General features: G+C 61.9%; 54 protein-coding genes, 1 tRNA gene and 1 pseudogene (1 of these 56 running past the window's edge). 32 read left to right on the top strand and 24 right to left on the bottom strand.

Annotated elements, in window-relative coordinates:
* The 13 genes from BTW08_RS11290 to der form a co-directional block, all read left to right on the top strand.
* On the top strand, positions 1–426 hold a 426-nt coding region (locus tag BTW08_RS11290), incomplete at its 5' end, for a TrmH family RNA methyltransferase (RefSeq protein WP_281492007.1).
* A gap of 117 nt (positions 427–543) precedes the next feature.
* Positions 544–1026 carry a Fe-S cluster assembly transcriptional regulator IscR gene (gene iscR, locus BTW08_RS11295; protein ID WP_075562632.1) on the top strand — a complete coding sequence of 161 codons (483 nt, stop codon included), beginning with the start codon at positions 544–546 and terminating at the stop codon, positions 1024–1026.
* 94 nt (positions 1027–1120) lie between these two features.
* Complete coding sequence (locus BTW08_RS11300) at positions 1121–2296, top strand: aminotransferase class V-fold PLP-dependent enzyme (protein ID WP_075562633.1); 1176 nt, start codon at positions 1121–1123, stop codon at positions 2294–2296.
* Positions 2297–2337: 41 nt separating this feature from the next.
* Entirely contained in the window at positions 2338–2664 is a 327-nt protein-coding gene (locus BTW08_RS11305) for an iron-sulfur cluster assembly accessory protein (RefSeq protein ID WP_075562634.1), read from the top strand.
* A gap of 276 nt (positions 2665–2940) precedes the next feature.
* Positions 2941–3369 carry a nucleoside-diphosphate kinase gene (gene ndk, locus BTW08_RS11310; RefSeq protein ID WP_075562635.1) on the top strand — a complete coding sequence of 143 codons (429 nt, stop codon included), beginning with the start codon at positions 2941–2943 and terminating at the stop codon, positions 3367–3369.
* Between the two features lie 82 nt (positions 3370–3451).
* Positions 3452–4585 carry a 23S rRNA (adenine(2503)-C(2))-methyltransferase RlmN gene (gene rlmN / locus BTW08_RS11315; RefSeq protein WP_075562636.1) on the top strand — a complete coding sequence of 378 codons (1134 nt, stop codon included), beginning with the start codon at positions 3452–3454 and terminating at the stop codon, positions 4583–4585.
* A 195-nt stretch (positions 4586–4780) separates the two neighbouring features.
* Positions 4781–5536 carry a type IV pilus biogenesis/stability protein PilW gene (gene pilW, locus BTW08_RS11320; protein WP_075562637.1) on the top strand — a complete coding sequence of 252 codons (756 nt, stop codon included), beginning with the start codon at positions 4781–4783 and terminating at the stop codon, positions 5534–5536.
* 131 nt (positions 5537–5667) lie between these two features.
* Positions 5668–6639 carry a RodZ domain-containing protein gene (locus tag BTW08_RS11325; protein WP_246837714.1) on the top strand — a complete coding sequence of 324 codons (972 nt, stop codon included), beginning with the start codon at positions 5668–5670 and terminating at the stop codon, positions 6637–6639.
* A gap of 8 nt (positions 6640–6647) precedes the next feature.
* Positions 6648–7763 (top strand): flavodoxin-dependent (E)-4-hydroxy-3-methylbut-2-enyl-diphosphate synthase, encoded by a 1116-nt coding sequence (gene ispG / locus BTW08_RS11330; RefSeq protein ID WP_075562638.1) that lies wholly within the window; start codon positions 6648–6650, stop codon positions 7761–7763.
* A 120-nt stretch (positions 7764–7883) separates the two neighbouring features.
* Entirely contained in the window at positions 7884–9164 is a 1281-nt protein-coding gene (hisS, locus tag BTW08_RS11335) for a histidine--tRNA ligase (RefSeq protein ID WP_075562639.1), read from the top strand.
* A 115-nt stretch (positions 9165–9279) separates the two neighbouring features.
* Positions 9280–9939, top strand: coding sequence for a tetratricopeptide repeat protein (locus BTW08_RS11340; protein ID WP_075562640.1), 660 nt, complete (start codon positions 9280–9282; stop codon positions 9937–9939).
* Positions 9936–11102, top strand: coding sequence for an outer membrane protein assembly factor BamB (bamB, locus tag BTW08_RS11345; protein ID WP_075562641.1), 1167 nt, complete (start codon positions 9936–9938; stop codon positions 11100–11102). Before BTW08_RS11340 ends, bamB begins: the two co-directional genes overlap by 4 nt.
* 188 nt (positions 11103–11290) lie before the next feature.
* On the top strand, positions 11291–12694 hold the full coding sequence (gene der / locus BTW08_RS11350) for a ribosome biogenesis GTPase Der (protein WP_075562642.1): 1404 nt from the start codon (positions 11291–11293) through the stop codon (positions 12692–12694).
* Positions 12695–12723: 29 nt separating this feature from the next.
* Here the strand turns inward: der and BTW08_RS11355 are convergent, their stop codons facing one another.
* The 4 genes from BTW08_RS11355 to BTW08_RS11370 form a co-directional block, all read right to left on the bottom strand.
* Positions 12724–14352, bottom strand: a complete 1629-nt coding sequence (locus tag BTW08_RS11355) for a diguanylate cyclase (protein WP_075562643.1) — start codon at positions 14350–14352, stop codon at positions 12724–12726.
* Positions 14345–14731, bottom strand: a complete 387-nt coding sequence (locus BTW08_RS11360; protein ID WP_075562644.1) for a response regulator — start codon at positions 14729–14731, stop codon at positions 14345–14347. Before BTW08_RS11360 ends, BTW08_RS11355 begins: the two co-directional genes overlap by 8 nt.
* Before the next feature lie 7 nt (positions 14732–14738).
* Positions 14739–18266, bottom strand: a complete 3528-nt coding sequence (locus tag BTW08_RS11365; RefSeq protein WP_075562645.1) for an ATP-binding protein — start codon at positions 18264–18266, stop codon at positions 14739–14741.
* 72 nt (positions 18267–18338) lie between these two features.
* Positions 18339–19211 carry an ATP-binding protein gene (locus BTW08_RS11370; RefSeq protein WP_075562646.1) on the bottom strand — a complete coding sequence of 291 codons (873 nt, stop codon included), beginning with the start codon at positions 19209–19211 and terminating at the stop codon, positions 18339–18341.
* A 324-nt stretch (positions 19212–19535) separates the two neighbouring features.
* On the opposite strand from BTW08_RS11370, the gene BTW08_RS11375 reads away from it, so the two are divergent.
* Together BTW08_RS11375 and BTW08_RS11380 are read left to right on the top strand one after the other, a co-directional pair.
* The gene (locus BTW08_RS11375; protein WP_075562647.1) at positions 19536–20201 is read left to right on the top strand and encodes a hypothetical protein; all 666 of its coding nucleotides are present in this window, start codon (positions 19536–19538) and stop codon (positions 20199–20201) included.
* Positions 20202–20429: 228 nt separating this feature from the next.
* The gene (locus BTW08_RS11380) at positions 20430–21158 is read left to right on the top strand and encodes a M48 family metallopeptidase (protein ID WP_075562864.1); all 729 of its coding nucleotides are present in this window, start codon (positions 20430–20432) and stop codon (positions 21156–21158) included.
* A gap of 311 nt (positions 21159–21469) precedes the next feature.
* Here the strand turns inward: BTW08_RS11380 and aroE are convergent, their stop codons facing one another.
* From aroE to BTW08_RS11395, 3 genes are all read right to left on the bottom strand, one after another.
* Positions 21470–22282, bottom strand: coding sequence for a shikimate dehydrogenase (gene aroE, locus BTW08_RS11385; protein WP_075562648.1), 813 nt, complete (start codon positions 22280–22282; stop codon positions 21470–21472).
* Positions 22279–23211, bottom strand: a complete 933-nt coding sequence (gene hemF / locus BTW08_RS11390) for an oxygen-dependent coproporphyrinogen oxidase (protein WP_075562649.1) — start codon at positions 23209–23211, stop codon at positions 22279–22281. The genes aroE and hemF overlap by 4 nt, the downstream gene beginning before the upstream one ends.
* Before the next feature lie 78 nt (positions 23212–23289).
* A complete protein-coding gene (locus BTW08_RS11395) occupies positions 23290–23841 on the bottom strand; it encodes an L-threonylcarbamoyladenylate synthase (RefSeq protein ID WP_075562650.1) in 552 nt (183 codons plus the stop codon).
* Positions 23842–24211: 370 nt separating this feature from the next.
* On the opposite strand from BTW08_RS11395, the gene BTW08_RS11400 reads away from it, so the two are divergent.
* Positions 24212–25051 (top strand): 5'-nucleotidase, lipoprotein e(P4) family, encoded by an 840-nt coding sequence (locus BTW08_RS11400; protein ID WP_075562651.1) that lies wholly within the window; start codon positions 24212–24214, stop codon positions 25049–25051.
* Positions 25052–25136: 85 nt separating this feature from the next.
* Here the strand turns inward: BTW08_RS11400 and dprA are convergent, their stop codons facing one another.
* Together dprA and BTW08_RS11410 are read right to left on the bottom strand one after the other, a co-directional pair.
* Positions 25137–26309 (bottom strand): DNA-processing protein DprA, encoded by a 1173-nt coding sequence (gene dprA / locus BTW08_RS11405; protein ID WP_075562652.1) that lies wholly within the window; start codon positions 26307–26309, stop codon positions 25137–25139.
* Positions 26310–26358: 49 nt separating this feature from the next.
* Positions 26359–27546 (bottom strand): LysM domain-containing protein, encoded by a 1188-nt coding sequence (locus tag BTW08_RS11410; protein ID WP_083627830.1) that lies wholly within the window; start codon positions 27544–27546, stop codon positions 26359–26361.
* Positions 27547–27765: 219 nt separating this feature from the next.
* Between BTW08_RS11410 and def the strand changes: the two genes are divergently transcribed.
* From def to BTW08_RS11460, 10 genes and pseudogenes are all read left to right on the top strand, one after another.
* Positions 27766–28272, top strand: coding sequence for a peptide deformylase (def, locus tag BTW08_RS11415; protein WP_075562653.1), 507 nt, complete (start codon positions 27766–27768; stop codon positions 28270–28272).
* 139 nt (positions 28273–28411) lie between these two features.
* Positions 28412–29449 (top strand): methionyl-tRNA formyltransferase, encoded by a 1038-nt coding sequence (fmt, locus tag BTW08_RS11420; protein WP_075562654.1) that lies wholly within the window; start codon positions 28412–28414, stop codon positions 29447–29449.
* Positions 29446–30774: a 16S rRNA (cytosine(967)-C(5))-methyltransferase RsmB gene (gene rsmB / locus BTW08_RS11425; protein WP_075562655.1), complete on the top strand. Its 1329-nt coding sequence runs from the start codon at positions 29446–29448 to the stop codon at positions 30772–30774. Before fmt ends, rsmB begins: the two co-directional genes overlap by 4 nt.
* 157 nt (positions 30775–30931) lie before the next feature.
* Positions 30932–31717, top strand: coding sequence for a bifunctional nicotinamidase/pyrazinamidase (gene pncA, locus BTW08_RS11430; RefSeq protein ID WP_246837715.1), 786 nt, complete (start codon positions 30932–30934; stop codon positions 31715–31717).
* Between the two features lie 83 nt (positions 31718–31800).
* A complete protein-coding gene (locus BTW08_RS11435) occupies positions 31801–32007 on the top strand; it encodes a dodecin (protein ID WP_075562656.1) in 207 nt (68 codons plus the stop codon).
* A gap of 177 nt (positions 32008–32184) precedes the next feature.
* The gene (gene trkA, locus BTW08_RS11440) at positions 32185–33558 is read left to right on the top strand and encodes a Trk system potassium transporter TrkA (RefSeq protein ID WP_075562657.1); all 1374 of its coding nucleotides are present in this window, start codon (positions 32185–32187) and stop codon (positions 33556–33558) included.
* A gap of 73 nt (positions 33559–33631) precedes the next feature.
* Positions 33632–35080 (top strand): TrkH family potassium uptake protein, encoded by a 1449-nt coding sequence (locus BTW08_RS11445; RefSeq protein ID WP_075562658.1) that lies wholly within the window; start codon positions 33632–33634, stop codon positions 35078–35080.
* 150 nt (positions 35081–35230) lie between these two features.
* A complete protein-coding gene (gene sstT, locus BTW08_RS11450; protein ID WP_075562867.1) occupies positions 35231–36475 on the top strand; it encodes a serine/threonine transporter SstT in 1245 nt (414 codons plus the stop codon).
* Positions 36476–36627: 152 nt separating this feature from the next.
* Positions 36628–37842: a TraB/GumN family protein gene (locus tag BTW08_RS11455; protein WP_075562659.1), complete on the top strand. Its 1215-nt coding sequence runs from the start codon at positions 36628–36630 to the stop codon at positions 37840–37842.
* Positions 37843–38011: 169 nt separating this feature from the next.
* A pseudogene (locus BTW08_RS11460) lies at positions 38012–38257 on the top strand (Hsp20 family protein); the annotation flags it as partial.
* A 133-nt stretch (positions 38258–38390) separates the two neighbouring features.
* On the opposite strand, the gene BTW08_RS11465 reads toward BTW08_RS11460, so the two are convergent.
* Complete coding sequence (locus BTW08_RS11465; RefSeq protein WP_075562660.1) at positions 38391–39968, bottom strand: BCCT family transporter; 1578 nt, start codon at positions 39966–39968, stop codon at positions 38391–38393.
* A gap of 165 nt (positions 39969–40133) precedes the next feature.
* Complete coding sequence (locus BTW08_RS11470) at positions 40134–41711, bottom strand: BCCT family transporter (RefSeq protein ID WP_075562661.1); 1578 nt, start codon at positions 41709–41711, stop codon at positions 40134–40136.
* A 177-nt stretch (positions 41712–41888) separates the two neighbouring features.
* Between BTW08_RS11470 and BTW08_RS11475 the strand changes: the two genes are divergently transcribed.
* Positions 41889–42167 carry a hypothetical protein gene (locus BTW08_RS11475; protein WP_075562662.1) on the top strand — a complete coding sequence of 93 codons (279 nt, stop codon included), beginning with the start codon at positions 41889–41891 and terminating at the stop codon, positions 42165–42167.
* Positions 42168–42177: 10 nt separating this feature from the next.
* Here BTW08_RS11475 and BTW08_RS11480 read toward each other — a convergent pair whose 3' ends face one another.
* Entirely contained in the window at positions 42178–42483 is a 306-nt protein-coding gene (locus tag BTW08_RS11480) for a hypothetical protein (protein ID WP_075562663.1), read from the bottom strand.
* A gap of 157 nt (positions 42484–42640) precedes the next feature.
* Between BTW08_RS11480 and BTW08_RS11485 the strand changes: the two genes are divergently transcribed.
* Entirely contained in the window at positions 42641–42904 is a 264-nt protein-coding gene (locus BTW08_RS11485) for a type B 50S ribosomal protein L31 (protein ID WP_075562664.1), read from the top strand.
* Between the two features lie 71 nt (positions 42905–42975).
* Here BTW08_RS11485 and BTW08_RS11490 read toward each other — a convergent pair whose 3' ends face one another.
* The 3 genes from BTW08_RS11490 to BTW08_RS11500 all read right to left on the bottom strand — a co-directional run bounded on the left by BTW08_RS11490 (position 42976) and on the right by BTW08_RS11500 (position 45078).
* Positions 42976–43494: a GNAT family N-acetyltransferase gene (locus BTW08_RS11490; RefSeq protein WP_210403240.1), complete on the bottom strand. Its 519-nt coding sequence runs from the start codon at positions 43492–43494 to the stop codon at positions 42976–42978.
* Positions 43495–43640: 146 nt separating this feature from the next.
* On the bottom strand, positions 43641–43844 hold the full coding sequence (locus tag BTW08_RS11495) for a cold-shock protein (protein ID WP_071229947.1): 204 nt from the start codon (positions 43842–43844) through the stop codon (positions 43641–43643).
* A 376-nt stretch (positions 43845–44220) separates the two neighbouring features.
* Positions 44221–45078: a LysR family transcriptional regulator gene (locus tag BTW08_RS11500; protein WP_210403241.1), complete on the bottom strand. Its 858-nt coding sequence runs from the start codon at positions 45076–45078 to the stop codon at positions 44221–44223.
* A 145-nt stretch (positions 45079–45223) separates the two neighbouring features.
* Here BTW08_RS11500 and BTW08_RS11505 point away from each other — a divergent pair, with 145 nt between their 5' ends.
* Positions 45224–46069: an alpha/beta hydrolase gene (locus BTW08_RS11505; RefSeq protein ID WP_075562666.1), complete on the top strand. Its 846-nt coding sequence runs from the start codon at positions 45224–45226 to the stop codon at positions 46067–46069.
* On the opposite strand, the gene BTW08_RS11510 is transcribed toward BTW08_RS11505, so the two are convergent.
* The 4 genes from BTW08_RS11510 to BTW08_RS11520 form a co-directional block, all read right to left on the bottom strand.
* Positions 46056–46484: a polyketide cyclase gene (locus BTW08_RS11510; protein ID WP_075562667.1), complete on the bottom strand. Its 429-nt coding sequence runs from the start codon at positions 46482–46484 to the stop codon at positions 46056–46058. The genes BTW08_RS11505 and BTW08_RS11510 overlap by 14 nt on opposite strands.
* Positions 46485–46774: 290 nt before the next feature.
* The gene (locus tag BTW08_RS11515) at positions 46775–49615 is read right to left on the bottom strand and encodes an AAA family ATPase (RefSeq protein WP_075562668.1); all 2841 of its coding nucleotides are present in this window, start codon (positions 49613–49615) and stop codon (positions 46775–46777) included.
* Positions 49616–50191: 576 nt separating this feature from the next.
* On the bottom strand, positions 50192–50371 hold the full coding sequence (locus tag BTW08_RS18970; protein ID WP_139313640.1) for a hypothetical protein: 180 nt from the start codon (positions 50369–50371) through the stop codon (positions 50192–50194).
* A 137-nt stretch (positions 50372–50508) separates the two neighbouring features.
* Complete coding sequence (locus tag BTW08_RS11520) at positions 50509–51252, bottom strand: sulfite exporter TauE/SafE family protein (RefSeq protein ID WP_083627833.1); 744 nt, start codon at positions 51250–51252, stop codon at positions 50509–50511.
* 78 nt (positions 51253–51330) lie between these two features.
* On the opposite strand from BTW08_RS11520, the gene lpcA reads away from it, so the two are divergent.
* Positions 51331–52002 (top strand): D-sedoheptulose 7-phosphate isomerase, encoded by a 672-nt coding sequence (lpcA, locus tag BTW08_RS11525; protein WP_083627834.1) that lies wholly within the window; start codon positions 51331–51333, stop codon positions 52000–52002.
* 106 nt (positions 52003–52108) lie between these two features.
* Here lpcA and BTW08_RS11530 read toward each other — a convergent pair.
* The 5 genes from BTW08_RS11530 to BTW08_RS11550 all read right to left on the bottom strand — a co-directional run bounded on the left by BTW08_RS11530 (position 52109) and on the right by BTW08_RS11550 (position 56066).
* Positions 52109–52185 (bottom strand) — tRNA-Arg (locus BTW08_RS11530).
* 66 nt (positions 52186–52251) lie between these two features.
* Positions 52252–52959, bottom strand: coding sequence for a metal-binding protein ZinT (locus BTW08_RS11535; RefSeq protein WP_075562671.1), 708 nt, complete (start codon positions 52957–52959; stop codon positions 52252–52254).
* 279 nt (positions 52960–53238) lie between these two features.
* A complete protein-coding gene (locus BTW08_RS11540; RefSeq protein ID WP_075562672.1) occupies positions 53239–54045 on the bottom strand; it encodes a tRNA-uridine aminocarboxypropyltransferase in 807 nt (268 codons plus the stop codon).
* Positions 54046–54141: 96 nt separating this feature from the next.
* Positions 54142–55095 carry a bile acid:sodium symporter family protein gene (locus tag BTW08_RS11545; protein ID WP_075562673.1) on the bottom strand — a complete coding sequence of 318 codons (954 nt, stop codon included), beginning with the start codon at positions 55093–55095 and terminating at the stop codon, positions 54142–54144.
* Between the two features lie 242 nt (positions 55096–55337).
* Positions 55338–56066, bottom strand: coding sequence for an NAD-dependent deacylase (locus tag BTW08_RS11550; protein ID WP_075562674.1), 729 nt, complete (start codon positions 56064–56066; stop codon positions 55338–55340).
* A gap of 196 nt (positions 56067–56262) precedes the next feature.
* Between BTW08_RS11550 and BTW08_RS11555 the strand changes: the two genes are divergently transcribed.
* Both BTW08_RS11555 and tcdA read left to right on the top strand, forming a co-directional pair.
* Positions 56263–57081 carry a pseudouridine synthase gene (locus BTW08_RS11555; protein WP_075562675.1) on the top strand — a complete coding sequence of 273 codons (819 nt, stop codon included), beginning with the start codon at positions 56263–56265 and terminating at the stop codon, positions 57079–57081.
* Positions 57082–57091: 10 nt separating this feature from the next.
* A protein-coding gene (tcdA, locus tag BTW08_RS11560; protein WP_075562676.1) for a tRNA cyclic N6-threonylcarbamoyladenosine(37) synthase TcdA crosses the window boundary here: on the top strand, positions 57092–57506 show its 5' end (the start). It continues 461 nt past the right edge of the window; 415 of the gene's 876 nt are visible here — the first part of the coding sequence; the start codon lies at positions 57092–57094; the stop codon falls past the right edge of the window.

Here is a 57506-nt window from a genome sequence, read left to right on the forward strand (position 1 = left end):
GACACCGGCCTGACCAACGCCGAGCTGCAGCGCTGCCATCAGCACGTGCACATCCCGACCAACCCTGACTTCAGCTCGCTGAACCTGGCCGCTGCCGTGCAGGTGCTCGCCTACGAGTGCCGCCAGGCGTTTCTGGCCCTGGCAGACGCTTCATCGAGCGCCGCGTCCGCGCCGGAGCGCGAAGTTGACCAGCCTTTCGGCGTGACCTGGGACAACCCGCCGGCGACCCACGCCGATCTCGAACGCTTTTTCGTCCATCTCGAGCAAACGCTGACGGCGATCGAATTCCACGACCCCGACAATCCCCGCCAATTGATGGCACGTCTGCGCCGGCTATTCATGCGCGCCCATCTCGACAGCATGGAAATGAACATTCTGCGTGGCATTCTGGGAACGATCGACAAGCGGCTGCGCGACAAGTCCTGATTCGACATGGCTGGATGGCGATTCCCGAAGGCAGCGCGGCGGCGGCGGAATGGTTGACCGAATTACTGGGTTTTTCCATAATGTCGACACCGATGCAGCGACAGCCGATACTCGCCAATGCGTTTGACCACCAAAGGGCGCTACGCCGTCACCGCCATGCTCGATCTGGCGCTCAACGCCGATCAGGGTCCGGTATGCCTGGCGGATATCTCCAGGCGGCAGGATATTTCGCTGTCCTATCTCGAGCAGCTGTTCGCGCGGCTGCGCCGGGCCAAGCTCGTCAGCAGCGTGCGCGGACCGGGCGGCGGCTATCTGCTGGGCAAGGCGCCCGCCGAGATTTCCGTGGCCGGCGTGATCGACGCAGTCAACGAGTCGATCGATGCGACGCGCTGCCACGGACAGGCGGACTGTCATCAGGGCAGCAAGTGCATCACGCATCATCTGTGGTGCGATCTCTCCGACGAGATCCAGCGCTTCCTGAGCGATATCAGCCTGCTGGAGCTGGTGCATCGCGAACAGGCCCGCTCGACCACGCGACGCGAACCCGACGTGCGCTCGCTCGCCGACGACGCTGCCACGATCACGGTGTCATCGCACTAGGCAAACGCCTGCGAGCCACTATGCTTTAGCGCCTTTTGTTCTAGCGTATCGGGTCCGATTTCCTTTCGATCGACTGCCAGAGATCTTGCGTGCCATGAGTGCTCCGATTTATCTCGACTACGCCGCGACCACCCCGACCGACCCGCGCGTGGCCGAACAGATGATGCGCCACCTGACGATGGACGGGGTCTATGCCAATCCGGCCTCGCGCAGCCACATGCCGGGATGGTTGGCCGAGCAGGCGGTGGAGAACGCTCGCCGTCAGGTCGCCGATCTGATCGGTGCCGACCCGCGCGAGATCGTCTGGACTTCCGGCGCGACCGAGGCGGACAACCTGGCGTTGACCGGTTTCATGCGCGCCAACCGCGCTCGGGGCCGTCACCTGGTGACGTCGATCATCGAGCACAAGGCGGTCGTGGATACCGCGATCGCGCTGGAGAGAGAAGGATTCGAGGTCACTTGGCTGACACCGGGCCACGACGGGCGTATCGAACCGGGCCAGCTGCGCGAGGCAATGCGCCAGGACACCGCCCTGGTCTCGCTGATGGCGGTGAATAACGAGCTCGGCAGCGTCAACGATCTCACCGCCCTCGCCGCCGTCGCGCACGAGTTCGGCGCCCGCTTTCATGTCGATGCCGCGCAGGCCTGCGGACGGCTCGCGCTCGATGTGCAAGCCATGGGCATCGACATGATGTCGCTCTCGGCGCACAAGGCCTACGGCCCCAAGGGTATCGGCGCGCTTTACGTGCGTCGCGATCCGGACCTGCGCATCGAGGCGCTGATCCACGGCGGCGGCCACGAGCGCGGCATGCGCTCCGGCACGCTGCCGACGCATCAGATCGTGGGCATGGGCGAAGCCTTCATGCTGGCCCGCGACGAGCGCGAAGCCGACGGCGCACACGTCCGCGCGTTGCGCCAACGTTTTCTCGACGGCCTGGCGGACTGCGGCGGCATTCATAACCACTCGCCGCTGGACCAGGCCGTACCCAACATCGTCAACCTGGCTTTCGACGGCGTCGACGGCGAATCGCTACTGATGGCGCTGCGGGGGCTGGCCGTCTCCACGGGATCGGCCTGCAATTCGGCCAGCGTGGCACCGTCCTATGTTCTCGAAGGCATCGGCGTTCCGCATCGGCAGGCACTGGCCTCGATTCGCTTCAGTTTTGGTCGCTTCACCACCCTTGAAGAGATCGACGCGGCCGTCGCCGACATACGCCGCGCCCTGAGTGGGTTGCGTCAACCCGCCAAAGCCGCCATGAATCATCGTTAGAGGAACGGCAGTTGCCGTTCGTCTTCGGCAGGAGAAATACCATGCAGAACATTACCATCAGTGAATCCGCCGCCACCCAGATTCGCCACGTGCTCGAAGAGCGCGGCAGTGGCCTGGGCCTTCGCGTGGCGATCAAGCCGAGCGGCTGCTCCGGTTACAGCTACGTGCTCGATATCGCCGACGACCTGCGCGCCGAAGATGTCGAGTTCGAAGAGCGCGGGGTCAAGGTACTGGTCGACCGGGAAGCGCTGAACGTTCTCGACGGCACCGAGGTCGACTACGTCAGCGAAGGGCTCAATCGCTTCTTCCGCTTCAACAATCCCAACGTCACCGACGAGTGCGGCTGCGGCGAAAGCTTCAACGTTTGAGCTCCGCCCCGATCGTCCCGGCCCGGTCTGCCCGGTGCTCTTTGATCGCCGCTCGCTGACCGACGCTTGCTGATCGACGCATCCCGACCAACGAGGCCGGGATGCGTCGGCCAAGGGCTTGCGCTACAATGGCGCGATTTTTCGGACGGGGCGTTGTGGCCGGGAATGAATGGTTCGGCATGAACCTTCGCCTCGCCTCATCTACCTATTTTTTTCCGCTCGCGACAATCGCGATCGATTCATTATCAATGCACTACTACCAGGAGACCTAAATTCATGGCCACCGAGCGCACGCTTTCCATCATCAAGCCCGATGCCGTTGCCAAGAACGTGATCGGCGACATCTACAGCCGCTTCGAAAAAGCCGGTCTGCAGATCGTCGGCGCCAAGATGCTGCACCTTTCCAAGGAGCAGGCGGAAGGTTTCTATGCCGAGCACGCCGAGCGCGGTTTCTTCGCCGATCTGGTCGGCTTCATGACCTCCGGTCCGGTGATGGTCCAGGTGCTCGAAGGTGAAGGCGCGATCGCTAAGAACCGCGAGCTGATGGGTGCCACCAATCCCAAGGAAGCCGCGCCGGGCACCATCCGCGCCGACTTCGCGTCCTCCATCGACGCCAACGCCGCGCACGGTTCCGACGCACCGGAATCCGCTGCTCGCGAAATCAGCTATTTCTTCAAGGATGACGAACTCTGCTCGCGCAGCTGATTCGTCGACCGACCGGCCTTCAGGGCCGGTCGGCCTTCTCCGTCCCAGCACACCCCGCCACTCTCGAGCCGATTCCGTTGCCATGACCGCTGCCACCGCTACTCCGCGCACCAATCTATTGGGGCTCTCCCGCGAGCAGATGGAGACGTTCTTCGTCTCTCTGGGCGAGAAGAAATTTCGCGCTGCCCAGGTCATGAAGTGGATTCACCAGGAAGGTTGCGACGACTTCGAGTCGATGACCAACCTTTCCAAGTCACTGCGTGGCCGCCTGGCAGAACATGCCGAGATCCGTGGCCCGAACGTGGTTTACGAAGGCACCTCCAGCGACGGCACCCGCAAATGGGTGCTGGAAGTCGAGGACGGGAGCTACGTCGAAACCGTGCTGATTCCGGCCGACAACGGCGCGCGGCGGACGCTTTGCGTGTCGTCCCAGGTCGGCTGCTCGCTGGACTGCAGCTTCTGCTCTACCGGCAAGCAGGGTTTTCAGCGCAACCTGACCAGCGCCGAGATCATCGGCCAGGTGTGGGTGGCCCAGCAGCGTGCCGGCGGCCGCATGAGCGCCCCCGACGGACGCAAGGCGATCACCAACGTGGTGATGATGGGCATGGGCGAACCTCTGCTCAACTATGACAATGTGGTGCCGTCGATGAAGCTGATGCTCGACGACAACGCCTACGGCATGTCCAAGCGCCGCGTGACGCTATCGACTTCCGGCGTAGTGCCGATGATCGACAAGCTGGGCGACGACATCGATGTGAGCCTGGCGATTTCGCTACACGCCGCCAATGACGAGCTACGCAACGAGCTGGTGCCGCTCAACCGCAAGTACAACATCCGCACGCTGTTGGATGCGTGCCATCGCTACCTCGCCAAGTGCGAGACGACGCGTCATGTCACCATCGAGTACACCCTGATCAAGGACGTCAACGACCAGCAGGTACACGCCGAGGAACTGGTGGCGCTGCTCGCGGAGTTGCCGTGCAAGATCAACCTGATCCCGTTCAACCCGTTCCCGCACTCGGGTTACGAAAAGCCTTCGCGCAATCAGGTGATGCGCTTTCAAAGCTGGCTTTACGAGCTGGGCCACACGGCCATGGTACGCACCACCCGCGGTGACGATATCGATGCCGCCTGCGGCCAGCTGGTAGGTAAGGTCAAGGATCGCACCAAGCGTCACGAGCGCTACATCCAGTCGATCCAGCTGGATGCCGACTGAACGCTTGGGCATGAAGTCGCTACGCGGCCGCCAATGTCTGCCGCCGCCATCGATGTCGCCATCACCTCGAGCAGGCCTCGCCTTGACTTCGACTCGGTGCGGCGCTTTGATGGGAGCCCCAAAACCGCTTTGTTTTCAGTTGCTCGGGATTCGACCTTTGGCTCGTCGCTGTCTCGAAACGTGGGAGAGCCGCGCATGACCCGCTCATCTCGTTGGTGTTCGATACGATCGCTGAGTATCGCGACGGGAGTCGTATGTCTGACGGGGGCGCTGTGTCTATCGAGTGGCTGCGCCACGGCGGTTTCATCCAACGGGCCGAAACAGGATAGCCCTGAGGACGCGGCGGCAGCCTACACCCGCCTGGGCAAGGCGTATCTCGCCGAGGGCAATCTGCCCCGCGCGCAGCAGGCCCTGAATCATGCCGTCGATCTCGACGCCGGCGACAGTGGCGCCCTGGAAGGTCTGGCCCTGCTCTATCAACGTCAGCAAGAGCTGGACCTGGCCGACGACTTTTTCCAGAAAGCCCTGAAAGCCGACCCCGAGGCAACGCGCATTCGCAACAATTACGCGGCCCTTCTGTACCAGCGTGAACAGTACGCCCAGGCGTGCGAGCAACTGGCCGTTGCCAGTCAGGATATCAACTACACCCAAAGAGCCCAGCTGTTCGCGAATCTGGGCCAATGCGAAACCGCCAACGGCGATGCGACTGCCGCTCAGCAGTACTACGAGCGCGCCCTCGATATCGATACGCGCAACGCGCGCAGTCTGTTGGCGCTGGCTCGCATCGATCACACGCAGGGTAACGACGAACGCGCCTGGGAACGCCTGCAGCGTTATTTCACCGTGGCCGGCACCGACGACGATAGCCTGCGACTGGCGAGCGATATCGCCAGTGCGCAAGGAGATTCGACTCGTGCGGCCTTTTACCGTCAGCAGCTCGGCGGCTCCTGAGGCGATCAGCACCCCTTACTCGAGCCCGTGCTCGGAAAAGATCAAAAGGATTTTCGCCCATGAGCGAAATGAACGAACCATCAGTCAAGCAGCAAGACGCACCAGCCCCGTCCCAGGAAACGGCGGGCCACATGCTTCGAAGCGAGCGCGAACGCCAGGGGCTGAGCCTCGAGGATGCCGCGCTGCAGCTCAATCTGCGCCCGATCGTCGTCTCCGGGCTCGAGGAAGACCGCTTCGACCAGGTACCGATCGCCGCGTACCGCCGGGGCTACGTGCGATCTTACGCGCGCCTGCTGGGAATCGATGAGACCCGGGTCGTCAATGCTTACGACGCCACCCATGGGCGCGGCGACATGGAGCGTAAACTCGGCGTGGTTCACACCACCCGAGCGCCTTCTCGAGTCGGCCCGTGGATCTTTCGCCTGTTTACCCTATTGGTCATCATTGGTCTGATATCGTTGACGTTGCTGTGGTGGCAAAGCCGGGAAGGCAACGACATCTTCGGGGGGGGCAGCGACGACAGCCCCATCGCCGTTGATCGCCTGAACGACGAAGGCAACAGTGACGCCGCAACCGCTACCGACGCCGGCAGCTCGAATGGCACCGGCACCGATAGCTCGGCGATGACACCCAACACCGATACCCAGTTGCCGCCACTGCCGACGCAGCAGAATACGCCGACGACCGGCGCCGATGACGCAACGGCCGCGCGCGGCAACGACAACGCCACGGGCGTCTCCGCCTCGGCGGAAACGACAACACCGAGCGACGACGCACGCCAGGCTGCACAGGCCAGTTCCGCAGCGGTAGGCGACGAAACCTCGGCGGCGAATGATGATACGGCGGCCGCTGGCGCCAGCGACAACGAGCTCTCCCTGACTTTCAGCCAGGAGTCATGGACCGAGATCTATGATGCCAACGACGACCGAATTTTCAGCGGGCTCCAGTCCGCCGACAGTCAGGCAACCGCGGAAGGCGAACCGCCCTTTCGTCTGACCATCGGCAACGCCAGTGGCGTGACGCTCGAATATCGCGGCAAGTCGGTCGATCTGAGCCAATACACGGGCGGCAACAATGTCGCTCGCTTCACCCTGGGAGACTGAGAAGCGCCATGCAGATGCCATCTCCGATCACCCGTCGTCTTTCTCGACAGATCCATGTCGGTAACGTGCCTGTCGGCGGCGGTGCCCCCATCGCCGTACAGAGCATGACCAACACCGATACCAACGACGTCGCCGCCACCGTAGGCCAGATCCAGCGCCTGCAGCAGGCCGGCGCCGATATCGTGCGGGTCTCGGTGCCCGACATGGATGCCGCCGAAGCCTTCGGCAAGATCAAGCAGCAAGTCAGCGTGCCGCTGGTTGCCGACATCCATTTCGACTACAAGATCGCCCTGCGCGTAGCCGAACTCGGTGTCGACTGCCTGCGCATCAACCCCGGTAATATCGGCCGCGAGGATCGCGTCCGCGCGGTCGTCGATGCGGCCCGCCATCACGGCATCCCGATCCGCATCGGCGTCAACGCCGGCTCGCTGGAGAAGGATCTGCAGAAAAAATATGGCGAGCCGACCCCGGAAGCGCTGGTTGAATCGGCGATGCGCCATATCGACCACCTCGACCGGCTCGATTTCCACGACTTCAAGGTCAGCGTCAAGGCCAGCGACGTCTTCATGGCCGTGGCCGCCTACCGGCTGCTGGCCAAGCAGATCGAACAGCCGCTGCACCTCGGCATCACCGAAGCCGGTGGCCTGCGCTCGGGCACGGTGAAGTCATCGATCGGCCTCGGCATGCTGCTGATGGACGGCATCGGTGACACGATCCGCGTCTCGCTCGCCGCGGATCCTGTCGAGGAGATCAAGGTCGGCTTCGACATGCTGAAGAGCCTCAAGCTGCGCGCCAAGGGCATCAACTTCATTGCCTGCCCGAGCTGCTCGCGTCAGAACTTCGACGTCATCGCCACCATGAATGCCCTCGAGACGCGTCTCGAGGACGTGATGACACCGCTGAACGTCTCGGTGATCGGTTGCGTGGTCAACGGCCCCGGCGAAGCCAAGGAGACCGACATCGGCCTCACCGGCGGCAGCCCGGCCAACTTGGTCTACATCGACGGCAAGCCGGCCAGCAAGCTGCGCAACGACCATCTGGTCGACGATCTCGAAGCGCTGATCCGCCAGAAGGCCAAAGAGAAAGAGAGCCAGGAAGACGCCGTCATTGCCCGCGGGGCGTGAACACGCGAGGTGCCAGCGCGTGTCCGCGAGGCTTGATGCTTCGCCATTCTCGATCCGGGAATCACCGACGAACGCCCAGGCAGGCCGCCTGTGGCGTTTTGCTATAAGCAGGAGTGTCAGTTGAGCAACAAACTACAAGCCATTCGTGGCATGAACGATCTGCTGCCGGACCAGTCACCCGCGTGGCAATACCTCGAACGGCAGCTGCGCTCACTGGTGGATCGCTACGATTATCGCGAGATCCGCACGCCGATCGTCGAACCGACGGTGCTGTTTGCCCGCTCCATCGGCGAGGCGACCGATGTGGTCGAGAAGGAGATGTATACCTTCGACGATCGCAATGGCGAAAGCCTGACACTGCGTCCGGAAAATACGGCCGCCGTCGTGCGCGCCGCGATGGAACATGGTCTGCTCCACAACCAGACCCAGCGGCTGTGGTACATGGGCCCGATGTTCCGTTACGAGCGCCCTCAGAAAGGCCGCTATCGCCAGTTTCATCAGATCGGCATCGAAGCTTACGGCATGAGCGGCCCCGATATCGATGCCGAGATCATTCTGCTCTCCGCCCGCCTGTGGCGTCAGCTCGGCATGGCCGACCACGTGACGCTCGAGCTCAATTCGCTGGGTTCGCCGGAGGCGCGCGCTGCCTATCGTGAATCCCTGGTGGCCTACTTCGAGTCTCACCGCGAGGTGCTCGACGAGGATTCACAGCGTCGCTTGATCACCAACCCGCTGCGAATCCTCGACTCCAAAAATCCGGCCATGGGCGAGATGCTCGCCGGCGCGCCGCAGCTGCTGGATCATCTCGACGACGAATCCCGCGAGCATTTCGAACGGCTCAAGTCGACGCTCGACGCCGCCGGTATCGAATACCGCATCAATCCGCGACTGGTGCGCGGTCTCGACTACTACTCGCGCACGGTGTTCGAGTGGACCACCACGGCCCTCGGCAGTCAGGGTACGGTCTGCGGTGGCGGTCGCTACGACGGTCTGGTCGAACAGCTCGGCGGCAAACCCACGCCCGGCGTGGGCTTCGCCATTGGCCTCGAACGCCTCATGCTGCTGCTCGAAACGCTCGAGCTGGTCCCCGAAGAGGCCAAGGGCGGTGCCGATGCCTACCTACTGGCGATGGGCGAATCCGCCGAGCGTGAAGCCCTGCTGCTGGGCGAGCGTCTGCGCGATGCTCTGCCCGAGCTGCGTCTTCAGGTACACTGCGGCGGCGGTAGCTTCAAGAGCCAGATCCGGCGCGCCGATCGCAGCGGTGCCCGGTTCGCGCTGATTCTGGGTGAAGACGAAATCGCCAACGCGCGACTGACATTGAAGCCGCTGCGCGACGACAGCGAACAACAGACACTCGCTCAGGACGAGGCCATCGCCTGGCTCGGCCGACAGTTCGCCTGAGTGGGACGAGAGCGACTGGTTCAAAACCCAGACTCGGCGGCGAACGAATGCCGTGAAGGCGCGGGTGCCGTGTTGCTGGCCATAGCCGTTTTGGAACGAATTAAGGAGACCGCCCGTGGCGGAGCTTAGGACCGAAGAAGAGCAGCTGGACGCGATCAAGGAATGGTGGAAATCCAACGGTAGCGCCCTGCTGGTCGGCATTGTCATCGCCGCCGCCGGCGTCTTTGGCTGGCAGGCGTGGCAGCGCCATCAGGAAGGCCAGTCTGCCGAAGCCTCCAACAGCTATCAGCAGCTGATCGCCATCGCCAGCAGCGATACGCTCGACGACAATGCCCGCAAGCAGGCTTTCGATCTTGCCGACGGCTTGCAGAGCGATCATGGCGATACGCTGTATGCCGATCTGGCCGGCCTGCTGGAAGCCAAGATCGCCGTCAATGCCGACGACACCGATCGCGCCCGCGAGGCGCTCAACGATGTCGTCGACGACAGCGACCGCCCCTATATGCAGGGCCTGGCTCGAATCGACCTGGCGCGCCTGCAGATCGCCGGCGACGACCCGAGTCAGGCGCTCGAGACCCTCGAAGATGCCGTGCCCGGCCCGCTCGAAGCGCAGCGCCAGAACGTGCTCGGTGACGCCTATCTGGCGCTCGAGCGTCCCGATGACGCGCGCAAGGCCTATCAGCAGGCACAAAGTCTGGCGCAGGATGCCGACCAGACCATCTATGGCCTGCAGCTCAAGCTAGACGATCTCGGTGCGGAGGACGCTACCCAATGAAATTGACCCACCTACTTCTGCCTCTGGGGTTGACCGCCACGCTGCTGGCCGGCTGTGCCGGTAGCGTCGAGCCGCAGTATCCGCCCAAGCCGCTTCAGGACTTCACACCCAAGGTCAGCCTCGACGAGCGCTGGGACCAGGGCATCGGCGAGGGGCTGGGCCGGGCCCGCTATCCGCTCACACCGATCGTCGACAACGGCACGATCTATGCGGTCGACGAGACCGGGGATCTTCGTGCCATCGGTACCGACGACGGCGAGACCGAGTGGGACGTCGAGCTTGGCACGCCAATCTCCAGCGGGATCGGCGCCGACAGCACCCATCTCTATATTGGTACGCGCAATGGTGAAGTCCTGGCCGTGAGTCGCGATGACGGCAGCGTCGACTGGAAGTCGCGTGTTTCCAGCGAAGTGCTGGCCGCACCGCAGGTCAACAGCGAGCTCGTCGTGGTGCAGAGTGTCGACGGTGCGGTGACGGCCCTCGACCGTCTCGACGGCAGCGAGAAGTGGGTCTATTCGAGCTCGCAGCCGGCGTTGACGCTGCGCGGCACCGGCGCGCCCCGCGTCATCGAACCGGTGTCGTTCGCCGGGTTTGCCAACGGTCGTCTGGTGACGCTGGACAATCGCAGCGGCCAGCCGCTATGGGACATGCGCGTCGCCGTGCCCAAGGGACGTACCGAAGTCGATCAGCTCGTCGATCTCGACGGCCAGCCGGTGCTGACCCAGGACGGCCGCCTGTTCGTGACCAGCTACAACGGTCGCCTGCTGGCGCTGGAAGCCACTTCGGGCAAGGTACTGTGGGAGCATGAAGAGTCCAGCTACCTGACGCCGTTGGTGGTGGGCAATTACCTGTTCACGGTCAATGCCGCCAGCCATGTCATCGCCATCGAGGCCGATACCGGCCGCGTGATGTGGGATTCCGACACGCTCGAGGGTCGCTCGCTGACCGCGCCCGCGTTCGTCGACGGCAACATCGCCGTGGGCGATTACGAAGGCTATATCCACCTCATCGATGCCTCGACCGGAGAGATGAGCGGCCGCGAAGAACTTGGCGGCGACGGCCTGACACTGCCATTGCTGACCGGTGATCGGCGCATCTACGCGCTGAGCAACGACGGCACGCTGGCAGCCTACGACCTCGAGACGCTTTCCGATCGCAACTGATCGTACCCGAAAGCCCTCTATCGGCCCCGCAGATGCGGGGCCGATTGCGTTGTAGCGAACCGGATCCGCGGATTCGGATTTCACGCTCGTCACATGCTAGAATGCCCGGTTGTTAGCATCGATCGCACCTGGTTCTCCGACGCCTCCCGCTGATCGTCCATCTTGTCACCGCCCTTTTGCGAATCGCCATGAACCCTGTTATCGCCCTGGTTGGCCGACCCAACGTCGGCAAGTCGACGCTTTTCAACCGCCTGACACGAACGCGCGATGCGCTGGTGGCCGATTACCCCGGCCTGACCCGCGACCGCAAGTACGGTAGCGGGCAACTCGGCGACAAGACTTACACCGTGATCGATACCGGCGGCATCAGTGGCGACGAACACGGCATCGACGCGGCGATGGCGGAGCAATCGCTCACCGCCATCGACGACGCCGATATCGTGCTGTTCATGGTCGACGGGCGTGCCGGCCTGATGCCCGCCGACCAGGCGATCGCCAACCATCTGCGCGTCAATCAGAAGAAGACCTGGCTGGTGGTGAACAAGACCGACGGTCTGGAAGAACACGCCGCGATGGCCGAGTTCTGGGCGCTGGGCCTGGGCGATCCCCACCCGATTGCGGCCTCTCACGGGCGTAACGTCACCACCCTGATCGACGAGGTGCTGGCGCCCTTCCCCGAGCGCGACCCCAACGCGGGCCCGGCCGGCTACCATCCCGGCATCCATATCGGCGTCATCGGCCGGCCCAACGTCGGCAAGTCTACGCTGGTCAACCGCATGCTGGGCGAAGATCGCGTGGTGGTGTTCGACGAAGCGGGGACCACTCGCGACTCGATCGAAATTCCGTTCGAGCGCCGCGGCAAGCCCTACGTGCTGGTGGACACCGCCGGTGTCCGGCGACGCAAGAACGTCAGCCTGATCGCCGAGAAGTTCTCGATCGTCAAGACGCTGGAGGCGATCAAGGAGTGCCACGTCGCGATCATGGTGCTGGACGCGCGCACCGGCCTGGTGGAACAGGACATGCACCTGCTCGACTATGTCCTCAGCAGCGGCCGCGCGCTGGTGCTGGCGGTCAACAAGTGGGATGGCCTGGAGAGCGAGGCGCGGGACAAGATGCGCTCCGATATCAAACGCCGTCTGGGATTCGCCGACTACGCCGAGCTGCATTTCATCTCGGCGCTGCATGGCACCGGCGTCGGCGATCTCTACAAGTCGGTCGACAAGGCCTTCGACAGCGCCAACAGCCACTGGTCGACCAATCGTCTGACCACCATCCTGCAGGACGCCGTCAGCGAGCATCAGCCACCGATGATCAATGGCCGCCGCATCAAGCTGCGCATGGCGCACCAGGGCGGCAGCAATCCGCCGATCATCGTCGTCCACGGCAACCAGACGTCATCGCTGCAGGAAGCCTACAAGCGCTATCTGACCAACACCTTCCGCAAGGTGCTGAAGGTGCGGGGCACGCCGATTCGGTTCGAATTCCGTTCCGGCGACAACCCCTACGATACCGACGCTGGCGCTAGCGACCGTGAGAAGGCCAAGAAACGTGAACTGGGCCGCAGTCGCGAAGCGCGCAAGAACCGGCGCTGACACCACCCTCGTCGCTCACGTTCCACCTCTCACCGCGGCGGAACGGCGATCCGGGTCTGATCGCGTCCGCCCTGCTTGGCCTCGTACATCGCCCTGTCGGCCGCCTCCAGCAGCGTTTCGGCATCCGACCATTCATGGGTGCTCGCCACCCCGGCGCTGAAAGTGACGTGAAACGTTTCCGTCGCGGCCACGCATTCCAGTTGTGAAAAGCTGACGCGAATGCGCTCGATGGCCTCACGGGCGTTTTCCAGCGAGCACGACGGCAGCACCGCGACGAACTCCTCCCCGCCATAACGCCCGACGTGATCGACGCGCCGCAGACGCTGGCGTAGCAGATTGGCCAGCAGCCGAATGACGTAGTCGCCGGTGCCATGACCGTAGGTATCGTTGATCGACTTGAACCGATCGATATCGATCATCACCACGCACGCCGCGGTATGGGTACGCTGGCCGCGGGCCATCTCGAGCTCGATCAGCTCCTTGATCGCCGGGTGCTTGATCAGGCCGGTGAGGCCGTCGCGAGCCAGCGCCAGACTCAGTTGACGTGAGCGCTGCGCCCGCGCGGTCACCGCGGCGACCAGCGCCACGTCGGCAATCGGCTTGACCAGGAAGTCATCCCCCGCCAGGGCCAGCGCCTGGGCCTGACGATGGGCATCCGACTCCGCCGACAGGTAAACCAGCGGAATCTTCAGCCAGTCGTCGTCGAAACGGATGATCCGCGCCAGCTCCGGGCCGGAGCAACCCGGCATGTTGATATCGATCAGCACCAGATCGGGCACGAAATCGCGCAGACCCCGCAGCACGTCCTGGGGGTCGCTGATCACTCGCGATTCGATGCCGGCCATCTTCAGCGTCAGCCGAAAATGCTCGGCCAGTTCGATATCGTCGTCGACGATCAATACCCGGTAGGGATCCTGCTGCGGCAGGTTGACCAGATGGCGCAGGCGATGCTCCAGCGAAGGTACATCCACCGGATGGGTGAAGAATCCCTGGGCACCGTGACGGACGGCATTCAGCCGCGCTTCGAAGCCGCTCTCGGCGCTCAGCATTATCAATGCCGCCTCAGGCACGGCCTCCATGGCGGGCTTCCAGATCTCCTCCGCCACCTTGGCGGTATCGACGATGGCGATATCCGGATGCCACGAGGACCAGGTTCGATGAGGATCGAGAGCCCCCGACAGCTGCCGACATTCATAGCCGAAACCGCTCAACGACTGGATGAGAGTCTCGGTATCGCCGTCCGCCAGCACCGCCACGCGTATCGCCCGGTCGCCGCTGGCTAGATAATAGCTACCCTGTGGCTCGTCGACTTCCGAAAGCGGCGGGCTTTCCAGCGCGCGATAGCAATCCTGCAGCCGGTCATGCAGCGCCGTCAGCATCGGTGGCGTTGGCGGATTGGTGTTCTCGAGAGCCGTCTGCAGCCAGATTTCCATCTCGCGCGCATCGCGACTCAACGCCGTATAGCCGAAACTGCCCGCCGAACCGGCGATACGGTGCAGCCCCTGGCGCAGCAAGTCGAGCGCGTCGAAAGTGATAGCGCCTTGCCGCGCGCTCATCTCCCGCGACTGCGCCATCAACGTCTGCAGATCGTCGATCAGGCGTCGGCTGTACTGCTCGCGCAGCGCGGCCAGACGCGCCTGAACATCGATATCAGACATGATGCTGCTCCCAGATGCGACGCAGCTGTTCGGCCAGCGTCATGGGATCGAAGGGCTTGATCACCACGTCCAGGGCACCGATGGCACGATAGTGCTCGATCTCGCTGGGCTGGACCTTGGCCGTCATGAAGACCACTGGAATCGCCTGCGTCGAGGACTGCTCACGGAGTTTGCCCAGCGTCGTGGGACCGTCGATGCCGGGCATCATCACGTCCAGCAGAATCAGATCCGGCTGCCAGGCGTCGGCTCGCGATAGCGCCGACTGTCCGTCGTCGCAACTGGTGACCTCGAAGCCGCCCACGATCTCGAGTGCCACCTTGGCCACTTCCTGAATCGAGATATCGTCCTCGACGTGCAAAATACGTTGAAGGGGTTTCATATCAACCTCATTCCTTCTGGTCTTCCTCTTTATCGCCCTCGGGTTCGTCATTCGAAAGCGCCCTGGTGGCATTGAGCTGACGGTCGAAGGCATCCATCAATGCCTCCGCGGAGAGCCCCGGTTTGGCGATCGCCGTTTTGACGCGGCCTACCAGCGTCGGCGCCAGGGCCTCCTCCGACAGGATGATGACGGCCGGCTGTCTGGCGAGCTGGCTCAGTATCGGAATGATCTCCCAGCCGGGGCCCTGGGGCGCGGTCAGATCCAGCGAGATCAAGCCATAGTCGTGACTGTCGAGCAGGTAGCGAGCCTCCTGCAGTGAACGCGCCACATCTAGCGTCATGCTGGGGGCGATCTGTCCGGCAACGCGCTGGGAGAGTCCGGCATCGCTTTCGACATGGAGAATCCGCTCGTGTTGCGGACGCAGACTCAATGAGCTGTGCAGCGCGCCGGCGAGGCGCTTCTCGTTGAAGGGCTTGGCCAGCCAGTCTACGGCAGCCATCCGACCGCCGATCTCGAGCTGGCCCTCTTCCGCCTTCGCCGATACCACCAGCACGGGTAGATCGCGCGTCTGCGGCTGTTCCCGCAGCTGGCGCAGCAGGGTCAGGCCGTTGCCGTCGGGCAGCATCAGATCGAGTGTGAGAGCGTCGAAACTGCGCCGTTCCAGCCATTTCAACGCCTCGCTCATGGTGTGGGCGATTTCGGCCTGATAGCCCCAATGCCTTACCAGCGTTGCCAACAGCATTGCCGTATCGTGGTCGTCCTCGACGATCAGCAGTCGAGAACCGGCGGCGACCGTCTCGTCCGTGCTTGCCAGCGCCTTCTCATCGGGATGCCGTCGCGATCCGTCGACGCCTTCCCCGACGCCCTCCAGGGCACCTACTGAGGTAGAGGCCGGCTCCACGCACGGCAGCTCGAAGAAGAAGCAGGCGCCATGGCCCTCTTCCGAGAAGAAGTTGATCGACCCGCGCATGCGCTCGACGAGCTCGCGAGTGATGGCAAGCCCCAGCCCGGTGCCGCCCTGCTTGCGGGTGGTGGAGGCATCGGCCTGGGAGAATTTCTGAAAGATACGCTCGTGGAATTCGACCGGAATCCCCGGCCCGTGATCGATGACACTGACGCGCACCCGATCGGCGATCGGCTCGACCACAATGTCGACCTGCGTCTCCGGCGGCGAAAATTTGGCGGCGTTGGAGAGCAGGTTGCTCAAGACCTGCTGAAGGCGCATCGCATCGACGTTGACCATCGCTCGATCGAGGCGCCTGGTAATCACGTAGTGGGTATGAAACTGATCCGCATAGCCCTGGTTGGCCTCGACTGCCTGATCGATCAGGGGCATCAGCGCCTGGTCCTGCATCTGGAACGACATCTTGCCCGCCACCAGCTTTTCCATGTCGAGCAGGTCATTGATCAACAGGATCAGACGCTGGGAGTTATTATGCGCGGTCGTCAGCATGCTCCGCATAGCATCCGGCGGCGTGCCCAAGACACCGCCTTGAATCAACCCCAGCGCACCGGAGATCGAGGTCAACGGCGTGCGCAGCTCATGACTGACCGTCGAAATGAACTCTCCTTTCAAGCGCTCGTCGCGTTTGCGTGCAGTCACGTCATGCAAAAAACCATGCCATATCGTTCCGCCATCGTCCTCACGCTCGGGAATCGACTGTCCGGCGAGCCAGATAAATTCTCCATTGTCCTGTCTCACCCGGTACTCGCAATTCCAGGGAGTCAAATTACGCTCGGACTCGCTGACGGAAATCGCCAGACGCTCTGCATCATCTTCATGTACTCGCTCGAAGACATGAGAAGCATCCTCGGCGGCCTCCTCGGGCGTGATCCCATAGAACGTCTTGATCGCTTCACTGGCATAGGGGAACGACGACCGCCCTGCCGAATCTTGACGGTATTGGTAAATCAAACCTGGCGTCTGTGAGGCAATCTTGCGCAACCGCTTGCTCAATTCTTCTCGCGCCTCGACATCCTTCCAGCGCATTAGTGTGGCGCCAATCCAGCGTGCCAGTAGGCGCACGAACTCCTCGTCAACCTCATTGAATTGTCGCGGATACACTTGGTCACTACTAAACGCCAGCGCGCCATAGCGCTTGCCATGCACCCAGATGGGCGCACCAATGTAGCTCTTGAGCTCATAGCGCAACCGACACCGATGCTCCGAGAAACCATCGGCATCGGCGTCGGAAAAAGCGACGACATCGGCGCTGGCCATGGTCAGCTCGCAGAATGTATCGCTGGTTTTCAGATGCTGCCCCGGCTCGAATCGCTGATCGATGGAGTAGGCAGCTTGAATCAGATAATCCTCGCCTTCGATGCGATTGGCGACGGCGAACGGCATACCCAAGTGTTCAGCGCCCTCCTGCAGCGCCTTTTCCACCAGACGCTGAAAACAAGTCTCTTGAAAGGCAGCGATGTCGTTGAGCGTCTGCAACGTATCTTTCTGCGCCTCGAGACGCTGATTGAGAGACTCGAGCGTCGACTTCTGCCCCTCGAGTCGCTTTTGATGACGAAGCATGGTGTCCCGGGTCACACGACGCGTGCCCCATAGCAACAACAGCAGGCAGGCTTCGGCAATAAGCCAGGCCACTCCCCAACGCAGCCAAGTGTTGACGATCAGCGCATCGCGATGCTCAAGTTGAGTCGTGATGTCTTTCCAGACCGCGACCGCCGCAACCGCTCGCGAGCTTTCGTCGCCGGATTGACTCAACGGGACCAGCGTCAATAGATAGCCGCGTCCACCCTCCCCCTCGACCACGGTCCAATTCGCCTGGTCGTGAACGACCGGAAGCTGATGTCGCGACACCCAGCCATCGATTAATTCGTCCGATCGGTTGGCGACTTGCCACCCGGGCGAGGTGCCATCGCCTTGAGGAGCAAGAATCGCGACACCACTTTCCAACTGCGCGGAAAGCTTATCGACGTTGGGCACGACGGCGAATTCCACCTCCAGCAGTCCGACGAGCACATCGTTTTTCTCATCCTCAGGGGCGAAGATGGGGGCAACGCCAGCCGTGGTGGCGCGCGAGCCGTCGAACTCGATGCCGTAAACCGCCTCCCGTGTTTCCAGGCTCTGTCGCAACAGGTAGTCACTGTCCCCGGATGCTTGGGACGCGCCATTCGACTGCAGGCTCAAGAAGGGATCCGCGTCGGTGTCACCGGGCAGGAAGAGATTAAGCTCCAGAGCGTTGCCCGCCTCCAGCGCCTCCCAATAGGGGACGAGGTTCTCGCGCAGCCGGGCTCGGATCGCTCGAAGTCGACCCGGTGGGAGCGGCGTCACAGCCTGCGCCATGACCCCTCTGACCACCGGATTGGCGACAAGAGTGGTGGCCAGCACCTGAACGCGGCGTTCGAGTCCCGCTCGAGAGGCATTGATGGTGACGCCTTGCTCCTGAGACTGAAAATCAAGGTCTCGGGAAAAAGCTTCGCGGTCGTTGTACAACGCCTGCAGTAGCATCCAGCCGAAAAAAAGCGTCAGCAAGACACTGCCCAGCAGAATCAGCCATATCGGTAAGCGAGAGACTTTCACCCGTTTTTCCCCTCATGAAGCCTTGATGAGCTGAGCTTGGCTCATGCTTTTTCATGAGAGTACCGTAATCTTTTATTCCGTGGCGCGTCGAATAGACTGCGATCCGACCCACTGACAGGCAAATTGCCACGCGGCACGGCCACTGCGAACGCCTCGCAGGGTGGCGTAGCGCACGGCTTCGGCGCGAGCCGCCTCGTTCCAGGCAGACTCCCCGCCCAGGTGCGCGACCCAGTGTTCACAGGTCTCGAGATAGGCCTGTTGGCCGAACGGGTGAAAGGCGAGCCACAGGCCAAACCGGTCCGACAGCGAAATTTTCTCTTCCACCGCGTCGCCGTGATGCAGCTCGCCCTCGACCAGATGCGTCTGCTGATTGTCGGCCATGGATTCCGGCAACAGATGGCGTCGGTTCGATGTCGCGTAGAGCAGCACGTTGTCCGGCGGGCCGGTGAGGGTGCCATCGAGCACGCTTTTCAATGCCTTGTAGGCATCGTCGCTGCCCTCGAACGAGAGGTCGTCGCAATAGACGACGAAACGCTCCGAGCGATCGCGCAGCCGCTGGACCAGGATCGGCAATGCCACCAGATCGTGGCGGTCGACCTGAATCAGACGCAATCCTTCCCCCGCCAGGGTATTGAGCAAGGCGCGGACCATCGACGACTTGCCGCTGCCGCGAGCGCCCCAGAGCAAGGCATGGTTGGCAGGGTAACCCTGGAGAAAGGCACGGGTATTCTCCAGCAGGGCGTGCTTCTGCCGTTCGACGCCGATCAGATCATCCAGCGTCACGCCGTCGCGTGGCGATACGGCGACCAGCTGCCCGCCCAGGGGGTGAGATTGCCACAGCGCCGCGATATCACGGCTCCAGTCCACGGCTGCCGGCTGCTCCGGCAGCCAGCTTTCGACACGATCCAGCAGGCGGCTCACCCGTAGCGCAAGATCCCCATACATCTTCGATTCTCCCTACCATTTGAAAATGGGAACGTCTCGGCTGGAGATGGAAACGTCCCGGATAACAACGCAAAAATGCGCCAAACAGAGCAGACTGGCAGCGCCACGCTACCGACGAGATACCGACGATGGCGATCGACGTGACAGACGATTGCAGATTGCCGGAAACAGCGTATCTTGTGCCGGTTGATTCCACGGGTCCAGTCGTGGGCGGTGACGGCCAACCTTGTCTGCCCGGCCCCGAGGCGAGCCCTGCTTGATGGAATCGCCGTTTTCACCGTATTTTCCAACCACTCCCCCAGCTGACTACTGCCTGGAAAAACGATGCTCTCTCGTTGCCGTCCGTTCTTAGCTCTGACGCTGGTGGCTTTGCTCGGCGGCTGCCTGGCACTGCCTCAGGTCGGCTTGATGCTGGGCCGAATCGCGCTGTCGTCGATGGGCGTGGAAAACGTGCGGATCGGTAACTATCACTTTTCCCCCGGGCTGGAAGACATCGACGAGCTCTCGCTGCTGAGTTCCGGGCTGGCGCTGGCCGGGCTACCGGTGAATATCGACCTGCCGCTGGTGATGATGCTGCCGGCAAGCGCGCCCTCGATCGCACTTCAGGGCTTCGATTGGCAGCTGCAGGTACCCGGCGCCGAGCTTGTCACTGGCGAGGTCGACGAGCCCGTTCAACTGCAAGGCGGCGAGCCCACCACCGTGACGCTGCCGGTTGCGCTCGAACCGGCCGGACTCGACGAGATGAGCTCGAAAGCCGAACGCGTCTCGTCGTTGCTGGCGCTGGCGCGTCGACTCAGCGCTACGGGGGAGCTGCCGGCGGGCAGCCGGCTGTCGTTGACGCCAACGCTGCCGGCCGCCCTCGGTGGCATCGTCACCGCACCGACATTGACGCTGGATGTCGGCGAGCCGCCAACGACATCGCCAGGTGACCCGCCGGAGAGCGCACCCGGAAACGCAAGCGAGGACGCGAGAGAGAACGCGCCGGGTTGACCACCCCGCCAGGCCGGGTATCTTGAGCGGATCGATAATCCGTCCCGACAAACCGTCATGACGACAGAGTTTCAGGCAGCTCCGGAGATACTCATGGAAGATTCGAAGACTTTCGCATCGCGCCTCACATCGCCCCTAGCATCGACCCTCGCATCGAAAAGACCGTCCTCGCGGCTGATCGGCGCGCTCGGCGTCGCTGCACTGCTGAGTGCGTGCAGCACCTCGCCGATGGGCCGCAACCAGCTGGCGTTCTACTCCGATGACGAGCTTTCCCAGATGGGCAAGCAGAGCTTTTCCCAGTACGAACAGGAACTGCCCACGGTCGGCGGCGCGCAGGCGACCTACGTCCAGTGTGTGGCCAAGGCGATCACTGCGGCCGTCCCCGACAGCGCCGGAATTTCCGATTGGGAAGTCAAGGTGTTCAAGGACGACACCGCCAACGCCTTCGCCTTGCCGGGCGGTTATATCGGCGTCAACACCGGGCTGCTCAACGTCGCCACCAATCAGGATCAGCTGGCTGCGGTCATTGGCCACGAAGTCGGGCACGTGCTGGCGCACCACGCCAACGAGCGCGTCTCCACTCAGGCCGCGACACAGAGCGGGCTTTCGGTACTGCAGTCGGTGGCCGGCCTGCAGGGCGCCGGTGGCGAGCAGGTCATGGGGCTGTTGGGCGCGGGCGCCCAGTACGGCGTGATCCTGCCATTCTCGCGCAAGCAGGAGTCGGAGGCCGATCTGGTCGGTCTCGACCTGATGGCCGATGCCGGCTTCGACCCCAGCTCGAGTATTCAGCTATGGCAGAACATGTCGGCCGAAAGCCAGGGCGAACAGCCTGCCTGGATGTCGACCCACCCCAGCAACGCCCAGCGCATGGAAGCCCTGCATGACCGGCTCAGCGAAGCCGAGCCGCGCTATGAGCAGGCCAAGGCCGATGGCAAGCGGCCCAACTGCAAGGCTTGATTGGGATCAGGGCAACATATTCGAAGGTGTTCGAGTTACCACTGACGTCGCGTCAACCGCCCTGTTGCCCGTGAATGCGAGGGGGATCCCCTCGCGCTCCCCTTTCTTGACGTCGCATGACGGCGAGACCCTGACCGCTGGAGCGCTGCTCCCGGGTCGGCGCGTAAGCACATCCCTGTGCCGACGCGCCTCTGGCGACACCCCTGCCGCCAGACCCGTCTCAGCGCTCCAACTGTCAGCACCGTCATGAAGACGTCAGGGGATGGCAAGTTCGACGTACAGGCTTTGCCGGCCTCTCCGCCTACGAGCGCTTACAGCTCCCGCCTCAGCAGCTCCCGCAGCGGTGCGGTATCCGGACGCACCTGACGCCACAGCCAGAAGGACTCCGCCGCCTGCTCGATCAGCATGCCAAGCCCGTCGACGGTGCGCGCGCCGTGCTCGGCCGCCCAGCGCAGAAACACCGTCGGCTCGGCGGCATACATCATGTCGTAGGCCATACCCTCCGCAGCGAACGTCTGGTCGGGCAGCGGTGGCAGATCGCCGGCCAGGCTGGCACTGGTCGCGTTGATGACCAGATCGAACGGCCCCTCGACGGCGTCGAATCCACAGCCGGCCACGTCACCTCTGGTGGCGAACAGCAGCGCCAGTTCCTCCGCCTTGGCCACCGTACGGTTGGCGATCGTCAGCGAAGCGATACCGGCCTCCAGCAGCGGTTCGATCACCCCACGGGAGGCGCCACCGGCGCCGAGCAACAGCACGCGCGCCCCCTCGAGCGGAGCGGCGTGGGCCTGCAGGTCGCGGACCAGCCCGACACCGTCGGTGGTATCGCCGTAGGTCTGGCCATCGCGCCCCACCATCAACGTATTCACGGCACCGGCCAGCTGCGCTCGCGGTGACAGCACCTGCGCCAGCGCATAGGCGTCCTGCTTGAACGGCACCGTGACATTGGCGCCGCGGCCGCCGGCTTCGACGAACGCCTGCCAGGCCCCCGCGAAGTCGATCTCGGGCGCTTCGATGGCATCGTAGCGCAGCGATTGCGCGGTCTGCTCGGCGAACGCCCTGTGGATACGCGGTGATTTCGAATGGCCAATGGGGTTGCCGAAAACGGCGTAACGGTCGGTCATGACGGTTGGGGTTCCTCGGTGACGGATAGCCAGTCGCGGGGTTCGAGGAACGCCTGCAGACGCGCCTCCTCGGTGCCGGCCTGCGGCGTCCATTGATACTTCCAGCGCGCCAGCGGTGGCATCGACATCAGAATCGATTCGGTACGTCCGCCACTCTGCAGCCCGAACAAAGTGCCGCGGTCCCACACCAGATTGAATTCGACGTAACGCCCGCGCCGGTAGGACTGGAATTCCCGCTCGTGCTCGCCGAAAGGCACCTCGCGACGACGCCGGGCGATCGGCTCGAACGCCTCGAGAAAGCTCTCGCCGACTGAGCGCTGGAAAGCAAAGCACTCCTCGAACGGCCATTCGTTGAGATCATCGAAGAACAGCCCGCCGATGCCGCGCGTCTCGTTGCGATGCTTGAGAAAGAAGTACTCGTCGCACCAGGCTTTGAAGCGCGGATAGACGTCGTCGCCGAAGGCATCGCAGGCCGCCTTGGCAACACGATGCCAATGCTGAACGTCTTCGAGATAGGGGTAGTAAGGCGTCAGGTCGTAGCCCCCGCCGAACCACCACAAGGGTTCCTCTCCGGCCTTGTCGGCGATGAAGAAACGGATGTTGCCGTGGACGGTGGGCACGTGCGGATTACGCGGATGCAGTACCCAGGAGACGCCGACGGCGTGGAAACTGCGCCCCGCCAGCTCGGGGCGCGCCGCACTTGCCGAGGGCGGCAGTTTCTCGCCGTAGACATGCGAGAAATTGACCCCGCCTTTCTCGAACAGCGCGCCCTCTTCGATCACCCGCGAACGACCGCCACCGCCCTCGGGGCGATCCCAGGTTTCCTCGTGAAAGCGCCCGTCGCCGTCGAGGGTAGTCAGCGCGTTGCTCAGCCGGTCCTGGAACGTGAGCAGGTATTCCTTGACGCGTTCGAGATGAGGATGTGCCACGGTCGTAGTTCCTTCGGGTCCGGAAAATATGAGTTCAGAGAGTGAATCGGGCAGTCTCGCTGCCAGCCGCTCGCGCCCTCAGGCGCGCAGGGTCCGGTTGGTCGTCAGGTCGCGAATGGTACTCGGCCGATCGCGTCCGCCCAAAGGCCCGTCGACGATGCCGTCCAGCGTCGTGCCGAACGTCTCGCGCACCTGCTCGGCGCTCATCGCCGCCGACTCACCGGCACGATTGGCGGACGTCGACACCAGCGGCCCGCCCCAGGCGGCACATAGCGTCTGCACCAGCGGGTGGTCGCTGACGCGTACCGCCAGGGTGGAATGTTCGCCACGAAGCAGCGGCGAGGCGCGGCCGTTGTCGGGCACCAACCAGGTATTGGGGCCGGGCCAGGTCGCGGTCAGCCGGGCCATCGCCGCGTCGTCGATGCCCTCGAGCCAGGCCGAGAGCTGGCGGATGTCACCGGCGATCAGAATCAGCCCTTTTTCACTGGCGCGCCCCTTGAGCGCGATCAACGCCGCCAGCGCCCGCTCGTTGTCCGGATCGCAGCCAAGTCCCCAGACGCCTTCGGTGGGATAGGCGATGATCCCGCCGCGCTGGAGCGCCGCGACCGCTGCCGCATACTCTTGCCTCATCCTTGCCTCGTTTGGATCTCTATTCACGAAAAGCTATGCGTCACGAAAAGCTGCGCGTCACGAAAAACTGCGCGTCACGAGCATCTGCACGACATGAATATCTGCGCGAAAGCCGGTACCAGAACCTGAAGGGAAACAAGGGCACCGAGCGTGGCGCAAATTCTAGCATGTTGGCATGGGCTCGGGCCGCGCCTCGACGTCGCACCCGCCCTCAGCCGCCAGCCGATCCACAGCTGGCGAATGCACGGATCGCCAGCCATATTGACTCGTCGTAGGCTCATCGCCAGACAACGACCGACCCTCGCAGACACTCACCGACCTCGACAGACAGTGACCGGCCCTCGACAGACAACCGACAAGGAAATCGACAATGTCCCGTTCTCCACTCTCTCTATCCCTGATCTCGCTGGCGCTGGCCGGCGGGCTGACCGCCTGCGCCCAGCAACCCGCACAGCCGCCGAGCCAGTCGACGTCGCTTTCCGATGAACTGGTGATGGCGACGGTGTGGATGCAGTCTTCGGGAGAGTACGCCGCGCTCAGCCATCAGGCCTTCAATCTCGCCCGGATGAACCTGGATCGCGCGCTTTCCGCGCCGGGTAACGATCAGCAGCGTCCACCGGCGATCATCGTCGACGTCGACGAGACCGTTCTCGACAACGCGGCCTACGAGGCGTGGTTGATTGCCAACGACGAGAACTACGCCAGCGACAGCTGGCATCAGTGGGTGGAGAAGGCCAGCGCGGTGCCGATGCCCGGTGCCAAGGCATTTCTGGACTACGCCGCATCCCGCGGGGTCGAGGTCTTCTACGTCACCAACCGGCGCGAGAACGAGTCCGACGCGACGCTTCGCAACCTGCGTCAGGTCGGCTTCCCCGATGCCGACAGCGAACATTTCCTGCCGCGCACCGATGCCAGCGACAAGACGCCACGCCGCCAGCGGGTGGCACAGTCGCACTGGGTCGTGCTGCTGATGGGGGACAACCTGGGAGACTTTTCCGCCGGCTTCGATCGCGAGACCGCCGCCGCGCGACGAGCTGCCGTCAATGCGCAGGCCGACGCCTTCGGCAGCCGCTACATCGTGCTGCCCAACCCGGCCTACGGCGCCTGGGAAGAAGCGCTCTACGGCGGCGACTGGAGCCTGAGCGACGAGGAGAAGTCGCGCGCTCGGCGCAACCATCTGGAAGTGTGGGGCGGGGCAGCGACCCAATAGCCTAGGAACCTGATAGCCCAACAGGCGGCATTCGCGCCTGACGGCCAGAATTCCGTGTCGAAGATGGCCGAGGTGAGGGTCGCTCTCAGCGCCCTCGCCTGACCCAGCCGCCGGTGGTCTGCGCAACCCAGCCGTCGAGTTCGAGCTCGAGCAGGCCCAGCTGGAGCTCGGCCACCGACTGTCCGGTCAGCTCGACCAGCAGGTCTACCGGCGTCGGCGCGTCGGTGAGCGCTGCCAACAGCGGCGAGTCGGGTGCGACGGGCGCAACGTTCGGCGCCGAGCGGCTTGCCGTGGACGGCTGCGAGCGATCCCCCGCGATCCGCTGATCCTCCTCGCGGCCCGTCGTCGTGGCGGAAACAGGCAGCTGCCACGGCGCCAGATCGGCGAGCATGTCGTCGACATCGCGCACCAGCGCCGCTTCGCCCTGACGAATCAGGCGCAGGCAGCCCGTCGACTGCGGGTTGTGAATCGACCCGGGAATGGCGAAGACTTCCCGATCCTGCTCCAGCGCCAGCCTGGCGCTGACCAGCGAACCGCTCTTTTCCGCCGCTTCCACCACCAGCACGCCCTGGGCAAGACCGGTAATCAGGCGGTTGCGACGGGGAAAGAAGCGCGGATGCGCCCGCGTGTCCGGCGGATGCTCGGAGAGCAGCAGCCCCTGCCCCGCCAGCAGCTCCCGGTAGAGCGAAGCGTGGCGCGGCGGATAGATCACGTCCACGCCACAGCCGAGCACGCCGATGGTCGCGCCGCCCGCCTGCAATGCCGCTCGCTGCGCGGCGCCGTCGATTCCCAGCGCCATGCCGCTAACGATGCAGTAGCCTCTTTCGACCAGATCTCGGGCGAAGCGCATCGCGTTGTCCTGACCTTCCCGGGTGGGTCGCCGCGTACCCACGATCGCCATGGCCGGGCGAGCCAGTACCTCGAGATCGCCCTTGGCCCAGATAACACTCGGCGGGTCCGGCAGCTGATCGAGCAGATCCGGCCACGCCGGATGACCGGGATGCAGCAGATGATGGCGGGGATCTTCGGCTTCCCAGGCGATCGCGGCGTCGACCGAGGCCGTGAGCGGGCTGCGCGCGGGGTGTTCCAGCCACAGCCGCAGCGGCTGGGCCAGATTCGCGGGTAGCGCCGCCAGCCAGCCCTGGGGCCAGTGCAGATCGTCCTCCTCGCGCCAGCGGCGCATCAGCGGCGCCAATCTGGCCGGACCCAGTCCGGGTAGCGCATCCAGCGCCAGCCAGTCGCGAATCCCCAGCGTCATGACCGACACCCGTCGCTGCCGGAGTCGCGCCGGTTCATGGCTGCGCCGATCAAAAAGCCCCTCCGCTCGCCACCGTTTCACGCAGATCCCGCGGCACCACCAGCCGATCGCCCACCGCCAGCGCCTGAGAAGCGCGCATCACCAGGGCGTAACTGAGGTGATCGAAAACACGAAACACCATCACCGCCCCCGCTTCGGTATCCGGCAGCGTCACCCAGGCGTCACGCACGTCGTCACGGACCTTTTCGCCCTGGCGCATGACCTGCAGCACGTGGCCCGTCTCGAGGCCATCCGCGCGGCCGCGGTCGATCGCCACGACATCGTTGCGACCAATGAACCGGACCCCGTCCGGCACCGACAGAATCGTTGCCACCACCGGCGTCTCCGGCGCGCGCGGCAGGAATTCGGTGGCAATGCCGCCTTCGTCGAGGGACAGCAGATAGTCGCCGTTACGGATCTCCTGCACCGCATCCAGCACTTGGAGCTCGCCGACGTCGCCGACATTGCGAATTACCTTTACGTGGCCGAGCCGCTGAAGCTCCAGGCCAACGGATGTCATTTCCAATGTTTCTTGACCGGGCGTCGTCTGGTCCGTTGCCTGCTGGGCGTCTTGCCGAGACTGGCCGGTCGGCAACGGCAGGCGGTAATCCGTTCCCGGCCGATACACACCCAGCGTGGCGCCCGCCGCTGGCAGATCACCATGGGCATATAGCTTATCGCCGGCACCACTCAGCAGCCGCTGAGCCTGGCCGGCGACGACCGTCGGCGCGTCGTCGAGAACATCGGGGTCGACGATCTGGTAGGCGTCGAGAAAGACCTTGATTCGATCCAGCGGTAATCCGGGCACCGCGTCACGCGTTGGCGCCCGGCGCACACCGGGGGAAAGCCGAACCGGTTGCCCGCGCCCTCGCTCGAGGGAAAGACGCGGCGCGCCTGCGCTCGCCTCCAGATGGATTACGTCTCCGGGATAGAGCTTCCGCGGCGAAGCCAACTGGGGATTACGCTGCCATAGCTGCTGCCACTGCCACGGCGCGTCGAGAAAGCGCGCGGCGATGCCCCACAGCGTATCGCCTTCACGAACCGTGTAGCTGGCCGGGGCGTCCGCCCTGAGCGAGAGCGAATCAGCCTGAACTGACGATGCCGGCAACGCCGCCACCACGCCCAGAGCCGCGACCAGCAGCCAACGCCCCGCCACCGAGCGGCAACGACGCGCCCGCCAACCCTGCACACTGATCATTGCTTTAGTCTTCCCCCGAGGTGAACGCCGACGTCTTCCCGTATAGATCGGCTCCCGACAGGCGGACTTGAGGATGAGAGCCCGGCGGACTTGATGTGGAGAGCCCGGCGGACTCGAGCACGAGAAGGCCGCAAGACCCGCCAGGCGGTTCCCCCGTCGACGCTGGCGCTCTACAATAGGCGCTACACGTCACTCATGCCGATAGGCACGCAAACGACTATGGCCATCAGAACCATTCTTCAATATCCCGATCCGCGTCTTCGCACCAAGGCGGCGCCGGTCGCCCAGGTCGACGACAGCATCCGTGCGCTGGTCGACGACATGATCGAAACCATGTACGACGCCTCGGGCATCGGCCTGGCCGCGACCCAGATCGACGTTCATCAGCGCGTGATCGTCATGGATGTCAGCGACGACCGTAACGGCCCGCTGGTGCTGATCAACCCAAGCTACGAGCCGCTGGACGACGAGCGCGAGCCGCTGCAGGAAGGCTGCCTGTCGATCCCCGATTACTACGCCGAGGTGCCGCGCGCGCTGCGCGTGCGTCTCAAGGCCACCGATCGCGACGGCAATGCCTACGAGCTGGACGCCGACGGCCTGCTGGCGCACTGCATCCAGCACGAGTGCGATCATCTCGAAGGCGTGCTGTTCGTCGACTATCTGTCGCCGCTCAAGCGTGACCGGATTCTCAAGAAGATGCAGAAACGGCTGAAGCAGGACGCCTGATCGCCGGCTTCCTTGCCCGTCAGGCATCGCCACTCAGGCTTTCAAAGGCCGGCTGTCTCAGTGACGCCGGCCTTTCGTCCTTTCATCCGTGGGCGTCACTGCCGTTGTCGGCATCATCCACCCCCAGGAAAAGCATCGAATGAGTCACCGTTGTGAAGGGCAGCCGCTGCGGATCGTCTTCGCCGGCACGCCCGACTTTGCCGCCGAGAGCCTGGCGACCCTGCTCGCCTCCCGCCACCAGGTCGTCGGCGTCTACACCCAGCCGGACCGCCCTGCCGGCCGCGGCCGCAAGCTCACGCCCAGCCCGGTCAAGCGATTGGCGCTCGAGCACGGCCTGGCGGTGGAAACGCCGCTCAGCCTCAAGGACGAAGACGCCCAGCGTCGGCTGACCGAGTTCGAAGCCGACGTGATGATCGTGGTCGCCTACGGCCTGCTGCTGCCGCAGGCAGTGCTCGATATCCCCCCGCTCGGCTGTCTCAACGTGCACGCCTCGCTGCTGCCGCGCTGGCGTGGTGCGGCGCCGATCCAGCGTGCGATCGAGGCGGGCGACGTCGAGAGCGGGATCACCCTGATGCAGATGGATGCCGGCCTCGATACCGGCGCCATGCTGCTGATCAAGCGCACGCCGATCGATGACACCACCACCGGCGGCGAGCTGCATGACCGACTCGCCGAGCTGGGCGGCCAGACCCTGATCGAAGGCGTCGACGCGCTGGCTGCGCAGGATCTGACCGCGACACCGCAGCCGGAGGCCGGTGTCACCTACGCCAGCAAGCTCTCCAAGCCGGAAGCCGAGCTCGACTTCAGCCAATCGGCGGTCGCGCTGTCACGCCGGATTCGCGCCTTCAATCCGTGGCCGGTGGCGTGGACGCGCCTCGAAGGTGAAACCCTGCGGCTGTGGTTCGCGACACCGGAAGCCGAAGCCAGCGGGAAGGACAACGTGCCAGGCACGCTGCTCGACCCCGCCGCGGATGCTATCCGAATCGCCTGTGGCGACGGTGGCCGCGAGGTTCTGCGCGTGGACCAGCTGCAGATGCCCGGCGGCAAGCCGCTGGCGGCCCGCGACCTGCTCAACGCCAACCATCCCCGGCTCGCACCCGGGCAGTGCTTGGGTTCAGGTTTCGATCAACGTTCCGGTCAATCACTCGACCCGTCATCCAAGGAAGCCGCCCAATGAACCCTGGCGATACTCGCGCGTTTGCCGCGCAACTGCTGGTGCCGGTACTGAACGGCAAGGGCTCGCTGTCGAGCCTGGACGCCGACCTGGCCTCCAGCGTGATCAAGGAGCGCGATCGCGGTTTCGTCAAGGCGCTGTGCTTCGGCGTCTGCCGCACGCATCCACGGCTGGAAGCCCTCGCCAACCAGCTGCTGCGCGAGCCCCTGAAAGCGCGTGATACCGACATCCAGGCGTTACTGCTGATCGGCCTGTATCAGATTCTGCACATGCGAGTGCCGCCCCACGCCGCCGTCAGCGAAACTGCCGGTGCCGCTCGCGCCTTCGGCAAGGGATGGGCGACGAAGGTCATCAATGGCTGTCTGCGCCGCTTCCAGCGTGAATCCGTGGCCCTGCAGGGCAAGGTTGACCGCGATGCGCCGGTAGCGCTGTGGCATCCCGCCTGGATGCTGCTGGAATTTCGCGACGCCTGGCCGGACGACTGGCGGGCGATCTGCGAAGCCAATAATGAACCGGGTCCGATGACGCTGCGCGTCAATCGCCGCCGCGTCACCCGCGAGGATTATCTCCAGCGTCTAACGACCGCCGGCCTGGCGGCATCGCCCTGCGCCATCGCCGAAGACGGTATCCAGCTGGAAAGCCCTTGCGACGTGACCCAGCTTCCCGGTTTCGCCGAGGGCGACATCAGCGTTCAGGACGAATCCGCCCAGCTCTGTGCCGACCTGCTGGCACCGGTCCTGGCGGACAGCAGCGACAAGCGCGTACTCGATGCCTGCAGCGCCCCTGGCGGCAAGACGGCCCACCTGCTCGAACGCTTCGATGCTCGACTCACCGCGCTGGACGTCGACGCCACTCGCCTCAAACGCGTGGCGACGACGCTGCAGCGCCTGCATCTGGACGCCACGCTGCACGCCGCCGATGCCAGCGCGGCGAGCGCCGACGACAGCTGGTGGGATGGCGAGCCATTCGATGTGATTCTGCTCGACGCCCCCTGCTCGGGCACCGGCGTCATTCGCCGCCATCCCGATATCAAGCTCGCGCGCCGCCACAGCGATATCGCCGAACTGGCGGCGCTGCAGGCGCGACTGCTCGCGTCGCTGTGGGCCAAGCTCGCACCGGGTGGCACGCTGCTCTACGCCACCTGCTCGGTGCTGCCGGTAGAAAACGCGACCCAGATCGAACGGTTCCTGGCCCGCACGCCGGATGCCGTCGCCGATACACCGTCTGACCTGAGCTGGGGTCGCCCCGCCGGCCAGGGCCAGCAGCTGTTGCCGGCTGCCACCGGCCACGATGGTTTTTTCTACGCTCGCCTGCGCAAGCAAGCCTGATCCCGGAAACGAGATCCGCGTCGGGGTGGCTCGCCGCCCCGACCTGCTATCACGCCTCTCCCACGCCTCTCCCACGCCTCTCCCGCGCTTCTCACTTGCGACATGCCCATCCGCCTTCGATACTGGAACTGAATTCGCCATTCAGGAAGCGTCGGCCGTGCCTGACAACGAGGTTTTCGAAACGGACGTTCTCGCTACGGAAGTTCCCAATATCGAGGCTCCCGAGACCGAGGCTACCAGTACTGAGTCTTCCGAGATCGAGTCTCCCGATACCCGGCACCGCACCGAGACGCAGCCCGCGGGGCTGGCACTCGGCGGCGTCTCTGCGCATAGCGCCCTGATCATCGTCGACGTGCAGCCGGACTTCATGCCCGGCGGCGCGCTTGCCTGCGCCCAGGGCGACGAGATTCTGCTGGGGCTCGAATGGCTGCTGGCCCAGCACGTCTTCGACCATGTCGTGGCGACCCAGGACTGGCACCCGGCCGGGCACGTCTCGTTTGCCTCCAAGCATCCGCCGCATCAGCCGTTCGAGGCGCTCGAATTTTACGGCCACTCCCAGACGCTATGGCCCGACCACTGCGTTCAGCGCACCGAAGGGGCGGCGCTGCATCCGGCCATCGACTGGTCCTATTGCGACGCGATCATTCGCAAGGGCACCGATCCCGGCATCGACTCCTACAGTGCCTTTCGCAACAACATCGGCCCCGACGGCCATCGCCCCGCCACCGGGCTGGCGGGCTGGCTGCGCGACCGACGCGTCACCGATGTTTATGTCTGCGGTCTGGCTCGCGATGTCTGCGTGCTGTGGACCGCGGAAGATGCCGTGGCGGCCGGCTTCAAGACTCATTTTCTCTGGTCGTTGACGCGCCCGGTCACTTCCGAGACCGACGACATCACGCGTCAGCGTCTTTCGGAGCTGGGTGTCGTCATCGTCGACACCTGAGTTTTCAGCGCCTCGCAGGACGCAGGCGCTCTGTCACCCACGCGTTTTCACCGACCACGTTCACCCACGCAAGGAGCATCAACATGAGCGACCACGTCTACAAGCAGATCGAACTGACCGGCTCTTCCCCCACCAGCATCGAGGACGCCGTGCAGAACGCCCTGCAGAAGGCCAGCAAGACGGTTCACGGCATGCGCTGGTTCGAAGTCACCGAAACCCGCGGCCACCTCGAGGACAACAAGCTTGCCCATTGGCAGGTCACCATCAAGGTCGGCGTCACGATGGATTGAGAAGCGCTACCCGGCGGGGCGATTTCGCCCCGCCGGAGCGTTGTCGACCACGGTCCTGTCATTCAGCCTGTCGGCTCGTTATGCTACGCGCTGATTTCGGCGCCGGACGGCATGATCTCGTTGCTCCCGCGCCGGTAAACTGACAGGCGGCCCGCCGTGCTTCCGTGAAGGTTTGGCATGAAAATTATCATACTAGGTGCCGGTCAGGTCGGCGGCACGCTGGCCGAGCATCTGGCCCACGAAGAGAACGACATCACCGTCGTCGATATCAACGAAGAGCGGCTGCGTGAACTGCAGAACCGACTCGATATCCGCACGGTGATCGGCACGGCGTCCTACCCCAATATTCTGCGTCAGGCCGGTGGCGAGGATGCGGACATGCTGATCGCGGTGACCAGCTCCGACGAGATCAACATGATCGCCTGTCAGGTCGCGCACACGCTGTTCCGCACGCCGACCAAGATCGGTCGCGTGCGCTCGACGGCCTACCTCACCCGCAAGAGCCTGTTCTCCAACGATGCCATTCCTGTGGACGTCCTGATCAGTCCCGAGCAGGTAGTAACCGACCATATTCGTCGTCTGATCGAGTATCCCGGCGCGCTGCAGGTGCTCGATTTTGCCGGTGGTCTGGTTCAGCTGGTGGCGGTCAAGGCCTATTACGGCGGCCCGCTGGTGGGCCAGGAGCTGGGCTTTCTGCGCCGCCACATGCCGAACATCGACACCCGCGTGGCGGCGATTTACCGTCGCGACCGGCCGATCATTCCCACCGGCGATACCGTGATCGAGGCCGATGACGAGGTGTTCTTCATCGCCGCACGTCGCGACATCCGTACCGTGATGGGGGAGCTTCGCAAGGTCGACCGCGACTTCCGCCGCGTACTGATCGCCGGCGGCGGCAACATCGGCGAGCGCCTGGCCGAGACCCTGGAACACAAGCATCAGGTCAAGATCATCGAGCACGACCTCACCCGCTGCGGCGCGCTGTCCGAACGCCTCGACCGCACCGTGGTGCTGCACGGCAGCGCCACCAGCAAGCGGTTGATGCTCGAAGAGAACATCGAGGACTGCGACATCTACTGCGCGCTGACCAACGACGACGAGGTCAACATCATGTCGTCGATGCTGGCCAAGCGTCTCGGCGCCAAGAAGGTGCTGACGCTGATCAACAACGCCGCCTACGTGGATCTGGTGCAGGGCGGCGAGATCGATATCGCGATCTCGCCCCAGCAGACCACCATCGGCAGCCTGCTGACCCATGTGCGGCGTGGCGATATCGTCAACGTGCACTCACTGCGGCGCGGCGCCGCCGAGGCGATCGAGGCCATCGCCCACGGCGACAAACGCTCCTCTCGCGTGGTCGGGCGCACGATCGGTGAAGTCGACCTGCCCAGCGGCACCAGCATCGGTGCCATCGTGCGCGGCAAGGAAGTCCTGATCGCCCACGACGACGTCATGATCGCGACCGGCGACCACCTGATCCTGTTCGTCATCGACAAGCGTCGAATCCGCGACGTCGAACGGCTGTTCCAGGTCGGCCTGACCTTCTTCTGATGTCCGACGTCGCCACCCTAACCGTCGAGCGCTCGACCGCCCATCCTTCTCGCCCGGCAGGGAGCGCCGCCTCTTGAGTTTTCTGGTGATTCTGCGAATCGTCGGGCTGCTGTTGATGGTGTTCAGCCTGACCATGGTCCCGCCCATGGTCATCGCCCGGATCTTCCACGACGGCAACTGGTACGCCTTCGGCACCGGCATGGCGATCTCGATCGTCACCGGCGCCCTGCTCTATTGGCCCAATCGCCACGCCAAACGCGAGCTGCGTACCCGCGACGGGTTCATCATCACCGTGCTGTTCTGGAGCGTGCTCGGGATGTTCGGGACCATCCCGTTCATGGTCTCCGAAGCGCCGTCGATGTCGTTCACCGACGCGGTATTCGAATCGTTCTCGGGCCTCACCACCACAGGGGCCACGGTGCTCAGCGGCATCGATCATCTGCCGGCGTCGATCCGCTTCTACCGCCAGCAGCTGCAATGGCTCGGCGGCATGGGGATCGTGGTACTCGCGGTGGCGATTCTGCCGACGCTCGGCATCGGCGGCATGCAGCTCTACCGCACCGAGATTCCCGGTCCGTTGAAGGACTCCAAGTTGACCCCGCGAATCACCGAGACGGCCAAGGCGCTGTGGTACATCTACCTTATCCTGACCGTGGTCTGCGCGCTGGCCTACTGGGGCGCGGGGATGAACTGGTTCGACGCCATCGGCCACAGCTTCGCCACCGTGGCCGTCGGCGGCTTCTCCACCTACGATGCCAGCATTTCGCATTTCGACAGCGCCACCATCGAGATGATCTGCGTGTTCTTCATGATCATCTCCTCGGTCAGCTTCGGCCTGCACTTCGCGGTGTGGCGCGAGCGACGCCTGCTGCAGTACATCCGCGATCCGGAATTCCGCTTCTTCGTGACCTTTCTGGGGTTGCTGGTCGCGATCACCATCATCACCCTGTTCGCCACCGGCACCTATCACGATGCCACCGGCATTCGCCACGGCCTGTTCGAAGCGGTCTCGGTGGCGACCACGTCCGGTTTCAGCGTGGCCGACTTTACGCTGTGGCCCGGCGTGCTGCCGATCATGCTGTTCATGGCGGCGTTCGTCGGCGCCTGTTCCGGCTCGGCGGGCGGCGGCATCAAGGTGATCCGGATCCTGCTGATCCTCAAGCAGGGCATTCGCGAGATTCATCGCCTGATTCACCCGAATGCCATCTTCGCGGTCAAGGTCGGCAAGATGCGTATCTCGGAGGGCGTGGCCGAAGCCGTCTGGGGTTTCTTCTCGGTCTACATGATGCTGTTCGTGGTGATGCTGCTGGCGCTACTCGCCACCGGTCTGGACCAGGTGACGGCGTGGTCGGCGATCGGCTCGGCGCTCAATAACCTCGGCCCGGGGCTGGGCAAGGTCTCCACCGACTACGGCGACATTCCCAGCATCGCCAAGTGGATCCTGGTGCTGGCGATGATGCTGGGCCGGCTGGAGATCTTCACCATTCTGGTGCTGTTCACGCCGGCCTTCTGGCGCCGCTGACGCCGAAACGATCGACCGTCGAGCTGGTCTTCTTCCGGGTACGGGGCAGATGGCGATGATAGAATGCCCCGCTTCGCCATCAGCATTGCCATTACCACAGCCATCACGATTGCCGTCAGCCTCGCCACCCGGCAACCTCAAGAGAGCGTCATGTCCGCCAGTTCCGAATCCCGTACCGCCTCTTCGCCCCGGTTTCGCATCGGTCTCATTCCCCAGATTCTGATCGGCATCGCCGCAGGGCTGATTCTGGCGTCACTGGCGCCCTCGATCGCCTCGACGTTTGCCATCCTCGGCGATCTGTTCATCGGCGCGCTCAAGGCGGTGGCGCCAATTCTGGTTTTCGTGCTGGTCATGGCCGCGATCGCCGGCCATCAACGCGGCCAGCCGACCCAGATTCGCGGTGTGCTGATGCTCTATCTGATCGGCACCCTGGTCGCCGCACTGGTCGCGGTGACCGCCAGCTTCGCCTTCCCGACGACGCTGATCCTCGACGCGCCCAGCGCCGACGGCACGCCGCCGACGGGCGTCGTCGAGATTCTTCGCAACCTGGCCATGAGTGCGGTGGACAACCCGGTCCACGCGCTGACCGAGGCCAACTTCATCGGCATCCTGGCGTGGGCGGTCGGGCTCGGACTGCTGCTACGCCGCGCCAACGACACCACGCGCCGGGCGCTGGGCGATCTCTCCGACGCCGTTTCCGGCCTGGTGCGCTGGATCATTCGTTTCGCGCCGCTGGGGATCTTCGGTCTGGTCGCCAACACCTTCGCCTCGACCGGCATGAGCGCGCTGGTCGATTACGCCCAGCTGCTGGCGGTTCTGCTCGGCTGCATGGCCTTCGTGGCGCTGGTGACCAACCCGCTGATCGTGTTCCTCTACATCCGCCGCAACCCCTACCCACTGGTTTTCGCCTGTCTTCGCGGCAGTGCCATTACCGCGTTCTTCACCCGCAGCAGCGCGGCCAACATTCCGGTCAACCTGGCGCTGTGCGAGCGGCTGGACCTGCACACCGATACCTATTCCGTCTCGATTCCGCTGGGCGCCACGATCAACATGTCAGGCGCCGCGGTGACGATCACGGTGATGACATTGGCCGCCGTCAATACCCTGGGGATCGACGTCGATTTCGCCACCGCGGTCTTGCTGTGCGTGGTTTCCGCGCTGGCCGCGTGCGGGGTTTCCGGTGTCGCCGGCGGCTCGCTGCTGCTGATCCCGATGGCGGCCAGCCTGTTCGGCATCTCGGCCGACGTCGCCATGCAGGTGGTAGCGATCGGCTTCGTCATCAGCGTGCTGCAGGACGCCACCGAAACGGCGCTCAACTCTTCCACCGATGTACTGTTCACGGCCGCCGCCTGCCGTTCGCCCCACGCCGAAGCGCATCTTGCCGGCCGCGATTGATCGGCGAGCGGCCCACTACGCATCGCCGGTTTTCGCAGTCAATCGTTTGGAATTGGCGGCACGACGTGCAATATGGGGCGAGGATCTCTCAGCTTACAATCATTCAGCTTACGATCTTTCCGCCTTATCTCTTTCAGCCTGGAACGCCCTTGATGTCTGACACCGCTGCCGGACCTCGCGAGACCGTCGATCTCGCCGATCATCATCTGACGCTGCTGGGTACCGCCCACGTTTCCCAGGCCAGCGCCGACGAGGTTCGCGAACTGATTCGTTCCGGCGAATTCGATGCCGTCGCGATCGAACTTTGCACCTCGCGCCACCAGAGCCTCGTCCAGCCCAACGCCATGGCCAAGCTCGATCTGTTTCAGGTGCTCAAGCAGGGCAAGGCCGGGATGGTCGTCGCCAGTCTGGCGCTGGGCGCCTTCCAGCAACGGGTCGCCGAGCAGTCCGGAATCGAGCCCGGCGCGGAGATGCGCACGGCAGTCAAGGAGACGCAGCGTGCCGGGCTGCCGCTCTACCTGATCGATCGCGAAATCGGCGTGACGCTCAAGCGCATCTATCAGAACGTGCCCTGGTACAAGCGCTTCAGCCTGATCTCCGGTCTGCTGGGTAGCGTGCTGTCGCGCCAGAAAGTCTCGAGCGAAGAGATTGAAAAGCTCAAGCAGGGCGACGTACTCGAGTCCACCTTCGCCGAATTCGCCGAACAGTCCCAGACGCTCTATGAGCCGCTGATCACCGAGCGCGACCGCTATATGGCGCTCAAGTTGATCGAGGAACTGCCGGACGGCAGCGCCAAGCGCGTGCTGGTGGTGATCGGCGCCGGCCACCTCAAGGGCATGACGGATCATCTGCAGACCTTGAACCAGCAGCCCCCCGAACTCGATGCCGTGATCCAGGAGCGTGCCAACCTGGAGGCGACCGCCCCTCGCTCGCGCTGGTGGAAAGTGATCCCGTGGGTGATCGTCGCCCTGGTCCTGACCGGCTTCGCCATCGGTTTCAGCCGCGATACGTCACTCGGCTGGTCGCTGGTGGCCGAATGGGTGCTGATCAATGGCAGCTTCTCCGCGCTCGGCGCGCTGATCGCCCTGGCGCATCCGTTGACGATCATCGCCGCCTTCGTCGGTGCCCCGCTGACCTCGCTCAATCCGACCATCGGCGTCGGCTTCGTGACCGCCGGCGTCGAGCTCTATCTTCGCCGCCCCACCGTCGGCGACTTCTCGCGACTACGCAGCGACGTCAGCCATTGGCAGGGCTGGTGGCGCAATCGCGTCGCCCGCACGCTGCTGGTATTCCTGTTGTCGAGCGTAGGCTCCGCCATCGCGACCTGGGTCGCGGGTCTGCGCATCGCCGGCCAGCTGTTCGGCTGATCGCGCCGAGCTTGCGTCGACAGCGGACGCTTGAAACGCCTATCGCCGTCACCGTATAGCGCTTGAGACCGGCAACCATGCCGGTTTCGAGCCGACCGAAACTTCTCCACGATTCTTCGACTTCCTCGCTTGAAAAAGAATTCGGCGGCCCTATTTCACCGCAGGTAAAGGCGAGCGCCAGGAAGACGCCCGAGCGCAGTATCTGCATCAGGGCATCGCCCAGCGCGCCTTCAAGCTGTCGTTCAGGCTCGACGAGAACATCGAGGTTCAGGGCGCCCGGCTCGAAAACGGCCTGTTGATCGTCGATCTGCTGCGCGTGATTCCCGAAGAACAGCGGCCACGCCAGATCCCGATCAACGGCAGTCAGCACCGCCTGACCGAGACTCAACCGACCACGGAGACGGCCACTACCTGAACCGCGAGAACCGGGTGAGGGCCGGCCACCGAAACAATGGCGGCCGATCAGACGAAGACACCCCCGACGGAGAGATCCGTCGGGGGTGTCGTCTTGTCCGGCTCGTCTTGTTCAGATCAGGGTCCGAACGCTGTCAGCGTGACGGCGTCGTTGCCGGCGACTCGTCGAGCACGCCCTGCGCTCTTGCCATTGCATAGGCCGCCTTGGGGCCATGCCATAACGTAGGGACCAGGATCAGTGCCACTGGCACCGCGGGGATCACCAGAAACTGCTGCAGTACGCTGACCTGGCCTTCGCCCATGGCCAGCAGGATCGCCGCCATCAGCGCGAAAACGATACCCCAGAATGCCCGCAGCGCGGTGCTCGGCTCATCGTTGCCGGCACACACCACGGAGACGGCATAGCTCATCGAGTCACCGGTGGTGGCCACGAACACGGTGGTCAGCACGAGCACGGCCAGCGCCATCCAGGTGCCGCCGGGCAGCGCCTGGGCGACGGTCAAGGTGGCGATATCGAACTGGAAGTTCTTCAGCGGTTCGGCGAGATCGATCGCGCCGCTCAGCTGGTAGAAAATGCCCGAACCGCCCAACAGCGTGAACCAGACCGTGGTGACGATGGGCGCCAGCACGGCCGTGGCAATGATCATTTCACGCACCGTACGCCCCCGCGAGATCCGGGTGACGAAGATCGCCATCGGCGGCGCGAAGCCGATGAACCACGCAAAGAAGAAGACCGTCCACCACTTCATCCAGCTCGGTGACGCGGTGACCGTGGTCATGGTCGACATTTCGAAGAAGTGCCCAAGATAGGTACCGAAACCCTGGAACCAGCTGTCGACCAGGAACTGCGTCGGCCCGAAGAGCAGAATGATGGCGCCGATCACCAATGCCAGAATCACGTTCATACGGCTCAGAAACTGGATGCCGCGATCGATGCCGGTAACGGCCGAGGTTACGTAGATCGCGCCCAGCACTGCCAGAATGATCAGCTCGACCTCGTAACCGCCCGGCAGGCCGAACAGATCGTGGAGCCCGAAGCTCACCTGCGTGGCCAGAAAGCCCAGCGGCCCTACCGTACCCGCGGTGACGGCGATCGCGCAGAGGGCATCGACCACGCCGCCGAGGAAGCCCTTCACCAGCCGGTCGCCGAAGACCGGCGCCAGCAGCGTTCTCGGCTGCAAAGGCATGCCACGCTGATAGTGCTGATGCGACAGAATCGCCACCGGTAGCGTGCCGAGAATCGCCCAGCCAGTGAACCCCCAATGGAAAAAGGCCTGGGCCAGCGCGTTGGGAATGGCTTCCGCGGTGCCGGGCTGGGAGTCGAACGCCGGGGGCGTGACCACGAAGTGATAGATCGGCTCGCCGGCGGCGAAGAACACCCCGCCACCTGCCAGCAGCGTACACAGAATGATCGATACCCAGCGGAACGTGCTCATGTCGGGCCGCGATTGCGAACCGATTCGCGCGCGCCCGGCCGGCGAGACGGCGACGCCGATGGCAATGAAAAACGTCAGCAGCATCAAAAGCTGAAACAGGCTGCCGAAGGTCTTGGCGGACCAGGTAAAGCCGATATCGATCACCTGGGCGACCGTATCCGGCGCGATTGCCGATGCGGCCAGAAAGATCAGGATGAAGCCGATGGTCAGTACAAGTACGACGGGATCGCCAAAACGGCCACCCTGCGTCGATGGCACGTTGGTGTCGGGAGTCATATCAGAGGGCGGGTTCTTTAGGCATGAAGCGCGACACACTACCGACCTTAGTCGTAGATCTCAAATCCAATCACCAGCTTCTCTGCACCAATAATCTCGCCTCCAACGCAAAACGCCCCCGATGATCCACTATCGGGGGCGTTGCACTCAGGGTTTGGCGCTGGGCTAGTCAGCGATTGCGGTCGTCCGAGTATCACCCAGCAGGCCCTGTTCTCGCGCCATCGCGTAGGCGGACTTTGGCCCGTGCCAGAGAGTCGGCAGCAACACCAGCGACACCGGAATCGCCGAAATCACGATGAATTGCTGGAGCACGCTAATCTGACCGGCGCCCATTTTCAGCAGTATCGCCGCCATCAATGCCATAGCCACGCCCCAGAAAGCGCGTAGCGCAGGCTTGGGCTCATCATGACCCGCGCACACCACGGAAATGGCATAGCTCATCGAATCTCCCGTGGTCGCCACGAAGATCGTGGTCAGCAGCAGAATCGCCAGCGCCATCAAGACACCGCCCGGCAACGCCTGCGCCACCGTCAGCGTGGCGACATCGAAACGAAAGTTCTGCAACGGCTCGGTGAGATCGATGAGGCCATGAAGTTGGTAGAAGATCCCCGAACCGCCCAGTAGCGTGAACCACGCCGTGGTCGCCAGCGGCGCAAGAATCGCCACGGCGACGATCATTTCACGAATGCTGCGGCCTTTCGAGATCCGCGCCACGAAGATGGCCATCAACGGCGCGTAGCCGATGAACCAGGCGAAGAAGAACACCGTCCACCATTTCATCCACCAGGCCGGCGCGGTCTGTGCGGTCATCGAAGCCATCTCGAAGAACGACCCCAAATAAGTGCCGAAGCCCTGGAACCAGGCATCGGCGAGAAATTGCGTCGGACCGAACACCAAAATCACTGCCGCGATGGCCATCGCCAGAATTACGTTGAAACGGCTGAGAATCTGAATGCCTCGGTCGATCCCCGTCACCGCTGAGGTCACGTAGATAGCGCCCAGAATCGCCATGATGATCAACTGGGTGCCGTAGCCGTCCATCAGGCCGAAAAGCTCATGAAAGCCGAAGCTGACCTGGGTAGCGAGAAAGCCGATCGGGCCGACCGTACCCGCCACCAGCGCGATGACACAGACCGCATCGACCACGCTGCCTAGCACGCCACGGACTCGACGTTCGCCAATCATCGGCGCCAGCAGCGTGCGCGGCTGAAGCGGCAGCCCGCGATGATAATGCTGATGCGCCAGCACGATGGCCGGCAGCGTGCCGAGTACGGCCCAGGCCAGAAAGCCCCAATGCATGAATGATTGTGCCAGGGCAGCCGGGACAGCAGCCGCGGTATCGGGTTCGGTATCGAAGGCCGGGGGCGTGACCACGAAATGGTAGACCGGCTCGCCGGCGGCGAAGAACACGCCGCCACCTGCCAGCAGGGTACACAGGATGATCGAGATCCATTTGAACGTGCTCATCTCGGGGCGATCCGTGCCGCCGATGCGCGCGCGGCCGGCTGGCGAGATCGCGATACCGAGCGCGATGAAGAACGTCAGTAGCAGTAGCAACTGGAAAAAACTGCCGAACGTTGCGGCTGTCCAGGTGAAGCCGGCGCCAATGGCATCAGTCACAGCGTCGGGAGAGATCGCTGAAAACAGCACAAATGCGACGATGAAACCGATGGTCAGTACTAGAACCACGGGATCGCCAAATCGGCCACGCCGAGCGGCCGGCATGTTGTTGTCGGAGGTCATATCAGGTCGGTTCTTTAGGCATGAAGGGCCAGACCCTACCGACCTTGGTCGTAGATCGCAAACGCACCGCCCCTGTTTCTTCGTCAACAACCAACGGCCTACAACAAAAAGCCAATGGTGAAATGCTTCGAATTGGTTCTAATCTCAGAGTGAACTTCGCCGTCGGGGGTACGATCCATGAAAAGCACGTCGTTCATCACGGAAAGTCTGCTGCTTCGCTGTCGCAGAGAACAAGCCAACCAGTTCAAGCGTTCGCGGCAAAGCTTCGACCCGACCTCTCTCGATGATCGCAAGGAGCTTTCGCTACTCGTGGAGGAAGCGATCCGCGAAGGCGAGAACTACACCTCCATCGTCCACGGTCATCGCGATATTGGCCTGACAGAACGGGACCTGCAGGATCTCATCGGCCCCGAAAATGCCATTCGCGAACGCATCGACCGCTTTCAACAGATTTGATCCTCCTGTATCAGCCCTCGCAGTGACGCCGATATCGCTCGGATTCGGCGTCCAGAGTCACGCGCTCGTTGACCTTGCTATAGTAAAAAGGTGAGGCGTGCTGGCTACGTTCGCCAGTCTGATAAAGCCCGCACACGCCATAGCCCTTCTGCACCTCCTTCATTGACTGCAACTCGATCTCGCGGTCGGAGCCTAGTTGCTGTGAAATCAGCGCCTTAATGTCGTCATCGACTTGGCTGTCCGAGATGGCCTGACCACCGAAAATGATGGCGGCTACCACCAATATGGCGACGACGGGAATGTAGAGGTTGTGCATGCAGAATCGTTATCTGGCTGATAGGTGAGACGCGATGATAACGGATCGTGTCTCGATGCGCACAAGCCAGGCTGGTCTGGCCTCACCCGGCAGGAAAGGTTGGCCAACACATCAATTATGTAATAACATAACAAAATTACCCGAACAGGAGATTCCCATGAAAAACGGCATTCATCCCGACTATCGCCAGATCATCTTCCACGACACCAGCGTCAACGAGTACTTCAAGATTGGCTCGACCATGACCTCGGACGAAACGATCGAGTGGGAAGACGGCAACACCTACCCGCTCGTTCATCTCGACATCTCCTCTGCTTCGCACCCGTTCTACACCGGGAAGCAGCGCGAGGTCGGCACCGAAGGCCGCGCCGCCCAGTTCAAGCGCCGCTTCGGCAGCATCGCTGCGCGTCGCCAGAGCTAAGCAGTATCTTCAGCCACCCCAGCCGATCTAGCCGCTGGGGTTGGTTTTGGTCTAGCGAGTGCCACTCGCTTTTACCCGTCCTGCCGCCGCACCAGGTGCTTCTGCATCCATAGAGCACTTAGGAACTGGCCGTTCTTGATCGCATAGTCCTCGAAGGTCCCAACGCGACGAAATCCGAATTTCTCATGCAGCGCTATGGAGCTTTCATTCGGTAAGGCAATACCTGCGACGGCGAGATTCAGCTCCTGTTCACTCAGACGGCTGAATAACGCTGAATAAAGTCGTGTACCGATACCGCGTCTTGCCCTGTCAGGAGCCAGGTAGATGGTGGTTTCCACCGTTTGGCAAAACGCCGAGGTCTTACGATAGGGTTGCGCACCCGCGAAGCCTTCGACCCGGCCCCCTTCCACCGCCACGAGCAGCTGATACCGTGAGTTCCTGGCGAATTGAGAAAACCACTCCCGCCTATCTTCCAGTGTCAGGGGCGACGTTTCGAATCGGGCATTGGTGTGCAGGATATAGTGATTGAAGATATCCGTGATGGCTGAGAGGTGGTGACTGTCGGCGTCGACGATCTGCATGGCGGCCATGCCTTGAACGGTCCCGTGGCCTACCTGAAGCTCGGAGGCAGGAGCGTCAATGAATAATATGAACACACAAAAACACCAAGGCCCGCGTTAGCGGGCCTTGGTGCTGGAAGCTCTATCGCCCTAAGGCGAAGAATCTACCGAAAGTCTTAGAGCGGCTTGATGTTAGCAGCCTGAAGACCTTTTTTGCCCTGAGTGACGTCGAAAGAAACTTCCTGACCGTCCTGCAGAGACTTGAAGCCGTCGGCTTGGATCTCGGAGAAGTGTGCGAACAGGTCGTCGCCACCGTCTGCCGGAGAAATGAAGCCAAAGCCTTTAGTGTCGTTGAACCACTTAACTGTGCCAGTTGCCATGTTACGAATTCCTTTAATGCGCTTAACGCTTAATTACGATTGCCGGGTGCTACCCGATATAGTGGGTAAAACAAGGGGATATAACCAGGCTACCGAATGATTCGAGTGCAACTGACAATATGCGACTTGCTAACCAACTAGGCCGTCAGTTTGCGCTCTCATCGTCACCCCGTCAACCCCTGTGTTCATCGGAAAGCGAGAAACTTTCCATCTCGGTCTACAGACCGAAATTTTCCCCACAGAGAGATCATAGCCTCTCTTCCCTCACTTCGCAGCCTGCACTCTCAAAAGTTCGGCTGCAAGGTGCGATTGACACGAGTGTAAGCCTCTCCCGCGCTAGCGCCGACCCGGCGACACCCCTCGCCACCTCTCTTTTTCAGACGCGATCAGTCTCTCCAGAAATCGCCTCGACCAACCCAAGAACCGCACTGGAGTAACTCTTGCGCCCGGTTCGGATGACGTAAACGATCGGCGGCGGCTCAGGAAACGCGGCCTTCATGATCTCCATCTCGGGCGTGATGTGGCGGCTATTCAAGAGTGTCACGCCCAACCCGGAGAGCACTGCCGACACGACACCAGCGATGCTCCCGCAGGTCATGACGGTAGTGAAACCCGGGGGGTGCGACTGCCCGACCTCCATCGCCCACTGACGGTAGAAACAGTCATCATCGAACGCAACGAGCGGTAACGGTCGACCCGTATCGAGCGTAAGATCCGGCGATTTCACCCAATGCAGCGGTTCCCGGGCAACCACCACATCCGAAGCTCGCTGACGATGCTCGAACAGCTGTAGAAAGCCGACATCAATCTCGCCCCGGTCGAGCTGACCTTCGATGGTCAGGCTCTGACTGACGCGCGTCTGTACCACAACCTCCGGATGACGCCGGGCGAATCTTCCCAGAATGCGTGACAGCCCGCCGCTGGTCGTATCTTCGGTGACACCGAGCCGGATTCGTCCGCTCAATGGCTCCGTCCCCAGGCTGACTATCGCCTCGTCATGCAGCTCCAGAATGCGGCGTGCGTAACGCAAGAGTTTTACGCCCTCGGGGGTCAACAATGGCGCTCCGGTGCGCCTCGCCAACAGCTCGCAACCCAGCGCCGTCTCGAGCCGCCGAATCTTGTGCGAGACGGCTGACTGCGTCAGCGCCAGGGAATGGGCACCCCGCGTGATGCCGCCCTGATCGACAACGGCCTGCAGTGCCTGCAACGCCCCCATTTCCAGTCTTGCACTCACTTGCGTCACTCCCAGAGACCGAGCCATACGCGAATCGCGTCAAGGTCAACATGACAAATATCGATCATCATCGTGAAATAACTCATTTGAGTCATGCTGCCAAGTCTCGCAAGCTCACCGAGACACCTCAAGCCGGAGCTGGAACATGAAACCCATTGCGATCGACAACGTATTGATCGACGGCAAACGTATCGCTCACGGCGCCTACGGCCAGGGCGACCCCATCGTGCTGCTGCATGGCACGCCCTCCTCTTCTCTCATCTGGCGTCATGTGATGCCCCGGCTGGTCGACGCCGGCTACCGCGTTCATCTCTTCGATCTGCTGGGTTATGGGCACTCCGAGCGCCCCTGGGACCCTTCGATCGACACCTCGATTTCCGCTCAGGTCCCGGTGCTGGAAAAGCTGATGGATCACTGGGGGCTGGAGACAGCGCATCTCGTCTCGCATGACTTCGGCGGGGGCATCGCCCAACGTTTCGGCATTTTCCAGCCCCATCGAGTGCGCTCGCTCATGCTCATCGACGTGGTGAGTTACGACAGCTACCCCTCGCCACGCACCCGCCAACAGATGGCTGCTGGGCTGGAAAGACTGATCAAGGTTCCCGATGACGAACACCGCGCCCACTTTCGCGAGTGGCTGCTGACCGCCGTTCATCACCAGAGCGCGCTGGAAGCTTCCGCGCTCGATATCTACCTCGACTTCATCAGCGGCCCGATCGGCCAGCCCAGCCTGTTCCAGCATCAGATACGCCACTACGACCCAAAGCATACGTTGGAAGTGGCTGAACGATTGCGCGAGCTGGGCAACCTGCCGGTCAAGCTGATCTGGGGTGCGGACGATGCCTGGCAGAGCGTGGATTACGCTCACCGCCTGAATACGGACATTCCGGGTTCGGAACTCACCGTTCTGGAGAACTGCGGCCATTTTTCACCCGAGGACCAACCGGACGCCATCGCCCAATTGGTGATCGAGTTCATCAACCGGCACTGATCGATATCGTCGTTTCGGCCAGCGCCTTGAGCGCCGCCAGATCACGGCGGACCCAATCGGCATCGCGCTGAAATGTCGCTTCATCCGCTGCTTCATCCATCAGAGGAAGACGAAAGAGCGTCAGTTGGACTTCCGCGCCATCGCCGTTGGCGATAATGCGCAGCGGCACATAGGCCTCCTGCCCGTCTTCCAGCTCGACCCAATGATCCATGACGCCGTAAGAGTTATGCGGCGTAAAGCGGATGACGACCGAGCCCTCCGGGCCCTGCGCCAACCAGCGTTCGCCCTGCCGGCTGAGTTGGGATTGGCTCAGCCCGGAAGCCCACAGAGGAAAAGCCTCCGGCCGCCAAAAGGCTTCATAGACAGACTGCCAGGGGCAATCGACGGTGAGACTGATCGTGACCGCGTCGTGCATGGCCTTAGCCTTCATATAGAGGAAGGATCACGATAGTCGCGTCGATGAGCGGACAGAATAGGGTATTCGTCGAGAGTCAGGCCAAGCCTAAGAATAAGCGACGGAGACCGAGGCAGGCCTACAAATAGCCTATATACCATTGATTATAGATCGTTTTTTCCTTAGTAAAGACGTGCTATATACCTTCTGGTATGCCAAGGGTTTCTGCTGGCGTGCCTCCTGAGAGGGGATGCCGTTGCCGCCCCGCTTATCGAATATGTCGCTGCTCCTGCCAAACCCGCTCGACCAGTTCAGGCGTACGAGCCTCTCTCGGTGCTTGCTAGACAAGTTTCAATGTAGGACAGCTCTTGATTGATCTCCTTGGCACGTTGATGTAGCGCAGTCAGTCTGTCCTGATGTTGCTTTTTAACGTTGTCGGGGGCTCTATCTAGCTTATCGATAGTACTAGCATATCTTGGAATTTTCGTATTGATGTCTTGGAGCAATCTCGTACATGATTCTTTTTTCTCCTCTGGAAAAAGTTGACACTCAAGCAGACGAATAGCATCGTAAATCTTAACGACTTCCATGCTTGTCTTCGAATGCACAAAGTTTAAATTGCCTTCGTCGAACGCATGATGCTCTTGATTTTGGCCACTCCAATTAATCAAATCACTTTTTATAAGATCAAAATTACTCGAATCATAGGCGAGTTCAGGCTCAACAAGTGCAAAGGTGGATTCCAAACTGATTGTCAGATAATTATCACGTTTTAATTGATGCTTTGAAAATTTAGCAGTTATAGAGATTTTGTTTTTCAGACAGTATTCAACAACTATGGACTCGAACCATATCCGGCAGTAAATTAAAGCTTGACGGATGTCGTAGACGTTCAATGCCCGATAAATCTTTTCTTGAAAGCCCCCCGCGTGATCGATCAATATCACACCTCTATTCGTATAACTCAAAACAAAACTGAAATATTGGTCGCATTGCGGATGCCGCTCTGAAATAATACAAAACCGTTCCCAAAACAACCTATCATGTGTAGTAACAATCATTTGAATATTTCCCAGATACGGATCTGAGAAAAAAAGATCGATAATATTCGAGCGATGTTCGCTATCGATTGCATTAACCACGTCATCAAAAACAATGAGGGGGAACTGGTTTTTTTCTGCCATAGCCAAGAGCAGTGACAAACCAAGGGCTCTCAAATGGCCTTCGCTCAAAACTGAAAAAGCATCGAAGTGTTCACCAATATTATCTACTATTTTTATCCTGTAACCATCCCTAGCTTTCTCGAAGAACAGAGAGTCAATCTGTTCATGACCATCATCATGGCGGTTGATGTCCTTATAGTATTCAGCAGCCTTCCCTTCAATACCAGCTATACGCGCCCTTTCGAGAGACACCTTATAATCCAGAAGGTCGTCATAAAGCCTTCCATACTCCGACTCCAGCTGGCTCACAAAAGAATTAAACCTAGTATTATCAACATTGCCGCCCTTCAAATCTTCATGTTGAATAAAACACGACTTGATGTTCTCGCCAGCTAATGAAAACTGTTCTTGCAGAGTTCTTTTCTCGGAAAACCTAGCCATTAATAAATCTAACTTTTCCTTTATACTTTCAACTTGCCTCTCAAGACGCAATGCTTGAGACTCAGACTCAGCTACATCCTTACACGCCTGGTGACAACACGCTATATATCTTACAATTTCATCACCGTCCCGCTCAATGAGCCTCAGAAACAATCTTATAACCTGTGATGCCGTTTCACGCCGCTCAGTGCTATCTTGAAACTTTTCGATAGCCAACTTAATTTCACCAAGGGCAATCTCACAGTTAATACCAAGAAAAGAATTCCGATTAATATCTGATATGCTGGATGCAATTTTGGAAGCGACCTGGACTATCCGCGTTTCATTACGCTTCTTGGACGCTTTGAGCTTTCTCAAATCATCCAAAGATTGAAGCTCGTTTCGCGCGTTCTCGAAAGGATTTTTAGAAACTTCGCTGAGGGATGTTAGGCAAGCAGGACAGACTTTATTACCTCCGATGTCCTCAACGGCTTGAATAGCAACATACAACGCTTGATAATTGACAGATTCAGCTTTTTCCACAAGTACAGCATCAATTAATGACTTCCTGTCTAACAAGCGCTGGACGATCCCTGCAGTGCGGAATACTCTTTTTTCTGAAATCGTGGCAGGAGTCTTTGACTGCCTTAACCGTTCAGCCTTACGAACCTTAATATCTGCCAACTTCTGTAATCGCCTAAATTTCCCTCGCACAGCATTCTGTTGATCAGGCACAAGGTCTAAGTTCTGACACACTAAGATATTGAGGTCAGATATCCTTAGAGCGATATCGCGTCGCTGCTCCATAAACCCAGCTATAGCCCTCTGCATTTCGGCAATTTTTTCCGTAGGTTCGGGCTTCAGGTAATGACCCAGCTTAAAACTCTCCGGCTTCACGAAACGTGATAGAACTTCTTGAAAACCCTCAAGGCCGAATAGGCTCGCAATCACGTCACCCTCTGCGCTGCGAGTGTCCTTAGAACCCAACAAAGAGAATTCTTGCAGGCGATTTCTATCAATAAAACATGAAGACCAGTTCAAACTACGAGAGACAATTTGTTTTTGTTCGTCCATTAAAACCAGACTATTTTTCATACCCCCTCTTGAAATATACTCCTTGATCCTGGTTTTCCGTCGATCAGCTTCTTTAATGTGCCCTGTAGTCGCCAACTCCAACGCTTCACATAGAGAGGACTTACCGCCACCATTCGGAGCATAAAAGATATTCTTTTTCTTGCCAAACCTAATAAACGTTCCCTCATCACCTCCATTCAGCTCTCCAAACCCCCTGAAATTTTTAACTTGGAGCGTAGAGAAAGCATTCAATCCAGAAGGAGCAACCCAATTCAACTCTGGTTTTTTATCAAGCACGCGCTTAACGCGCACTGCCATACGCTGATAATCCACATTAAGCAATTCATCAGTCATTGTCGTCAGGTAAGACTTTATATGATCTGAATATCGCCCCTTATCCTGATTTTCTTTATACATGCACCATAAAAGCGAGAGATATGCATCTGACTTTCCTAAAAGGTTTTGTTTTACGAAGCTCATCAGATACTGACTCATCCGACTCATCCTTTAATTTGGATTCTTACTTCTCAGCCCAGTTATAGGGGCGATCTAATGGCATTAAAATAGCTTTTAAATGGGCACACTGAAAACGAACATAATCACCGCTAAAACTTGAACCAGTGAGGCTTTGTCAAGCTTCATTAGGAATGCAATATGTATCAACGTGACACATTATGTTTCACTTCTCTACCCAATGGCTCCCGCCTTTAGTCGAGGAGGCTGCAAAATGCATCATTCCGCATCGCTTTTCCCTGCCTCAAATCGCCCCGCCGCCCCAGTGCTGGCGCGGCTTGGCGCACTCTGCAACGTTGCATCAGAATCGACCCATTTAGCGCGCAGGCGGGGCGGGGAGTCGACAGCGCGCGGCGGGGCTCGGCAGAACAAAAACCAGAGGATGGCCACAGGGGGCGATGACGCCTATTCGCTCGCCCTATAAGGGCCAAGGCTAGGGTAGGTGGAGGCAGTGCGTGAAGAGGTGCTATGAGAGGGAAGGCGGAATGGCTGAGAGCGCCCACTGCTTCATCGCCCTCCCCCCTTTCAGGCTGGTGTGCTCTCAGCCCATCGGAATGATCAAGATGGACGTGCGTCCTTCTCGTCTTTCTTTTCCCGGTTGACTGCTGGCGTCGTCGTTACAACCTGGCGCGCATCCTTGGAAGAAGGCGATAGGCGGTTATCGATATGGCTCAACACCATGAGCTGCACGACAAGGAAGCACACACAGAAAATCACGCCTTTAATCATTCGATTCATACCCAGTCATTGATAGTCGATCAGCGAAACTACCACATCGCTGGCCAGCCCCACTATTGCCTATTCGTAACCCAGCAGCGTGACGGCTCTGCAACGAGTTTGGCCCCTTATGCGCGTCCTGAATGGCGCTATCCGCCCTATGCCAGAGCGGTTTTGCTGACCAGCACCACGCCGAAAGCGATCAGCATCAGCAGCACCACTTTGCGGAAGGTATCGGCGTCCATCCGCTGACGTACGACGCCGCCGACCTTGGTGCCGACGTAGACGGGTATCAGCCCCAACAGCGAGATCCAGACCGATTCGACCGTCATGAGCCCCAGTTTTGCCAGGCCCACGGCCATGATCAGGCTCGAAAGGCTAAAGGAGATATTGATTGCCTGGATAAACCGCTTGGGATCAAGCCGGAGCGCGAGCAGGAACGGCAGCACCGGCATGACTTGAGATCCAGTCATGCCATTGACCAGTCCGGTGAGAAACCCGGACACCGGCGCGAGCTTTCGGCCCATGTCCTCCGACATCGGCTGGCCGGGGCGAAACAGCGTGAAAGCGCCGTAGCCGATCAGCACCACGCCGAGTATCGCGCCGGCGACGAGGCTATCGATCAGATCCAGCACGGCGAGGCCGATCAACAGGCCGGGAATGGTGGCAAGAAACATCGGCCAGAAGCGCCGCACCGTTTCGCCGAAGTGCCCTGCCTGTCTCATCACGATCGCATTGCTGACCAGCGAGGGAATGATCACCAGCGGCATCGCGAACTTTAGTCCCAGCCCAAGCGCGAGGATGGGTAGCGCGGATGTCGAGAACCCCAGGCCGGTCGCCCCTTTGACGAAGGCGGCCACCAGATAGGCACAGGCGATGATCAGAATCGTCTCGAAGGTCACGGGGTATCCATGCTGAAGGTGGGATCGTGCGGGAACTCGAGAGTGTGCGGCGCTCACCCCACGCTGACAAGATGACGAATGACTATCCGAAGCGTTGCATTACCGCATCGAGGGCCTCGGGCGTGTAGGCTTGCTATCCTCGTCAGCCATGCCAGCTCAAAGGAAGCCCCCGTGGAATTGAAAGAGATCGTCCGAGACCAGATGAACGAAGCCGCCGAGGTGCTTTCCCGCTTCAGCCAGGATGAAGCCCAGTTGGAAGCGGTCGCGCAGGCGGCGGAGCTATTGGCGGCACGCTTCAAAGCCGGTGGGAAGGTTCTCGCTTGCGGCAATGGCGGTTCACACTGCGACGCCATGCATTTCGCCGAAGAACTCACCGGGCGCTTTCGGGAGAACCGCCGGGGCTTGCCGGCCATCGCCATTTCCGATCCCAGCCACCTCTCCTGTGTCGCCAATGACTTCGGCTACGAGTATGTCTTCTCGCGCTATGTCGAAGCCGTAGGCCGGCAAGGAGACGTGCTGTTCGGCATTTCGACCTCGGGTAACTCCGAAACCATCATCAAGGCCGTCGAGACAGCCAGGGCCCAGAACATGAACGTCATACTGCTGACCGGCAAGGATGGCGGCAAATTGGCGGGGCTCGCCGACGTGGAAATTAGGGTTCCTCACTTCGGCTATGCCGACCGCATCCAAGAGATCCATATCAAGGTGATCCACTCGATCATTTTGATGGTGGAAAAACTGGTCGCGTGAGCTTTGAAGATCGTAATGCAGAGTGGGTACTGATGAGCCGAACAGCAGGCAACATTGGTGATGATGCGCGGTTCGGTAAGGCGGGATGGTTCGAGATCAATCGAAATGGCGCCCGAGGCAGGACTCGAACCTGCAACCCACGGCTTCGAAGGCCGTTGCTCTATCCAGTTGAGCCACTCGGGCGCACGGCGCAGACGATAACATTACCGGGGCCTCCGATGCGAGTGCAGCGGAGGCCCGGAATAGCGCCTAGTGCGCCATCATCTCTTCGGCGACCTCTTCACCGCTCAGCTTCAAGGGATAGTAGGTCGGCCAGTTGACGACTTCATCGAGCAGCGCGTCGCGATCGTCCCCCATATAGATGTGGTAGTGGTCTGCATGGGTGGGCGAAATGGCGTGGTCGCTGAACTGGGAGTACTGCGGGGCGTCGTCGTCGCCGCTTTCCCGCTCGAAGATATAGCGCACGCCACGATTGCCGGCTTCGTAGGTCAGTATCTCGTAGCCGTCGTAGGCGTACTCGCCGGTATGCGCTTCGCCGTCATCCAAAAAAGTGACCTTGTCGCCGTCGATGACGATACGGTTCACGTCGGTCCGATAGCCCTTTTCGTAATAGGCCTTGTACTCATCGGCGCTCTTGTCGCCGTGCTCGGCCTTGTGGGCGAAGACGTCATCGAGTGTGCCGTCCTGAAGATAGGGATAAACGGACTGCCACTCCCCATCCCAGTCGGAAAGCTTTCGATCTTCGACCTGGTCGTCGTCGAAGTAACCCGCATGGATATCGTTGTCGTGATCGTGGCTGTGTTCGTGGTCATGGCTGTGTTCATGGTCATGGCTGTGGCCGTGATCGTCATGCTCGTGGCTATGACCATGATCCTCGGCGAGGACGGTCTGGAAACTCCCCATGGTCAGCAAACCGACCGCCACGACACCCGCGCTCCGCACTGATAATAATTTCATGATCCGTATCTCTTTTTCTGAATGACGTGAAGACTGCACCGCCACCAATACAATACGTTATATCATAACATTTTATCAATCACTGCGAACGCTCAGGACAGCGTGAAACCGACGGCGCGGCCTGTCTGCCGCGACTCATCTGTCACTTCTCTATCGCTTCTTAGCCATCTCTCTATCGCTTCTTAGCCACCTCTCTATCACCTCTCTGCCAGTTCTCTATCACTGCGGGGCAGTCGGGTCGGGCCAGAACTCATCCGGCGGATGAGACGAAAAAGCCGCTCAGGCGTCGGTCGTTTCTAGGGCACGTCGGTCGAGCAGGCGCTGCATGGCGGCGCTGGGCTTCTCGATCTTGCGATAAAAGCGGCTCTCGGCGTAGCTCTGGTTGAAGGCATCGAAATAGTCGTCGAGCACGTCGGCGGCGTCGACATCGCCGGTCTTGCGCAGCAGTTCGGCGGCGACCTCGGCGGTACAGAGATGCGCAGCCGATGCCGGCTTGCGCAACCGATAGCGGGTCAGCCGGTCGGTATGCAGCGGCAGCACCGGCAGGCCATCCAGGTACGGGCTCTTGCGGAAGATACGCCGCGCCTGGCGCCAGGTGCCGTCGATCAGGATGAACACCGGAATGAAGCCATCCTGCTTGGCGCTGATCACTGCGCGCTCGTCGACCACGCGGTGTTGATAGTCCGGCTGGTCATCGGGGAAAACGACGAACGGCACGTAGCGCCGATCCGCCAGCAGCTCGAGCAGGCGTGCCTCCGGCTCGGTGCGATACCAGGTGAAGGTCTGGGTCTGCGGTAACACGTTGGCGATCAGGCGCCCGGTGTTGGTGGGCTTGTGATGTTCGTAGGAGTGCGTCAGCAGCCATACCTGGGCATCGCTCGTCGCCATGACCCGATAAGGGCACAGGCAGTTGAGCACCGGCAGGCGGCAGCCATCGCAACGTTCGACGAAGCTGCCCCGGGCCTTGAACTCGCGGCGCGGCGGGGTCGCATCATCGACGACCGCTTCGCGGCTGGCCTCGGCACTCGGAAACTCGGTCTCGCTCGGCGGCCGGGATTCGGTCGTCAGTTCGGCATCATCACGCATGGTTCGGCTGTCTCGCGCACAAAAAAGCGGGGCGCGCATTCTAGCACTTCGCCCCGCTTCTCCAGCGTCGGAATTAAGACAACATTCGTATCGATCTCAGCGGCTGACGCTCTCGCTCGCTTCTGCCGTCGTGCCCTTGGCGCGAACACCCCGCTGTTTCCAGTAACCCGCCAGCAGCGAACCGGAAACATTGTGCCAGACGGAGAACAGCGCCCCCGGCAGCGCGGCACCGGCGGTGAAAAACTGGTTGGCGAGCGAGACCGCGAGGCCGGAATTCTGCAGGCCGACCTCGAAAGCGATGGTACGAGCGGTGCGAATGTCGAAGCCCAGCGCGCGGCTCAGCCAGTAACCGGCAGTGAGCCCGATGCCGTTGTGGGCGATGACGGCGATCGCGACGATCGGCCCCAGCGTGGCCAGGTTGCCGGCATTGAGCGCGACGACGATGGCGATGATCAGCACGATGGCGGCCATGGCGAGCGTGGCCAGCGCCGATTCGATCTTGCGGATACGCGCGCCCAGCAGGTGATGCACGATCACGCCCAGCGCGATCGGCGCGATGACCAGCTTGGCGATGCTCACCAGCATGCCGAGAACCGGCACGTCGATGGTCTGGCCGACCAGCAGCCAGGTGATGAACGGCGTGGCGACGACCGAAATCACGGTGGAAACCATGGTCATCGACACGGAAAGCGCCACGTGGCCGCCGGCCAGCCAGGTCATCACGTTGGAAGAGGTGCCGCCCGCGGTGGCGCCGACCAGGATCATGCCGGTGGTCAGCTCCGGGCTGAGCTGTAGCACGCGAGACACCAGCAGCGCGGCAACGGGCATGATCAGAAACTGCAGCACGACGCCGACGGCGATCGGCTTGGGCGACTTGATCACCCGCGCGAAGTCTTCGCGGGTCAGCGTCAGGCCCATGGCAAACATGATCACCACCAGCAGGGTCGTGATATCCGCCTTCAGCCCGACGAAGAGCTGCGGCTCGAAAGCGGCGATGACGGCCAGCAAGACGGCCCAGACCGGGAACAACCGGTTGATGCGTTCAAACATGATGAAGTGTCCTAGCGATGAGTGGCGTGCCGGCTTGGCACACCTGGGCCGCTCGAGCGGCTCTGTTGGGGTCGATGCCGAGGCGATATCACGCCGACGCCGACCGGGCGCGCCATTTTGCCGCACCGGACGCCGCGACTAAATAGGCAAAAGGCCGCTAATGGTGCGAAACGCCCTGCCAGAGGAAACGCGTCGCCAGTTTGAGCGCCCAGTCAGTCACAACGCTCGGTCGGCCAAAACGCTCAGCCAGCAAAGTCACCCTGCGACTTCCAGCGCGCCACCAGCTCCGGCACGCCGCGACTGGCCGGTTCGGCGATGGGGCTCACCCCCGGCGGCGCCAGGTCCCGCGCGTGGGGGTCGACCAGCCAGCACGGCGCCTCGAACGGGGCCTGATCCAGCAGCATTGCGGCGGGCATGACCGCCAGCGAGGTACCGACGACCAGCAACGCATCGGCCTCGGCAACGATATCGCAGGCGTCGGCATAGCGCGGCACGGCCTCGCCGAACCAGACCACGTCCGGGCGCAGCTGGCTGCCCTTGTCGCATAGATCGCCGAGCGCGATGGTGCCATTCGTCGATGTCTCCTCCACCGGATAACGCAGGTTGGCGTCGGCGGAAGAACGCGCCAGCAGAATTTCACCATGCAGGTGCAACACCTCACGGGAACAGGCGCGCTCGTGCAGGTCGTCGATGTTCTGGGTGATCACGCTGACGCGAAACCCCGCGGCCTCCAGTTCGGCCAGCGCCCGATGCGCGGCGTTCGGCTGGGCCCGGCGGGTCTGCTCGCGGCGCTCGTCGTAGAAGCGCAACACACTCGCCGGATCCCGCGCCCAGGCTTCGGGCGTCGCGACATCCTCGACGCGGTGGTTTTCCCACAGGCCATCGCCATCGCGGAAGGTCTTGAGGCCGCTTTCGGCGCTGATGCCGGCACCGGTCAGCACGACCAGATGCGGGGAATCGATATCACTCATGGGCACAGGCTCATTCCGAGGGTTCATTCGCTGTCCCGAGGCTAGCCTTACTCAGCGCGGATGCCCAGCCCTCGTGTCCAGCGTCCTTGCCCAGCTCTCCTTGCCCAGCCCTTGTGTCCCGCCCACATGCCCAGACCTTGAGATCGCCCGCGTCAGCCCCGACAATAGCGCTCTACTCGACTTCCCTGGCCAATTCATGACCGCGCCGCTTACCCCAACCGAGCGCCTTGGTCCGCTGCCGGTCATCTATCGCGATGCGCGCCTGATCGCCGTGGCCAAGCCGCCCGGCATGCTGGTGCATCGTACGGCGCTGGCCCGCGGCGAAACCCGTTTCGTGATGCAGACGCTGCGCGATCAGATCGGCCAGCACGTCTATCCGGTGCACCGGCTGGACCGCCCCACCGGCGGCGTCCTGCTGTTCGCGCTGGACAGCGATGCCGCCGCTGCGCTGAGCCGGGCGTTCACCGAGCAGCAGATGACCAAGCGCTATCTGGCGGTGGTTCGCGGCTGGGGGCCGGAGACGGTCAGCGTCGATGCGCCGTTACGTGAGGAAGACGGCACTCGGCCCAAGGCAGAGATGCCGGCGCAAGCCGCACTGACCCATTTTCGGCGGCTGGCGACGGTGGAGCTTCCGGTGGCGGTTGATCGTTACCCGCACTCGCGCTATTCGCTGATGGAAGCGCGACCGAAGACGGGCCGGCGCCATCAGATTCGGCGTCACCTGGCCCACTGTGGGCACCCGATCATCAATGATGCCAAGCATGGCAAGGGCGTTCACAACCGCTACTTTCGCGATCATCTGGACTGCCCGCATCTGCTGCTCGCAGCGGTTTTCTTGCAATTTCGACACCCGTTCGAGGGCCGCACGCTGACATTGGAGGCAGCCCCCGACAATCATTTTTCCGCCCTGCTCACGCGGTTCGGCTGGCAGGCACATCTGACGCAGAACGGTGCCCGGTGGGAAGATGGCGCCAGCGCTGCTGAGGCTGCCGAACCGATCGACATCCCTTTATGATCGAGAGCCCATGACCGAATTGACCGAGACTCAAGACAACGACGATTACGACTTCCGCTTCGGTGGCATTCGCCGCCTCTACGGCACCCGCGCGGCCAACGCATTTCGTCGCGCGCATGTCGTGGTGATCGGCGTGGGCGGCGTAGGCAGCTGGAGCGCCGAGGCGCTGGCGCGCTCCGGCATCGGCAAGCTGACCCTGATCGATCTGGACGATGTCTGCGTCTCCAACGTCAACCGCCAGCTCCATGCGCTGGACGGCCAGTTCGGCAAGCCCAAGGTCGAGGTGCTGGCCGAACGCTGCCGCGCGATCTGGCCGGGGATCGAGATTCATGCCGACGCCGCTTTCATCACCCCGACCAATCTGGCCGAGCGGATTCCGGCCGACGCCGACCACGTGATCGACGCCATCGACCATGTCGGCGCCA

Origin of the sequence: Salinicola sp. MH3R3-1 (assembly GCF_001937155.1) — a bacterium.
GTDB lineage: Bacteria > Pseudomonadota > Gammaproteobacteria > Pseudomonadales > Halomonadaceae > Salinicola > Salinicola halophyticus.

Excerpts from the sequence above, each read along its gene's own strand:
- bamB (WP_075562641.1), top strand. The coding sequence starts at position 9,936 with ATGAAATTGACCCACCTACTTCTGCCTCTGGGGTTGACCGCCACGCTG.
- BTW08_RS11455 (WP_075562659.1), top strand. The coding sequence starts at position 36,628 with ATGTCTGACACCGCTGCCGGACCTCGCGAGACCGTCGATCTCGCCGAT.
- BTW08_RS11490 (WP_210403240.1), bottom strand. The coding sequence starts at position 43,494 with ATGGCCGCCATGCAGATCGTCGACGCCGACAGTCACCACCTCTCAGCC.
- aroE (WP_075562648.1), bottom strand. The coding sequence starts at position 22,282 with ATGACCGACCGTTACGCCGTTTTCGGCAACCCCATTGGCCATTCGAAA.
- der (WP_075562642.1), top strand. The coding sequence starts at position 11,291 with ATGAACCCTGTTATCGCCCTGGTTGGCCGACCCAACGTCGGCAAGTCG.
- rlmN (WP_075562636.1), top strand. The coding sequence starts at position 3,452 with ATGACCGCTGCCACCGCTACTCCGCGCACCAATCTATTGGGGCTCTCC.
- BTW08_RS11535 (WP_075562671.1), bottom strand. The coding sequence starts at position 52,959 with ATGAAATTATTATCAGTGCGGAGCGCGGGTGTCGTGGCGGTCGGTTTG.
- ndk (WP_075562635.1), top strand. The coding sequence starts at position 2,941 with ATGGCCACCGAGCGCACGCTTTCCATCATCAAGCCCGATGCCGTTGCC.
- BTW08_RS11480 (WP_075562663.1), bottom strand. The coding sequence starts at position 42,483 with ATGCACAACCTCTACATTCCCGTCGTCGCCATATTGGTGGTAGCCGCC.
- BTW08_RS11395 (WP_075562650.1), bottom strand. The coding sequence starts at position 23,841 with ATGAGGCAAGAGTATGCGGCAGCGGTCGCGGCGCTCCAGCGCGGCGGG.
- BTW08_RS11355 (WP_075562643.1), bottom strand. The coding sequence starts at position 14,352 with ATGTCTGATATCGATGTTCAGGCGCGTCTGGCCGCGCTGCGCGAGCAG.
- pilW (WP_075562637.1), top strand. The coding sequence starts at position 4,781 with ATGACCCGCTCATCTCGTTGGTGTTCGATACGATCGCTGAGTATCGCG.
- BTW08_RS11485 (WP_075562664.1), top strand. The coding sequence starts at position 42,641 with ATGAAAAACGGCATTCATCCCGACTATCGCCAGATCATCTTCCACGAC.
- BTW08_RS11495 (WP_071229947.1), bottom strand. The coding sequence starts at position 43,844 with ATGGCAACTGGCACAGTTAAGTGGTTCAACGACACTAAAGGCTTTGGC.
- BTW08_RS11545 (WP_075562673.1), bottom strand. The coding sequence starts at position 55,095 with ATGTTTGAACGCATCAACCGGTTGTTCCCGGTCTGGGCCGTCTTGCTG.
- BTW08_RS11555 (WP_075562675.1), top strand. The coding sequence starts at position 56,263 with ATGACCGCGCCGCTTACCCCAACCGAGCGCCTTGGTCCGCTGCCGGTC.
- BTW08_RS11515 (WP_075562668.1), bottom strand. The coding sequence starts at position 49,615 with ATGAGTCAGTATCTGATGAGCTTCGTAAAACAAAACCTTTTAGGAAAG.
- BTW08_RS11510 (WP_075562667.1), bottom strand. The coding sequence starts at position 46,484 with ATGCACGACGCGGTCACGATCAGTCTCACCGTCGATTGCCCCTGGCAG.
- BTW08_RS11375 (WP_075562647.1), top strand. The coding sequence starts at position 19,536 with ATGCTCTCTCGTTGCCGTCCGTTCTTAGCTCTGACGCTGGTGGCTTTG.
- BTW08_RS11325 (WP_246837714.1), top strand. The coding sequence starts at position 5,668 with ATGCTTCGAAGCGAGCGCGAACGCCAGGGGCTGAGCCTCGAGGATGCC.
- BTW08_RS11370 (WP_075562646.1), bottom strand. The coding sequence starts at position 19,211 with ATGTATGGGGATCTTGCGCTACGGGTGAGCCGCCTGCTGGATCGTGTC.
- iscR (WP_075562632.1), top strand. The coding sequence starts at position 544 with ATGCGTTTGACCACCAAAGGGCGCTACGCCGTCACCGCCATGCTCGAT.
- fmt (WP_075562654.1), top strand. The coding sequence starts at position 28,412 with ATGAGTCACCGTTGTGAAGGGCAGCCGCTGCGGATCGTCTTCGCCGGC.
- BTW08_RS11505 (WP_075562666.1), top strand. The coding sequence starts at position 45,224 with ATGAAACCCATTGCGATCGACAACGTATTGATCGACGGCAAACGTATC.
- BTW08_RS11470 (WP_075562661.1), bottom strand. The coding sequence starts at position 41,711 with ATGACCTCCGACAACAACATGCCGGCCGCTCGGCGTGGCCGATTTGGC.
- trkA (WP_075562657.1), top strand. The coding sequence starts at position 32,185 with ATGAAAATTATCATACTAGGTGCCGGTCAGGTCGGCGGCACGCTGGCC.
- sstT (WP_075562867.1), top strand. The coding sequence starts at position 35,231 with ATGTCCGCCAGTTCCGAATCCCGTACCGCCTCTTCGCCCCGGTTTCGC.
- BTW08_RS11300 (WP_075562633.1), top strand. The coding sequence starts at position 1,121 with ATGAGTGCTCCGATTTATCTCGACTACGCCGCGACCACCCCGACCGAC.
- BTW08_RS11540 (WP_075562672.1), bottom strand. The coding sequence starts at position 54,045 with ATGCGTGATGATGCCGAACTGACGACCGAATCCCGGCCGCCGAGCGAG.
- BTW08_RS11400 (WP_075562651.1), top strand. The coding sequence starts at position 24,212 with ATGTCCCGTTCTCCACTCTCTCTATCCCTGATCTCGCTGGCGCTGGCC.
- BTW08_RS11435 (WP_075562656.1), top strand. The coding sequence starts at position 31,801 with ATGAGCGACCACGTCTACAAGCAGATCGAACTGACCGGCTCTTCCCCC.
- BTW08_RS11475 (WP_075562662.1), top strand. The coding sequence starts at position 41,889 with ATGAAAAGCACGTCGTTCATCACGGAAAGTCTGCTGCTTCGCTGTCGC.
- dprA (WP_075562652.1), bottom strand. The coding sequence starts at position 26,309 with ATGACGCTGGGGATTCGCGACTGGCTGGCGCTGGATGCGCTACCCGGA.
- BTW08_RS11305 (WP_075562634.1), top strand. The coding sequence starts at position 2,338 with ATGCAGAACATTACCATCAGTGAATCCGCCGCCACCCAGATTCGCCAC.
- BTW08_RS18970 (WP_139313640.1), bottom strand. The coding sequence starts at position 50,371 with ATGAATCGAATGATTAAAGGCGTGATTTTCTGTGTGTGCTTCCTTGTC.
- lpcA (WP_083627834.1), top strand. The coding sequence starts at position 51,331 with ATGACTATCCGAAGCGTTGCATTACCGCATCGAGGGCCTCGGGCGTGT.
- BTW08_RS11410 (WP_083627830.1), bottom strand. The coding sequence starts at position 27,546 with ATGATCAGTGTGCAGGGTTGGCGGGCGCGTCGTTGCCGCTCGGTGGCG.
- BTW08_RS11360 (WP_075562644.1), bottom strand. The coding sequence starts at position 14,731 with ATGAAACCCCTTCAACGTATTTTGCACGTCGAGGACGATATCTCGATT.
- BTW08_RS11380 (WP_075562864.1), top strand. The coding sequence starts at position 20,430 with ATGGGCCGCAACCAGCTGGCGTTCTACTCCGATGACGAGCTTTCCCAG.
- BTW08_RS11550 (WP_075562674.1), bottom strand. The coding sequence starts at position 56,066 with ATGAGTGATATCGATTCCCCGCATCTGGTCGTGCTGACCGGTGCCGGC.
- rsmB (WP_075562655.1), top strand. The coding sequence starts at position 29,446 with ATGAACCCTGGCGATACTCGCGCGTTTGCCGCGCAACTGCTGGTGCCG.
- ispG (WP_075562638.1), top strand. The coding sequence starts at position 6,648 with ATGCAGATGCCATCTCCGATCACCCGTCGTCTTTCTCGACAGATCCAT.
- BTW08_RS11465 (WP_075562660.1), bottom strand. The coding sequence starts at position 39,968 with ATGACTCCCGACACCAACGTGCCATCGACGCAGGGTGGCCGTTTTGGC.
- def (WP_075562653.1), top strand. The coding sequence starts at position 27,766 with ATGGCCATCAGAACCATTCTTCAATATCCCGATCCGCGTCTTCGCACC.